We start from the raw sequence: 41365 nt of genomic DNA on the forward strand, positions 1-41365 counted from the left end.
GAGGTGATGCCGGCACCCATCAACCGGGCCAGCGGCTTGGCGCCACGGGCCTTCGCGTGTTCCTCGGTCTCGATGATCATCAGCGCCCCGGCCTCGCCGAACACGAAGCCGTCCCGGTCCTTGTCGAACGGTCGCGACGCGCGCTCTGGCTCGTCGTTTCGCGTCGACATGGCCCGCATCATCGAGACCGAGGAACACGCGAAGGCCCGTGGCGCCAAGCCGCTGGCCCGGTTGATGGGTGCCGGCATCACCTCCGACGCCTTCCACATGGTTGCTCCGGACCCCAACGGCGAACGTGCCGGCAAGGCGATGACGCGTGCGATGGAACTGGCGGGCCTGTCCCCCAGTGACATCGACCATGTCAACGCGCACGGAACCGCGACACCGATCGGCGATGCTGCCGAAGCCAACGCAATTCGAGCGGCCGGTTGTGAATCCGCCGCTGTTTACGCGCCGAAGTCGGCGCTCGGGCACTCGATCGGCGCTGTTGGCGCGCTGGAATCGGTGCTGACGGTGCTGACCCTTCGGGACGGAGTCATCCCACCGACGCTGAATTATGAGACCCCCGATCCAGAGATCGACCTTGATGTTGTCGCTGGCGAGCCTCGCTACGGCGAGTACCGCTACGCGATCAACAACTCGTTCGGCTTCGGTGGTCACAACGTGGCGCTCGCCTTCGGGCGCTACTGAGCACGGCGTTCGGCGACGACGCGGGCCCACGGGGTCCGCAGAGCTGGACAGGCACGGAAGGAACGTTTGTTACACCAATGACGGAGCTGGTCACCGGGAAAACGCTCCCGAATGTGGTCGTCACCGGCATCGCCATGACGACCGCCATAGCAACTGACGCCGAGAACACATGGAAGTGTCTACTCGACGGTCAAAGCGGGATCCGCAAGCTCGACGACCCGTTCGTCGAGGAGTTCGACCTGCCGGTCAGAATCGGCGGTCACCTGCTGGAGGAGTTCGACCATCACCTGACTCGGGTCGAGCTGCGCCGTACCGGCTACCTGCAGCGGATGTCCACCGTGCTGAGTCGCCGTGTCTGGGAGAACGCCGGCTCGCCCGAGGTCGACCCGAACCGGCTGATGGTCTCCATCGGCACGGGGCTGGGCTCGTCCGAAGAGATGGTCTTCGCCTACGACGACATGCGCGCTCGTGGCATGAAGGCCGTCTCGCCACTGGGTGTACAGAAGTACATGCCCAACGGTGCTGCCGCGGCGGTGGGGCTGGAACGCCACGCCCGGGCCGGCGTCATCACTCCGGTGTCGGCGTGCGCGTCAGGTTCTGAAGGCATTGCCCAGGCCTGGCGCAACATCGTCTTCGGGGAAGCCGACATGGCGATCTGCGGTGGTGTCGAGACCAGGATCGAAGCGGTGCCGATCGCGGCTTTCGCCCAGATGCGCATCGTGATGTCCACCAAGAACGACGACCCGGTGGGCGCCTGCCGCCCGTTCGACCGGGACCGCAGCGGATTCGTATTCGGTGAGGCCGGCGCGCTGATGGTGATCGAGACCGAGGAGCACGCGAAGGCTCGTGGGGCCAACATCCTGGCCCGCATCATGGGCGCCAGCATCACCTCGGACGGCTACCACATGGTGGCGCCGGACCCCAACGGCGAACGCGCCGGGCACGCGATGAGCCGGGCAATCCAGCTGGCCGGGATCACCCCGGCCGAGATCGACCACGTCAACGCCCACGCCACCGGCACATCGGTTGGTGACGTGGCCGAGGGCCGGGCGATCAACAACGCGCTGGGCGGCCACAAGCCGGCCGTGTACGCGCCGAAAGCCGCTCTCGGCCACTCGGTGGGTGCGGTCGGCGCGGTGGAGTCAATCCTGACCGTGCTGGCGTTGCGGGACCAGGTCGTCCCGCCGACGCTGAACCTGGAAAACCTCGACCCGGAGATCGATCTGGACGTGGTGGCCGGGAAACCACGGCCGGGGAACTACCGGTTCGCCATCAACAACTCGTTCGGATTCGGCGGTCACAACGTGGCGATCGCTTTCGGGCGGTACTAGAGGGCGCGCCTACTAGAAAACGCCAAGGATCACCCGATACAACCAGAGCAAGCATCACTGTCGAACTAGGAGACCTGCGATGACAATCATGGCCCCCGAGGCGGTTGGCGAGTCGCTCGACCCTCGCGATCCGCTACTGCGTCTGAGCAACTTCTTCGACGACGGCAGCATCGAATTGCTGCACGAGCGCGACCGCTCTGGTGTGCTGGCGGCGGCGGGCACCGTCAACGGTGTCCGCACCATCGGGTTCTGCACCGACGGCACGGTGATGGGCGGCGCCATGGGCGTCGAGGGGTGCGCCCACATCGTGAACGCCTACGACACCGCCATTGAGGAGCAGAGCCCGATCGTGGGTATCTGGCATTCCGGCGGTGCCCGGCTGGCCGAGGGCGTGCGGGCGCTGCACGCCGTCGGGCAGGTCTTCGAGGCCATGATCCGTGCGTCCGGCTACATCCCGCAGATCTCGGTGGTTGTCGGCTTCGCGGCCGGCGGTGCCGCTTACGGGCCGGCGCTGACCGACGTCATCGTGATGGCGCCGGAAAGCCGCGTGTTCGTCACCGGTCCGGACGTGGTGCGCAGTGTCACCGGCGAGGACGTCGACATGGCCTCGCTCGGTGGACCCGAGACCCACCACAAGAAGTCCGGTGTGTGCCACATCGTCGCCGACGACGAGCTCGACGCCTACGAGCGCGGTCGCCGGTTGGTCGGATTGTTCTGCCAGCAAGGTCATTTCGACCGCAGCAAGGCCGAGGCCGGCGACACCGACATCCGGGCGTTGCTGCCCGAGTCCGCGCGACGGGCCTACGACGTGCACCCGATCGTCACCGCGATCCTGGACGAGGACACTCCGTTCGACGAGTTCCAGGCCAAGTGGGCGCCGTCGATGGTGGTCGGCCTGGGCCGGCTGTCGGGTCGGACGGTCGGCGTGCTGGCCAACAACCCGCTGCGGCTGGGTGGCTGCCTGAACTCCGAAAGTGCCGAGAAGGCAGCGCGTTTCGTACGCCTGTGCGACGCGTTCGGTATTCCGCTGGTGGTCATCGTGGACGTGCCGGGGTATCTGCCCGGTGTCGACCAGGAGTGGGGCGGCGTGGTGCGACGCGGCGCCAAGCTGCTGCACGCGTTCGGTGAGGCCACCGTTCCGCGCGTCACGCTGGTCACGCGAAAGATCTACGGCGGGGCCTACATTGCGATGAACTCGCGCTCGCTGAACGCCACCAAGGTGTTTGCCTGGCCGGACGCCGAGGTTGCCGTGATGGGCGCGAAGGCGGCCGTGGGCATCCTGCACAAGCGCAAGCTGGCCGCCGCGCCCGAGCACGAGCGCGAAGCGCTGCACGACGAGCTGGCCGCCGAGCACGAGCGCATCGCCGGTGGTGTGGACAGCGCCATCGATATCGGTGTGGTGGACGAGAAGATCGACCCGTCGCACACCCGCAGCAAGCTCACCGAGGCGCTCGCTCAGGCCCCCGCCCGCCGCGGCCGCCACAAGAACATCCCGCTGTAGGTCACCTCTTCCCGCGAGCAGACGCTGACGCCCCCGTTTCGTGCCCGAAACGGGGGCGTCAGCGTCTGCTCACCCACAAGCAATTGGGATTGATCAAGCCGACAGCCGGGCCGCCGCAACCAGAGGTGCATGGTTCGGCCGTGGTTTCTCCTCAGGGCTGTTGCTGCCCACTGGGACAACCGCCATCCCGTGGCGTGGCCGCTGACTGCCACGTTGGCGACGGTATGTCTTCAGATACTGATCGATCTCATCCCGCCGCAACGGCGTCGCGAAGATACTGGTGTTGTTGGCGGAGTCGCCAACGCTGTGTGACTGGTCGAGCCTGCGAGAGCCGGCCCGGAACCCTGCAACCGCTACGACCAGACAAACAATCAGTCCAACGGCGGCGGCAATGGCCAGTGCGCTTTCAGCGGCGAGGGCGGCTACGAGCCCCCCGAGGAAGGCGAAAGCCAAAAGCAGCGATAAGTAAGCGAGTCCAACGACGTACACAGTCCGAAATTGCTTCAACACACACATCACCCTTTTCGATCTGAACACCGACCACCGATACTGCTACGCTACGCGTATCGTATCGCTACGTTCAGTGTAGCGCATAATGGAGCAGCAATATTCCCGTCGAGCCAGAACGGTGGAGCTAGATGGTGCAGCGGCAGGCTGTCGAAGACGGCATCGCACAGTCCACGCTGGCCTTGTTGCGCGCCGGCGGTCCGCGCGCGGTTACGGTCGAGGCGGTTGCCTCGCACTCGGGCATCGCGAAGACAACGATTTACCGACGTCATCCCAATCGCCGGGACATGCTGTCCAGCGCCCTGGCACGAGTGGCCTCGCCCGAACCGCTGGACCCCCGGACGGAGGCACCCGATCGGCTTCGCTGGGTGGTCAAACATGCCGTCGAGATGATCGAGGACGGCATCGGACTTGGCGGCCTGGCGGCAATGCTCACCGAGGACGACCCCGAATTCGCCGCCTCGTTCCGACAGATCCTTTTCGACCAGCGCGCGAAACTCGCTGCCGCGATCGATCTGGGGAAAGCCGATGGTTCGATGCGGGCCGACCTCGATGCCGAGACGTTGATCGATGCGGTGGTCGGCGCCTACATCGCCGAAAGTGCCCGCACCGGATCGGTCGCGGATGGCTGGGAAGAGCGGTTGTTCAACCTTCTCTGGCCCGCCGCGCAAGCGGGGTGAGGACCCCGCGCGAGCAGACGCAAAAGCCCCCGTTTCGAGTTCGAACCGGGGCTTTCACGTCTGCTCACCCAACACTGTCGCCCACCAACAACCGCGCTTCCTCCTCGGTCTCGACCGACGGCCCGGACCCCGGCAACGGCTTACCGGCTACCTCTGGCGTGAACAACAGCGTCACCACACCCACGACCCCGGCGAACATCAGCATGTAGGCCGGCACCAACTGATTACCGGTGGCAGATACCAGTGCCTGGGCGATCAGCGGCGTCACACCCCCAACCGTCGATATCGACAGGTTGTACGAAATCGCCAGCGCCCCATAGCGAACCTTGGTGGGAAACAAGGCGGGCAGCGCCGACGGCGTCGTGCTGTCAAAGCACAACTCCATCAGCCCCACCAACAGCACACCGATGAAGATCACCGGATAGGCCGAGCCGTGCAGCATCAGCAGAAACGCCGGGATCGACGCCACGATCAGCAGCCCACACCCAGTACGCATGATCGGTTTCACCCCGAGCCGGTCCGACAGCTTCGCCACGAACACGATCGTCGCCATCAGCACGGCCAGCGTCGCCACGATCATCACCAGCGCGGGCGTCTCGGCAACGTGCACAACGGTTTTCAAGTAGGTGGGCAGGTAGCCGGTGACCATGAAGTCGGCAACCTGGGAGGTCAGCACCAGCGCAGCGCAGATCAGCATCGGCCGCCACTGCTCCACCACCGTGCGCCGGAACTGATTGCCATTTTCCTCGGCCTCCGCCTCCTGATGGGCCTGCTCGAAGGCCGGAGACTCGCCCAGCCGCAGCCGCATGTACAGCGCGATCAACCCCAGCGGCGCCGCCAGCAGCAGCGGCACCCGCCACCCCCAGGCCAGCCAGTCGTCGTCGGGCAGCCACGCCTGCAGCCCGGTGACCAGGAACCCGGCCACCACGAAGCCGATCAGGTTGCCCAGCGGCAGAAACCCGACCAGCATGCCGCGCTTACGGTCCGGTGCCTGTTCGACCAGGTACGTCATCGCGCCGACGAACTCGCCGCCGGTCGACAGACCCTGAAAGATCCGGGCGACGACAAGCAGGATCGGCGCCCAGATCCCGATCGTGCTGTAACCGGGCAGCAGACCGCTCATCGTCGTCCCGATCGTCATCATCATGATGGTGATCACCAGGACACGCTTACGACCGATGCGGTCACCGAGCGGGCCGAAGATCATGCCGCCCACCGGACGCACCACGAACGCCGCCGCCAGCGTGCCGAAGGTGGCGATCAGATGGACGGCGCTGGCGCTGTTGCCTGGATAGAACACCTGGGCGATCGTGGTGGCGATGTAGCCGTAGACCCCGAAGTCGTACCACTCCATGACGTTGCCGATCGCGGTGCCGGTGATCGCACGAGACATCGCGCTGGAATCCGTCACGGTGATCTCGTCACGCGTCCACTGCTGGGGAGGCTGGGCAGGGCCAGAGGTGTTCATCGACACGTCTGTTACCCCTACTACAGCGGCTCGAACCAGCCGCGGCCGGGCTAACCCACCCCGGCCAGGAACTCCTCGGCCACCGAAACGACCTTCTCGCGGTCACGCGGCACCAGGCCGATACGGGTACGACGATCGAGGATGTCGCCGACGTCGAGCGCGCCCTCGTGCGTCACCGCGTACTCGAACTCGGCCCGGGTGACGTCGATACCGTCGGCGACAGGGTCGGTGGGTCGCTCGCACTTCGCGGAGGCGACCACCGTCGCCGACTCGGCACCGTAGCGTGCCAGCAGCGAGTCGGGTATCCCCCGCCCCGGTCCCGCGGCCGGCCCCGGGTTCGCCGGAGCACCGACCAGCGGCAGGTTACGGGTCCGGCATGGTGCGGCGTGCAGCTGTCGCAGGCTGATGGCACGGTTCAGCACATCCTCTGCCATGTACCGGTATTCGGTGAGTTTGCCGCCGACCACGCTGATTACGCCGGTCGGCGACTCGAAGATGGCGTGGTCGCGCGAGACGTCGGCGGTGCGGCCCGCACCGGTGTCAATCAGCGGCCGCAGTCCGGCGTAGGAGCCGATCACGTCGGAGGCCGAGACAGCCGTGCCCAGCGCCGTGTTCACCGTGTCCAGCAGGAAGGAAATTTCGGCCGAAGACGGTTCGGGCACATCGGGAATCGCACCCGGCGCGTCCTCGTCGGTCAGCCCCAGATAGATCCGTCCCAGCTGCTCGGGCATCGCGAACACGAACCTGTTGAGCTCCCCAGGAATCGGAATCGTCAGGGCCGCAGTCGGATTGCCGAACGCACTGGCGTCGAACACCAAATGCGTTCCCCGGCTTGGCCGTAACTTCAGCGCCGGGTCGATGTCCCCCGCCCACACTCCCGCGGCATTGACCACCGCACCGGCGGACACATCGAACGACTCACCGCTGCGCTGGTCGGTCAACCGCACCGAGGTGGCGGTCGCCTCGGACGCGGCGACGTAGGTAAGGATCCGCGCCCCATGCTGCGCCGCGGTGCGCGCGACGGCCGTCACCAGCCGGGCATCGTCGATCAACTGCCCGTCGTAGTTGAGCAGTCCCCCGGCCAGGCCGTCCCGCTGCACCGTGGGCGCCATCTCCACCACGCGGCTTGCCGAGATGCGCCGCGACCGGGGCAACGTCGACGACGAGGTACCCGCCAGCAGCCGCAGCGCGTCACCCGCCAGGAAGCCGACCCGCACCAGCGCACGGCTCGCATAATTCATCGACGGCAACAACGGAACCAGTTGCGGCATCGCATGAACCAGGTGCGGCGCGTTGCGGGTCATCAGGATTCCGCGCTCGATAGCGCTGCGCCGGGCGATACCGATGTTGCCGCTGGCCAGGTAGCGCAGTCCGCCGTGCACCAGTTTCGAACTCCAGCGGCTGGTGCCGAACGCCAGGTCGTGCTTCTCCACCAGTGCGGTCCGTAATCCACGGGACGCCGCGTCCAACGCGATTCCGACGCCGGTGATGCCGCCGCCGATCACGACGACGTCCAGCGGTTCACCGTCGGCCAGGGCTTCGAGCTCGGAGGTGCGACGGGCGGCGTTCAACGCGGTCGAGTGATCCATCAGGACAGGTATCCATTCAGTGAGTGGGTGAGTTCGGCGGCGAGTGCTTCGTCGTCGAGGATCGGTTTGACGATGTCGACGGATTGGATGGTCGATTGGGCGATCAGCAACACCATGGTCGCGAGCTGGCGCGGGTCGCCGGGCCGCACGCTGCCCGACCGCTGCGCGACTTCCAACCGCGCCGCCATGCCTTCGATCAGGAACAACTGGCTGGCGCCCAGGCGCTCGGTGATGTAGACGCGCGCCAGCTCCGAGTGCATCACCGACATGATCAGTTCGTCGCGGCGCAACCGGTTGGCCACCGCGACCACCTGGTTCACCAGCGCCTCGCGGTCGTCGCCGTCGAACGGCACCTCGCGCATGACCGTGGTGATGTGGTTGGTCAGCAGGGTCGACATGATCGACTGCGTGTCCGGCCAGCGCCGGTAGACCGTCGGGCGGCTCACGCCGGCGCGGCGGGCGATCTCGGCGAGCGTCACCCGGTCGGCGCCGAAATTCACCACACAGCTCGCAGCCGCGGCAAGTATGCGATCCCCGGTGTCCGAATTAGGATCGTTACTCATTGACATCATGTGTAATACTGTAACGCATGACGCACCTTGAGGAACTCCTTCCGCCGATGAAATGGAACGCGTGGGGAGATCCCGCCGCCGCCAAGCCACTCTCCGAGGGGATCCGGTCCCTGCTCAAGCAGGTTGTGGGCCTCGATGATTCGGAGCAAACCGAGCTGGAAGCCGACCAGGTGACGCTGCGCCCGTCGGCCCTGTCGGAGGAGGACCAGGATGGGCTGGCCAAGATCGTCGGCCCTGAGTTCTTCCGCATCGCGGATCGTGACCGGCTGTTGCGCGCCGGCGGCAAGTCCACGCCGGACCTGCTGCGCCGCAAAGACCGGGGCGTCCAGGATGCTCCCGACGCGGTGCTGCTGCCGGGCGACGACGAGGCCGTCGCCGCCATCCTGGGGTACTGCTCCGACCGCGGCATCGCCGTCGTCCCGTTCGGCGGTGGCACCAACGTCACCGGCGGGCTCGATCCGACCCGCGGTCAGTTCGGCGCCGTGATCTCGCTGGATCTGCGGCGCTTCAACCAACTGCATTCCCTCGACGAGGTGTCCGGCATCGCCGAACTGGGCGGTGGCGTCACCGGCCCAGAGGCCGAGCGGCTGCTTGGCGAGCGCGGCTTCTCGCTCGGGCATTTCCCGCAGAGCTTCGAGTACGCCACGATCGGCGGCTTCGCGGCGACGCGGTCCTCGGGTCAGGATTCGGCCGGTTACGGCCGCTTCAACGACATGATCCTGGGTCTGCGGCTGGTCACGCCGGTCGGCGTGTGGGACCTGGGCCGAGTGGCGGCCTCAGCCGCCGGACCCGACCTGCGCCAGTTGGCGATCGGGTCTGAAGGCACGCTCGGCGTGATCACCAAAGTGCGACTGCGGGTACACCGCGCGCCGCAAACCACTCGCTACGAGGCGTGGTCGTTCCCCGACTTCGCCACCGGCGTCGCGGCACTGCGCGCCGTCACCCAAACCGGCACCGGACCGACCGTCGTGCGGCTCTCCGACGAAGCCGAAACCGGTGTGAACCTGGCGACCCACGAAACGATTGGCGAAAACCAAAGCGGCGGTGGATGTTTGGGCTTGACGGTATTCGAGGGCAGCGCGGAACATACCGAGAGCCGGCACGCCGAGACCCGCGCGCTGCTGCAGGCCCACGGCGGCAGGTCGCTGGGCGAAGGCCCGGCCAAGACCTGGGAGCACGGCAGGTTCAGCGCACCGTATCTGCGTGATTCCCTGCTGGCCGCCGGAGCGCTGTGTGAGACGTTGGAGACCGCCACCGACTGGTCCAACATTCCCGCGCTCAAGGCCGCGGTGACCGAGGCGCTGACGTCCTCGCTGGCCGAATCCGGCACTCCGGCACTGGTGATGTGCCACGTCTCGCACGTCTACCCGACCGGCGCATCGTTGTACTTCACCGTGGTGGCGGGCCAGCGCGGCAATCCACTCGAGCAGTGGTGGGCCGCCAAACGAGCCGCCTGCGACGCGATCATGGCCACCGGCGGCACCATCACCCACCACCATGCGGTGGGTGCGGACCACCGCGCGTGGATGCGCGACGAGGTCGGCGATCTCGGCGTGCAGGTGTTACGCGCGGTCAAGGCGACCCTGGACCCGGCCGGAATCCTCAACCCCGGCAAGCTGATTCCGTGACCGCAGAGGACTCGGTCACCGGCCGGCTGAACCGGCGCGAGATCGCCAAGGTAACCGCGCTGACCAATCCGTTGTCGGGCCACGGCGCCGCGGTCAACGCATCGCATCTGGCGATCGCCCGGCTCAAGCATCGCGGTATCGAGGTCGTCGAGATCGTGGGTGAAGACGCGGACGACGCCCGTTATCTACTGGCAGCTGCGGTCGAGAAGGGCACCGACGCCGTGGTGGTCACCGGCGGCGACGGCGTCATCTCCAACGCGCTGCAGGTGTTGGCCGGCACCGATGTCCCGTTGGGCATCATTCCGGCGGGCACGGGCAACGACCACGCCCGCGAATTCGGCATTCCCACAAAGGATCCCGAGGCCGCCGCGGACGTCGTGGTGGACGGGTGGTCGGAAATCATCGACCTGGGCCGCATTCGTGACCGAAAGGGCATCAACAAGTGGTTCGGCACGGTGGCGGCCACCGGGTTCGACTCGCTGGTGACCGACCGGGCCAACCGGATGACCTGGCCGCACGGGCGGTTGCGCTACTACCTCGCAATGTTCGCCGAACTGTCGCAGCTGCGCCTGTTGCCGTTCCGGCTGGTGCTGGACGGAAAACACGAGATCGAGGCCGATCTCACAATGACGGCTTTCGGCAACATGCGAAGTTACGGCGGCGGAATGCTGATCTGCCCCAACGCCGATCGGGCCGACGGCCTGCTCGATCTGACCATGGTCAGATCGGAGTCACGGACCAAGCTGATCCGTTTCTTCCCCACCGCCATCAAGGGCACCCATGTCGGACTCGACGAGGTGACCACCGCGCGGGCCAAGACCGTCGAGGTCGAGTGCCCGGGGATCAACGTCTATGCCGACGGCGACTTCGCGTGTGCGCTGCCGGCCGAAATCTCTGCGGTGCCGGCGGCGCTGCGGGTGTTGCGGCCCAAGCGGGTGTAACGGCCGGGTCGCCGAGCGCGACATCTTCAGCATGTTGGGCAAGTCCGCACCGGTTGCATCGGCAGCTTTGATCGCCGCGCTGTGCCTAGCCCCCTTTGCCCAGGCGAGCGAAGTCGCATCCTGGAACGGCGAATACATCATGGTGCTCGGCGCCAATGCGAAGTCCGGTACCAGCATCGCGGCTGGCCAGAATGAATTCGCCCACCGGACCAGTGTTTCCATCACGTCGAGTTGCACCGCGGGCGTTTGCACCGCGACCGTCACCAACCCGCCGCCGCCCAAGAACGATTCAATGCCCAAGACCATTGAATTCACCTGGAACGGGGCGCAGTGGGTCCGCGAGATGGCCTGGAATTGGGACTGCCTGCTGCCCGACGGAACCGTCGAATACGCTCCGGCGAAGTCGATTACGGTCTACACGCCGGGGCAGTACGGCATTCTCACCGGTGTCTTCCACACCGATATCGCCAGCGGCGCCTGCAAGGGCAATGTCGACATGCCGGTATCGGCGAAACCTGTTTCGGGGCCGGTTACCTAGTCACTCACCGCCCGCCCCCGTTACGGCCGGGCGCCAAAAATATGCGATTGGCAAACCTCGCCGAGGATTTGCTGGCAATTCCGCGGAACCATGCAATTATGAGCCTGGTCAAATCTTCCGATGGTCAAAAGTCTTCCAGGCGAGAGGCTCACGATGTTGCAACTGATTGCCGCACCCGACCTGATTTCGGCAGCCGCGGCAAATGCCGCCGGTATCGGCTCCTCGATCGGGGTGGCAAACCTGGCGGCATTGGCTCCGACCAGCACAGTGGTGGCCGCCGCCGCGGACGAAGTATCAGAGGCGATCGCGTCGCTGTTTTCCGGCCACGCGCTGGACTACCAGACGTTGAGTGCGCGGGTGGAGGCGTCCTACCAGCAGTTTGTGCGGACGCTGAGCGCCGCCAGCGGGGCCTATGCCGCCGCCGAGGCGGCCAGCGCCGGCCCGCTGCAGCCCGTTCTCGACGTCATCAATGCGCCGACGAACTTCCTGTTGGGACGTCCGCTGATCGGTGACGGGACCAACGGCGTGGCCGGCACGGGGCAGGCCGGCGGCGACGGCGGGCTCCTGTGGGGCAACGGCGGCACGGGCGGATCGGGTGGGGCCGGGCAGGCAGGTGGCCGCGGTGGCAATGCCGGTTTGATCGGTAACGGCGGCACCGGCGGCGCCGGGGGTCTGCGCGGCGGCGTGGGCGGTGCCGGCGGCACGGGCGGATGGTTGCTGGGCAACGGCGGAGCAGGCGGCACCGGAGGATTGGGCGGCAACGTGTACCCCTTCGGAACCGTCGCCGGGGGCGCCGGCGGAATCGGCGGACGAGCGTTGTCCCTGTTCGGCACTTCAGGGGCGACCGGTGACGCCGGTGCCTTCCTCCCAATCATGTTCGCAACCCCGCAAGAGGCAGCCGCGTATGCCCTGGCGACCCCGGACGCCAATTTCCTGCTGATCGGCACCGACGGAACAAATCTCGCCCGGGTCCTGGCCGATCCCGCCAACCTGCACTTCCGCGCGCTGATGGAACAGAGCGTCACGTCCGCATCGACGATCGTCGGGCACACCACCATCTCCAACCCGTCGTGGACGACCATCCAGACCGGCGTGTGGGGCGAGACGACCGGGGTGACCAACAACATCTTCACGCCCTGGACGTACGACGACTGGCCGACCGTCTACAACCACCTCGAGAACGCCTATGGCGATGCCGTCAACACCACGGTCATCGCGGACTGGAAGGTCATCACCGACATCGCTGCAGCCGGCTCGAACCCGGCCGACCACTGGGAATTCGTCCCGCAGGTCCCGGGTGATGCAAGCTGGGAACTGACGTCGAATCTGGTAGCCGAAAAGGCAATAACCGCGATTGGCGACGCCGACCCACTTAAGAGCAACCTGATCTTCGCGTACTTCACCGGCCCCGACGTCAACGCACATGCCTTCGGCGGAGATTCGCCGCAGTACGCGGCCGCGCTGCGGAACATGGACGCCAATCTCGGCTACCACACAGTCGGCGGCGGCGGCCTGTTGGGTGCCGTAGCTCAGTGGGAGTTCGAGAACCCCGGCGAGCAATTCTCCGTGATGGTAGTCACCGACCATGGCGAACTCGGACCGCCCCAATTAGGCGGCATCACCCACGGCTTCCAATCACCAATCGAGACAGCCTCATTCGTGATCTTCGATCAGGCCTACAACGATACGTACGACGGGTACATCAATAACTCATGGCAGATCGTCAGTTCGACACCGACGATTCTCGATCAGTTCTACCTCCCGCAGCCGGGGTATATGCAGGGCGCGCCACTGACCAGCCCCGTCTTCTCTGGCACTTATGTGAATCCCGACCCCAACCTGTTCAGTGTGGTCACCGCCGATTTCGCCGCGCAGGGCTATCCCGACATCGCGACCAACATCAACCTGACGGCGCGCACGCTCGTCTCGTCGATTCCCTACCTGGCATACGAGCCGATAGCCGGCGTCATCCATGCAATGCCGGAATTCCTGCAGGTACCGGTGTCCTGGATCGGCGCCGGCGTGTACCAAGCCCTCAACATCCCGGCGCAGATGTTTGTCCGGTTCACCGGCGTGACCGGCAACGAAATCATCCCGCCGATACTCAACCCGTTCCTCACCTGATTGGGCCGAGCAGACGCAAAGGCCCCCGACACGCCGTGCGTGCGGGGGCTTTCGCGTCTGCTCGCGGGAGCTAGCCGACGCCCCGGCTCAGCCAGGTCACCTCGCCGGCGTCGCCGCCGTCGCGATACACCTCGAGCGCCTCGTCCCACGCCGTTCCCAGTACCGAATCCAGTTCGGCGGCAAGGGTGTCGGCGCCCTGGGCCATCAGCCGGCGCAACCGCATCTCCCCGACCATGATGTCGCCGTTGGCGCTCATCGCCCCGCTCCACAGACCCAGCTGCGGCGTATGACTGAACCGCTGGCCGTCGACGCCGGGGCTGGGATCCTCGGTGACTTCAAACCGCAAGACCGACCATGAGCGCAACGCGTTCGCCAACCGAGCACCCGTCCCGACGGGACCCACCCAGTTGGTGACCGCGCGCAACTGCCCGGGCATGGCCGGCTGCGGGGTCCACACCAAGTTCGCCTTGGCTTGCAAGGTCGACGACAACGCCCATTCGACATGCGGGCATACCGCCGCTGGGGAGGCGTGGACGTACACCACACCGCCGGTCACGTCGGCGAATTGATTCGACGCACGCATCTGTTGCTCCTTCGGTTCCACGAGGGACGTCTTCCCCAACGACCTGGTGAACCCGACGAGCGAGATACCTGCTGATATTTAAGTGTCCTGCGTGTCTATTGTGCCCTGTGATACCGGTGTTGCGCTAGTGTGTGTTTTTCCCGGTCGCTGAGCCGGTCACTACACCGCTCGTCAAGCGGTCACTGCGCGCCGATCACCCGGTCCGACACCGCAGGCCAGAGGTCCAGCGCCCACTCACCGAAGTCGCGGTCGGTGAGGACCACCAGCGCCAGATCCGCGTCCGGATCCACCCAGAGGAACCCGCCCGACTGGCCGAAATGACCGTAGGTGCGCGCCGAGTTGTCGGCCCCGGTCCAATGCGGGGACTTCCCGTCCCGCAGCTCGAAGCCCAACCCCCAGTCGTTGGGGCGCTGCACACCGTATCCCGGCAGCACCCCATTCAGACCGGGGAACTGCACGGTCGTGGCGTCGTCGTGCATCTGCGCCGATACCGTCGTCGGCCGGAGCAGATCGCCGGCGAACGCAACGAGGTCGGCAACCGTCGAGGTCGCCCCGAACCCGGCCGCGGCGGCCCCGCCCTCGAGACGCGTATCGGTCATGCCCAGCGGCTCGCACACCGCCTCGGCCAGATAGCGACCGAACTCGATCCCCGACTCCCGCTCGATCGTTTCGGCGAGCACGGTGAAGCCGTAGTTCGAATACACCCGCCGGGTGCCGGGCCGGGCCAAAGTGTCACCCGACGACATCGCCAGGCCCGACGCGTGCGCCAGCAGGTGGCGGATCGTGGACCCCGCCGGCCCGGCCTCCGTGTCGAGGTCGACGACGCCTTCCTCGATCGCGATCTGAGCGGCCCGGGCCACGATCGGCTTGGTCACCGACGCCAACGCGAACACACGCTCGGTGTCGCCGCGGGTGACCCGCACACCGTCCGGCCCGACGACGGCGGCAGCGACATTCGGCACCGGCCAGTCGGCAAGCTCGGAGAGCGCACCCATCACTTGGTGGCGATGTAGTAGTTGTTCAGCGGGTCGGACTCGATCTCGGCCACCCGCACGTTCGCGAACCCGGCCTCGGCCAGCATCGCGGTGGCCAGCTGCGTCCCCCACGCCGTGCCCAGCCCGGCGCCGTCCAGCGCCAGCGACACGGTCATGCAATGCATCAGCGAGGTGGTGTACAGGTAGGTGCTCATCGGCCGGTCGACGTTTTCCTCGAGTCGGCTCGACGCCTTGATGTCGGCCATCAACAGCACCCCGCCGGGGCGAAGCGCGCGGTGGATGTTGGCCAGCACCCGGGCCGGTTGCGCCTGATCGTGAATCGCGTCGAAGACGGTGATGACGTCGTAGGCGCCGTCCTTGTCGAGTTCCGCGAGGTTGGCGCGCTCGAAGATGGCGTTGGTCAGACCGAGCGCAACGGCCTCCCGGCCGCCCGTCGCGATGGCTTCCTCGGAGAAGTCGATGCCGGTAAAGCGACTGTCCGGAAACGCCCGCGCCATCACGTTGACCGCATGCCCGCTGCCGCACCCGAAGTCGGCAACGTCGGCACCGGAGCGCAACCGCTCCGGAAGGCCGTCGACGAGCGGCAGCACGACGTCGACGAGCGAAGCATCGAAGATCGCGCCACTCTCCTCGGCCATCAGCTGGTGGAAGCGCGGGTATTCGCTGTACGGCAGCCCGCCGCCCTCCCGGAAGCAGCCGACGATCTTCTGTTCGACGTTGCCGAGCAGCGGCAGGAACTGCGCCACCACCGCCAGGTTGTTGGGCCCCGCGGCGCGGGTGATCGCCTGCGCCCGGTGGGCCGGCAGCGTGTAGGTGCCGGTGTCGGCGTCGTAGTCGACGACGTGCCCGGTGGTCACGCCACCCAGCCACTCCCGCACGTAGCGCTCGTTCAGGCCGGCGGCCTCGGCGATCTGCGCGCTGGTCGAGGGCGGCAACCCGGCCATCGTGTCGAACAGACCGGTCTGATGCCCGATGCTCAACAACAGCACCAGGCTGGCGGCGTCGATGGCACCCACGATCCGGGCGCTGAATTCCTCTGTGCTCTCGGCAGCCGACTCGGGTCCCGTCATGGTCAGCGACGCTACACCGGCCGGCCGCGCGGATCACCGTCCCGAACACTAGGTTGAAACCATGAGTCAGACAGTGCGCGGCGTGATTTCACGGTCCAAAGGCCAGCCCGTCGAGGTGGTCGACATCGTCATCCCTGACCCCGGGCCCGGCGAGGCCATCGTCGACATCATCGCGTGCGGCGTCTGCCACACCGACCTGACCTACCGCGAGGGCGGCATCAACGACGACTACCCATTCCTGCTCGGTCACGAGGCCGCGGGCACGGTCGAGGCGGTCGGGCCCGGTGTCACCAACGTCGAGCCCGGCGACTTCGTGATCCTGAACTGGCGCGCGGTCTGCGGCGAGTGCCGGGCGTGCAAGCGGGGCCGGCCGCAGCTGTGCTTCGACACCTTCAACGCCGAGCAGAAGATGACGCTGACCGACGGCACCGAACTCACCCCCGCGCTGGGCATCGGCGCCTTCGCCGACAAGACGCTGGTGGCCTCCGGTCAGTGCACGAAGGTCAACCCCGAGGCCGATCCCGCCGTGGCCGGTCTGCTCGGGTGCGGGGTGATGGCCGGGATCGGCGCGGCCATCAACACCGGCGCCGTCACCCGCGACGACACTGTCGCCGTGATCGGGTGCGGCGGTGTGGGTGATGCCGCGATCGCCGGGTCCGCGCTGGTCGGGGCCCGCAAAATCATCGCCGTCGACACCGACAACACCAAGCTGGACTGGGCGCGCAAGTTCGGCGCGACCCACACGATCAATGCCCGCGATCTCGATGTCGTGGAGACGATTCAGGACCTGACTGACGGCTTCGGCGTCAACGTAGTGATCGACGCGGTCGGCCGCCCGGAGACCTGGAAGCAGGCCTTCTACGCCCGCGACCTGGCCGGCACCGTGGTGTTGGTCGGGGTGCCGACGCCCGACATGCGATTGGACATGCCGCTGGTCGACTTCTTCTCGCACGGTGGCGCGCTCAAGTCCTCGTGGTACGGCGACTGCCTGCCCGAGCGGGACTTCCCGACCCTGATCGATCTGTACCTGCAGGGCCGGCTGCCGCTGGAGAAGTTCGTCTCCGAGCGCATCGGGCTGGACGACATCGAGGAGGCGTTCCACAAGATGCACGACGGCAAGGTGCTGCGTTCGGTGGTGGTGCTGTAATGGTCGCCATCGACCGGGTGGTCACCCACGGCACGTTCGAACTCGACGGCGGCAGTTGGGAAGTGGACAACAACATCTGGCTGGTCGGTGACAATTCGAATGTGCTGGTGTTCGACGCCGCCCACGACGCCGACCCGATCATCGAGGCGGTCGCCGGCCGCCACGTGGTCGCGGTGGTGTGCACCCACGGGCACAACGACCACGTCACGGTGGCTCCCGAACTCGGCGAGACGCTCGACGCGCCGGTGCTGCTGCATCCCGCCGACGAAGTCTTGTGGCGAATGACGCACCCGGACAAGGAATTCCGATCTATCGGCGACGGTGAGACAATTAAAATCGCCGGCACCGAACTGCGCGCACTGCACACGCCCGGCCACTCCCCCGGGTCGGTCTGCTGGTACGTACACGACCTCGGGGTGGTGTTCAGCGGCGACACGCTCTTCTCCGGCGGGCCGGGTGCGACCGGCCGCTCCTACTCCGACTTCCCGACGATCCTGCAGTCGATCTCCGAGCGACTCGGGAAGTTGCCCGGTGACACCGTCGTGCACACCGGCCACGGTGACAGCACCACCGTCGGCGAGGAGATCGTGCACTACGAGGAGTGGGTGGCCCGCGGGCACTAGCGCCGCGACCTCCCGTCTACATCCCGTCCAGGATGCGGCGCTTCTCGGTCTCGAACTCCTGTTCGCTCAGGGCACCGGAATCACGCAGCGCAGCAAGAGTTTTCAGCCGTTCCAGCCGGACCCCCTGATCGCCGGGTTCGTAGGCCGTCTGCGACTGATAGGCCGGGGGCGGCACCACATAGGCGCCGGGCGCCGCCGTCGCGGGTCTGGCCGCCCGCCTGGCGCGGCTCAGCCACACCACCGACAGGCACACATCGATCAGACTGATCACGAACAGGGCCACGAACACCCAGACCAGATCGCCGTGCGAGCTGCTGTGGCCGAAGGCGAGTCGCGGATTGATGTATCCGTTGACCTGCCCGTCGGTGGCGACGTTGAAGTCGGCCTCCTGAGGCACGTGCACATTCCACACCCGTACGTGGGCGTCGTTGTTCACGGTCGTTGTGCCGCCGATGCTTTCCACCAATTCCGGCTTCGGCACCCCTTCGGGCGGCGTGATGGAAATGCGCAGCGGCGGCACCGGCAGGCCGCCGTCGGAACCGATGACCAGGGTGTGCAGGCTGACGGTCGCATCCCCGGCGGGCAGGTGCACAATGCCCGATCCAGGGATGGCCACCTCTCCGTAGGCGTTGTATTTGTCCAAGAAGAATGCGTTGAGCACCAGAGTCACGATGAAGCCGACGACCGCCACCACCAGCATCAGAATGGCCAGTGCCAGCGAAATCTTGGCGACCCGTCTGCTGTTCATGCACGCAGTGTGTCATGCGTCGAACACCGAGACAGCCCATCTGCGCGAAGCCGATATTGGCGGGGTGATGAGCGGGAACCAGCGCGACGGAGGACACTGGTTCCGACCGAAGTGCGAGCGACCGGAAAGGAGCCGACGAATGGCCCACAATCTGATCGCCACGGTGCCGGATCTGTCCGGCAGGTTGGCCGTGGTAACCGGATCCAACAGCGGCCTGGGACTCGGGCTGGCCAAACGACTTTCGGCAGCCGGCGCCGACGTGGTGATGGCAATTCGCAACCGCGCCAAGGGTGAGGCCGCCATCGAGCAGATCCGGTCTGCGGTGCCCGACGCGAAGCTGACCATCCGGCCGCTGGACCTCTCGTCGCTGGCGTCCGTGGCGGCCCTGGGTGAGCAGCTCAACGCCGACGGTCGACCGATCGACATCCTGATCAACAACGCCGGCGTGATGACCCCACCGGAACGCGACACCACCTCGGACGGCTTCGAACTGCAATTCGGTAGCAACCATCTCGGGCATTTCGCGCTGACCGCACATCTGCTGCCGCTGCTGCGCGCGGCGAAAAACGCGCGGGTGGTCTCCCTGAGTAGCCTTGCCGCCCGTCGCGGCCGCATCCACTTCGACGACCTGCAGTTCGAGAAGTCGTACTCATCGATGGCCGCCTACGGGCAGTCAAAGCTGGCCGTGCTGATGTTCGCCCGCGAACTGGACCGGCGCAGCCGCCAGGCCGGCTGGGGCATCGTCTCCAACGCGGCACATCCCGGCCTGACCAAGACCAATCTGCAGATCAGCGGCCCATCGCACGGCCGGGAGAAGCCCGCGCTCATGCAGCGGATCTACACCACGTCATGGCGCTTTGCCCCGTTCCTCTGGCAAGAGATCGACGAGGGCATCCTGCCTGCGCTGTATGCCGCCGTGACACCACAGGCCGAGGGCGGGGCGTACTACGGCCCCAAGGGCTTCTATGAGGCCGCCGGTGGCGGGGTCACCGAGGCGAAAGTGCCGTCGCGCGCCGCCAACGATGCTGACTGTGAACGGCTTTGGGAGATTTCGGAGAGGCTCACCGGTGTCAGTTTCCGCACGCAGAAGTGAGCCGCGCCTGCGGCTCCCCGAATCCAGCGTTGTGGTTCGGCCGGAGCCGATGGAGAGCGCGACCTACACGCAATCGTCGCGCCTGCAAGCCGCCGGCCTGTTGCCGGCGGTAGCGCTGTTCGAGCACGCCGCACAGCAGGTGCCGCTGCCCAAACCGCCACAGCCGATCGTGGTCGCCGACTACGGTGCCGCCACCGGCCACAACTCGCTCAAGCCGATGGCCGCCGCTATCACGGTGTTGCGATCCCGGACCCGTCATGACCACCCGATCCTGATGACGCACACCGACGTACCGGAGAACGACTTCACCGCCCTTTTCCGCACGCTGTCCGACGACCCGGACAGCTACCTGAACAACGAACCGGCGACTTTCACGTCGGCGGTGGGCCGTTCCTTCTACGACCAGATCCTGCCGACCGGCGCGGTCAACCTCGGCTGGACGTCGTGGGCGGTGCAGTGGCTGAGTCGGGTGCCCGCCGACGCCCCGGAGTTCACCGATCACGTGCAGATCGCCTACAGCAACAACGTCGCGGCCCGCAAAGCCTATGAACACCAGTCGGCCATCGACTGGAACGACTTCGTGGCGTACCGGGGCCGGGAGTTGTCTCCCGGCGGCCGGCTGGTGGTGCTGACCATGGCCCTCGATGACGACGGCGAATTCGGATATCGGGCGCTCAACGACGCATTGATGGCGGCGCTGCATGCCCTGGCCGATCGAGGGCTGGTGCGTGGCGAAGAGGTGGAGCGCATGGCCATCCCGGTGATCGCGCGAACCGAGAAGGACTTCCGCGCCCCCTTTTCCCCCCGCGGTTGGTTCGAGGGCCTCACGATCGATCATCTCGATATGTTCAACGCCGAAGATCGGTTCTGGGCCCGCTACCAATCGGATTCAGACGCAGACGCTTTCGGAGCGCGGTGGGCAGCGTTCGCGCGTGCCGCACTTTTCCCCACGCTGACGGCCGGACTGGACGGCGGGATCAGCGATCCGCGGGCGAGCGAATTCGTCGGTGAACTCGAGGCTTCCGTGGCCGAGCGGCTGGCCAGCGCGCCGGAACCGATGCGCATCCCGCTCGCCGCGCTGGTGCTGGTTAAGCGCGATTCGCGATAGCCGGAGTTTCGGGGCGGCGCCTCAGTGGGTAAACACCAAATGGGTCGGTCGCACAGCAACTCCATAGGGGGCCAGTCAGCATGAGCGCGCACGACGATTCGGCGGACAAGGACGCCAAGGACGCCGGCGGCGGCGTGGACACTGCCGAGGCGCCGAAGGACGAATCGAAACCAAAAGACGATTCCACAGCAAAGGACGAGTCCGGGGGCAAGGACGACTCGAAGGCTGAGGGCAAGCCCAGTGGTGCCAACCAGACCGAGAAGCCCGAACCCGAAGAAGAGCACAAAGAAAAAGCCCAAGAGATGATGACGGCCTACGAGGACCGTCCCACTCTGGTGATGCCCGGCTCGGGCAAGACCATCGCCGGCACGGCGGTCAACGACTGGATTGACGACGACGGCAATCCGAAGTTCGCCGAGGACGAGGACTCCCCGGCCGCTCAAGCCAAGAAGGAAAAGGGCAACGACGAGTCGGGCTCCGATTCGGGAAAAGCTGACAGCGCGAAAGACGAGTCCCCGCAGGACGATTCGCAGCAGGATGATCCGAGCGAGAAGGCCTCGGCCCAAGCTGACAGCGGCAGCGAGGAAACCGAAAAGGGCGGCACCAAGAACGAGAGCGCCCGCGCGGCAGCGGCCGACGAGAACGCCGGAGACCGCGACAAGTCGATCGAGCAGCTGAATCAGGAAGCCGAAGAGCGAGTCAAAGAGAATCTCGAAAAAGACAAAGAGTTCAATCAAGAGATCATCAAGGCGACCAAAGAGGACCGCGAACAGCACAAGGCCGAGCGGTAGCGCCTTAAGGCGGGCCGGGAACGGCTGGGCCATTACCCGGTAATTGCGGTAGCCCCGGGATCTGCGGGAGTTGCGGTAGCGGGTTCTGCGGGTTGTTCTGTCCCGGCAGTTGAGGCAGCTGCGGTAGCTGCGGCGGCGTCGTGGGCAGCGGCGGTGGCGTGGACGGCACTGGCGGCGGACTCGAAGGCGGCGACGGCTGCTGAGTTTGCTGCGTCTCGGTGGGTTGTGGCGGCGGCGCCTGCGTGGTGCGCCGCGGCGGCGGTGGCGGAGGCTCCTGCGTCGACGGCGGCGGTGGCGGCTCCGACGATGGCGCCGGTTCGGGGCTGACGCTGTCAGTCTCGGTCGGCGCGGGCGACGAGGGCGACGGGGGCGGCGGGCTGGCCGTGCTGGACGGCGTGGCGGGCACCGTGTTCACCCGCGGTGTGTTGGTTTCGTGCTTGTTTCCGGAGGTCAAGCCGATCGCGATCGCGGTGCCCACCAGCAGCACGGCCACGGTAGCGCTGATGATGATCACCGCCGGCAGGCGGTACCACGGGATCGGCGGGGACTTGCGTTCGGGTTTCGGCCGGTCTTCGCGCTCGAACTTCATCTGCGGCCGGGCCGACGTCAGCCCCGATCCACCGTGCTCGCCATGCCCGTGCTCGCCAACCGACGCGACCGGCAGCGCGCGGCTTTCGTCCTCGGCTTCCGACCACGCCAGTGCGGGTTCCATCGTCGGGGCCGGAGGGTCAGGGGGAAAGTCGGGGTATGCCGCAGCCGCGGGTGGGCCCGGCGCCACTGCGGCCGCAGCGGTCGCGGCGACGGCGGCCGGCGTCAGGGTGGTCGCACTGGTGTCCCCGGGACCGCGAGCAGCCCGCAACGCGCCACCGATGGCCGCGGTGAGTTGCGGCCGCGGCGTCGTGATCACCGGCACACCGAAACGCCCGGACAGCGAGGTGGTAACCGCCGGAATGTTGGCGCCACCGCCGACCGTGGCGATAGCGACGAGTCCATGAATTCCGTTGCGCTGCAACAGTTGTTCCAACGAAAACAGGACTCCGTCCAGGGCGGGACGGATCGTTTCCTCGAGCTCGTTGCGGGTCAATCGGATGTCACCGCGGACGCCCGGGACCTCTTCGGCCAGCGTGGTGACGGTGGCCGACGAGAGCCGTTCCTTGGCGGTGCGGCAGGCGGCGCGTAACCGGGTGAGCGAGCCGATCGCCGCAGTGCCGGACGGATCGAACGAACCGGTTCCCGGCATTTCGGACATGACGTAGGTCAGCAGCGACTGGTCGATGAGATCGCCGGAGAAATCGTCGTGCCGAACGGTCGGGGCGACCGGCTGGTACTCACCGGCGACATCGACCAGCGTGAGACTGGTCCCGCTGCCACCGAAATCGCAGACGGCCACGATGCCGCGCGCCGGTATCCCCGGGTTGGCGCGTACCGCGAACAGTGCGGCGGCGGCGTCCGGGAGCAGCGTCAGCGGCTTGGCGCCATGCGCCCATTCGGACACCCGGCTCAGCGCACCACCCAGCGCGTCGACGGCAAGCGGCGACCAGTGCGCCGGATAGGTCACCGCGACACTTTCGGGCAGCGCGCGCCCTCCCGTCGCCGCATATGCCAGCGCACGCAGGCCGTCGGCGACCAGGGCCTCGCTGCGATGCATGGAGCCGTCGGTCGCCACGATGCCGACGTGGTCGCCGACCCGCTCCACGAAGTCGGTGATGACCAGGCCCGGCTCGTCGAGTCGGGGGTTCTCCGAAGGGATCCCGACTTCGGGCGGCCGCTGCCGATACAGGGTCAGCACGGGCTTACGGGTGATGGCGTGATCGGCCGTCACGGCGGCCAGGTTCGTGGCACCGATCGACAGGCCCAGCGCGGGCCTAGCTCCATCTGCCATCCAGGTCCAATCCCCGGGGCTAACGCCCTAAATCTCTGAAGGTGTGAAGGTTTCGCTCAGTTTCTCGGTGAAAGCTATAGCGTAGCTCTGACTCAGCTTTGCGCCAGCTGTATCAAGATCTCTCTCCGCCCATGTTTGCGCTGGTCAGCGAATGGTCCCGGCGCCGGGGATGAGCGGCAGATCCAGGGCGGTCACCCAACCGGGGGAAAGATCGTTGACCGCCGGGACCGCGTTGAGGGCCCGCAACCCGGTTGCCAGGCATCCGGCCGCGGCGGCGTCCCGACCCGAGCCGTCCGTGAACCGGAAGGCCGTCTCCTGCGAAATGCTCGGCGTCCCTTCGATATCCACCCGGTACACGTCGTTGTCGTTGCCGGTCGGCCAGTCGGGTGCGGCGTCGAGCCCGATGCGGTTCACGTGCTCGAGCTGGATCCGGGTCTCACCCTGGTAGAGCCCATTGATGGTGAAGCGGACGGCGGCCACGTTGCCGGCCTTGATGACGCCCTTCGCGGATTTGCGGTCGGTAGGGGTGACCCACTTGTCCCACGTCGTCGTCATCTCGTCCAGCATGATGCCCGCGGCGTGAGCGATCATCGGCACCGTCGCGCCCCAGGCGAAGATCAGCACATCGCTGTTTTCCAGCATCGGGCTGTACTCCGGCTCCCGCCCGATGCCCATCTCCCGCTCGTAATCACCCTCGTAATTGGTGTAGTCCAGCAACTCCGACGCCCGCACCTTGCGGACTTCGGAGCACAGGCCCATCAGGGTCATCGGGAACAGGTCGTTGGCAAAGCCCGGGTCGATGCCGGTGGTGAAGCAGGACGCCTCCCCCAGTTCGGCGGCCTGGGTGATGGGTTCGATCCAGTTCGGCGGGTTCAGGTGCATGGTCGGCCAGATCCACGGCGTCATCGCCGTCGAACAGACGTCGATCCCGGCCCGCAGGAAACGGGTGATCAACGAGATGTTGTCCTTGGCGTGCATCGCCGTCGGCCCGTAGTGGACCAGTGCGTCGGGCTTGAGCGCGATCAGCGCATCGACATCGTCGGTGGCGGCGATCCCGGCCGGTTCCGGCAGCCCGCAGATTTCACCGACGTCGCGGCCGACCTTGTCGGGGTTGCTCACGCCGACCCCGACCAACTCGAAAAGCGGGTGTTTGAGTATCTCGGGGATCACCATCCGACCCACGAATCCGGTGCCCCACACCACCACTCTCTTGGGTTCGCCGGCTACGACCGGTTGCGTCATCAGCACCTCCAGCTCAGACCAGTCCCCGCGTTCACCCTAAGTTCCGTGTCAAAAGGGTCTCGTATTCGCCCCTGTGTGGTGACAACATGAACAAACATGACCACTTGTCGCGCAGCTTCGATACTGCTTGCCATCGGCACCGCCTTCGCGGCCACCAGCGGTGTGGCCAGCGCCGTTCCCTTGCCCGGTCAGTTCCCGCAGGTCCGCTACGAAGTCAGCGGTCCCGGCGTCGCTGAATACATCTCGTTCCAGACCCAGAACGGTCAGCAGCGGGCGGTCAATGTGCCGCTGCCGTGGTCGACGGAATTCCAGGCGTTCGGCGGGCAGGTGTTCGTCCTGTCGGCTCAAGGACAGGGCACCATCGCCTGCAAGATCATTCTCGACGGCAACGTGGTGAACGACGCGCATTCAACGGGGACACCGGGTAAGGCGGTCTGCTCGCACTGACCCGGGGGCGCAGCAGCCGGTCTAAGCTCGCCAGTGTCACGCCTGCACGGGTGTAAGCGGGCGACCTGGGCATAGGAGGATCGCATGGATCTCAAGTCCCGGACCGATGCCCCGGCGGCGCTTGCGCCCCGGGTCAACGGCACCCCGCCGCCCCACATCCCGCTGGCCGATATCGCGTTGGGCTCGTTGGAATTCTGGGCTCTTGACGACGATTACCGGGACGGCGCTTTCGCCACCCTTCGTCGCGAGGCGCCGATCTCCTTTTGGCCGGCGATCGAAATCGAAGGGTTCACCGCGGGCAACGGGCACTGGGCGCTGACCCGTCTCGATGACGTGTTTTTCGCCAGCCGCCACCCCGAGGTGTTCAGTTCCAGCCCGAACATCGTCATCAGCGACCAGACACCCGAACTTGCCGAGTATTTCGGCTCGATGATCGTGATGGACGACCCGCGGCACCAACGGCTGCGTTCGATCGTCAGCAGGGCGTTCACGCCAAAGGTGGTAGCTCGCATCGAGTCGTCGGTGCGGGAGCGGGCACACCGGCTGGTGACGGCGATGATCGCCAACCATCCCGACGGGCACGCCGATCTGGTCAGCGAGCTCGCCGGACCGCTGCCATTGCAGATCATCTGCGACATGATGGGCATCCCGGAAGAGGATCATCAGCGCGTATTCCATTGGACCAACGTCATTCTCGGCTTCGGCGACCCCGATCTCGCGACCGATTTCGAAGAGTTCGCCAAGGTGTCGATGGACATCGGCGCCTACGCCACGGCGCTGGCCGAGGACCGCCGCTCAAACCACCACGACGACCTGACAACGGCGCTGGTGGAAGCCGAGGTGAACGGCGAGCGGTTGTCGTCCTCGGAAATCGCGATGTTCTTCATCCTGTTGGTGGTGGCCGGCAACGAGACGACCCGCAACGCGATCAGCCATGGCGTGCTGGCCTTGTCACGCTATCCCGAGCAGCGCGAGCGATGGTGGGCGGACTTCGACGGCCTGGCGCACAGCGCCGGCGAGGAGATCGTCCGCTGGGCCTCGCCGGTCATCTACATGCGTCGCACGCTCACCCGCGATTTCGAACTCAGCGGCACGAAAATGGCTGAGGGCGACAAGGTTACGCTGTGGTACTGCTCGGCCAATCGCGACGAATCTAAATTTGCCGATCCGTGGACGTTCGATGTGGCGCGCAACCCCAATCCGCATGTCGGCTTCGGCGGCGGCGGTGCCCACTTCTGCCTCGGGGCCAACCTGGCGCGTCGCGAGATCCGGGTGGTGTTCGAGGAGTTGCACCGCGAGATACCCGACATCACCGCAACCGCGGAACCGGCGCGACTGCTGTCCCAGTTCATTCACGGCATCAAGACCTTGCCGGTGGCCTGGACGGTTCGCTGAGCAGACGCAAAAGCACCTGAAAAGTGGCCTTTTCAGGTGCCTTTGCGTCTGCTCACCTCCCCTGCTACAGGAACGAGTTCTCGGCAGCCAGGCCGCGCTCGGGGAAAGCTCCCAGAGCGAAGGTTTCGGCGTTGCCGAACCCGGTCCCACCGCCGACCGGATCCTCCACGCGCACCAACAGGTCTCGTAACTGGTGGACCTTGCGGGCGGTCTCTGGCTGATCGCAGTCCGGTACGTGGTAACCCTCCACCCGCAGATCACCGACCCATTGCCCGTACACCCAGTCGTTCCAGCCGTAGTAGCCGGCGGTGCCGAGGTGAAATCCGGTCGGCCCGGCCGCGGTGATCGTCAAAGGGCGCCTGGTGCCGTCGGTTTCGGTCAACGTGATGGTGCCGTGGGTCAGGCGCCGGTTGCCGTCGTCAAAGTGCAGGTCCTGTTCGACGTTCGCGAAACGATAGGCGGTGCCGTTGTCGTTCTGCTGTTCCGCCTGGAAACGGGTCGACTCGAATCCGTCGCCTTTTTCCTGCTGCAAGAACACGAACAGCGAGTAGGCCGACCCGTCGGCCCGGGTCAGCGTCATCGGGCACCAGGTCATCAACATCTGGTTGATGCGGCGGCCGCCGCGCGGCAGGCCGGGTATCGGCTTGCCCACCCCGGGACGCAGGCCCCAGGAATGGTCACGGATCGAAATCCACTCGTCGGGCCTGACCTCGGTGCGCACGCCGTCGAGCTCGACCCAGCCCGATGCGACGCCAATCTGGTGGTAGCGCAACACATTATGGGTCACCCGGTAGCCGTCGGGGCTGCGGTCCGGCCAGGGGTCTTCCAGTGCCGCATCGAAGCTGCCACACAGCGTCACGTCAAACGCGATCGGTGCGTGCTCGGTGTTGTCGAGCCTGACGCGGATAGCTTTGAGCGGCTCGACGACGCTGTAGTGGATGGGGCCGACGTCGGTGCTCGACGGGTCCAAGGACAGTCGCCGGCCGGCACGGACCGTCCACTGTTCGGTGCCCCGGCAGACACCCCCGGCCCCGTCGAACACTCCCCTGTTGGTGTACTTGCCGACACCCAGCACCACTTGCAATGAGTTGTCCCGCGCATGCGCGATGGTCCAGATCTTCTCCGTCCAGGACGGGTCCGACTGGCTGACCGTCGCGAACGTGTCCACGATCTGATGGGTCAGGGACTCGTCCTCGGGCACCAACCCGCCGTAGTTGGTCGTCAGCAATCCGGGTCACTCCTCATCGGGTCGAAGGTCGTCATGTCGGTGCCGCGGTCGTACTCGGCCATCCAGGTTCCCGCCCATTCCGGTAACGGCTGGTCGGCTGGATCGTGGTGCGGCGTCTGGGAGATCGCGAGCCCCCAGAGCATCCGCAGCAGCCGCCCGGTGGGCACGGCGTGAAACACCGGTTTGGTGGCCGTCCTGCCCAGGCGGTAGCGGAACTCGGTGCGCAACGCGTCTTCCATCACCCGTTCTGCCGACAACGCTCGGTCTCGCAGTGGGATGTGCTGGTCGAAGGCCTTGGCGACCGTGTTTGCAATGAATCCGGTATGCCGGAAGGTCTGGCGTACCCGTTTGACGCGATACCAGGGGTCAGGCACCAGGTGCCGGCACAACTTGAGCCCCGAACTGCGGTGCTCGATCTCCTCGACGAAGTGCCACAGCATCAGCGCAGCCACACGCTGATCCCCCCCGCCGAACAGCGAATCCCGATGATCGAGAATGACTTTGAACATCGGGGTGAACGTGGCTTCCAGGTTGGCGATGTAGGCGGCGTGAAACTCGACCGGGTGCGCGGCGATCAACTGTTGGTAGGACGCCATCGTCTCCTCGTAGCAGCATTCCAACCCGGGATACTGCTCGATCAGCGCCAGCATGTGCTTGCGGTGCGCCGCGGCGTGCTGAGCCTCCTGCCGCAAAAAGGCATCCGCCTCGGCCGCAACCTCGGGGTCGTCGAGTCGGTCGCCGGCCTCGCGTAACGCCGCGATGATGTATTTCTCGAACGGCACCGCGATAAAGGTGAAGGCGTTGCAGAAGATCGCGAACCGCGGATTGGCCGGCTGCCACAGGAACGGGACCGTTCGGTCGAACTCAAATGACATTCTTCGGACGACAAGGTCCGTCATCGCCGCGTGCCTTACGTTCAGAGTCAGATTGTCTCAGTTCGCAGTGTGACATTCACCGGTATAGATGTAAAGTACGTAGGGTGTCCACCCGTGTCCCGCCCAGCGCCGAGCTCTCGACGCGCCGACGGATACTGGCCGCCACTTTCGTGGTCCTTGCCCGCAGCGGACGCAAGCGACTGATGCTCTCCGAGGTGGCCGCCGAAGCCAACGTGTCCCGGCCCACGCTCTACCGGTACTTCCCGTCCAAGGACGAGTTGCTTGCAGCGTTCGGACTCTACGAGCAAGACAATTTCGATGCCGGCATCGCCTCGGCCATGGCGGGGCTGCGTGGTCCCGAAAGACTGGACGCTGCCTTGCAATTCGTGGTGGACTTCCAGTACACCTACTCACTGGGCTTCCTTGCCGACACCGAACCCGAACATGTACTCACGCAGATGAAACGGGTGATGCCCGTCCTGCACGAGCGCATCAAGCGCTTGATCCCCGGCGACGACTCCGAGCTGGCGGCAGCGACGGTGGTGCGGGTGGCGGTGTGTCACTACCTGGTCGGCGGAACCGACCGCGAGCAGTTTCTAGCTGAATTGCGTTATGCCGCAGGCCTCGACCGCCGCACCCTGCGCTCAGCCACCGCCAGCTAGCCATCCGCGGATCCGGTCGGCGATCAGATCCGGCTTTTCCAGGTGCAAGAAATGGCCTGTGCCATCGATCATTTCGAATTTCGATCCCGGCGCGGGCAGGTGCTGGACCGCATCGGCGACCACCTCGGCTCCTAACCCACCGTCGTCGGAGCCGTGCAGGTACAGGGTCGGGATCGCCGGAGGAACGAATGTGGCCAGCGCCTCCTGCTCCGCGGACGGATCGGCGAACTCGGGGTTGAATGTCGCGCGATAGGGTGAGATCACCCCGGCGATGGTCTCGGCGGTGACGTGTTCGCGCAGCCACGAAATATCTTCTGTTGCATCGTATCCTGGTGACCAGTCCGCCCAGAGTTGCTCCCAGAAGCTCGGTTGCAGCAACGCCGTCTCGGCGAGACCGACCAGTTGGATGAACCAGATGTAGAACGAGCGCTTCAACTGGGCGTAGCTGAACATGGATTCGGCCAGCGCGGCACTCGGTGGCACCGCGAGGGTAACCAGGCGACCGAAGGCGCCCGGGTCTGCCCCCACCGTTCCGTAGGCCGCATGTGCGCCCCAGTCGTGGCCGATCAGCACCGCGCGATCGTCTCCCCCGTGTTCGCGGTATACCGAAAGGACATGGCGCACATAGGTACCCACGCTAACGGGACCGTCCGCCGGCGCGTCGTAGCCCGGCAGCCACGGCGCCACCACCCGGTAGCCGTGCTCGGCGAGCACCGGCCCGAGATGCCGCCAGGTATGCGGAGTATCGGGGAACCCGTGCACTGCGATGGCCAGGGGTCTGGTGGTGTCACCTATGTCCCCGAAGATCAGGGGCTCCGGTCTAACCATCGAACTCGTCCTTTACATCGTGGTCGTTTAATGTAAGCACACTCTATTTACATCGCATAGGTCCTATGTAAATGTGTGTCTATGGCCGGACTGTCCCTCGTGCAGCGAGACCTCGATGCGACCCGCGGCCAGCTCGCGGACTGGTTTCAGCACAAGTTCGGCGCACCGGTTGAAATCGGCGAGCTGCGGCCGGCGAACCGCGCCGCGGGCTGGTCGAGTGTGAGTTTGTTGTTCAGCGTCGACGGGTCGCGCGAGTTCGTGGTGCGGATCCCGCCAACCGGGGGTGGCATCTACGCCGAATACGACCTTGCCGGCCAGACGCGTACGCAGCAGTTCCTGCACGAGTATCAGATCGCCACGCCCGCGCCGATCCACTACGAACCGGACCCGTCGTGGCTCGGGTCGAGTTTTCTGGTGATGCCGCGCATCGCCGGGCACACGCCGTCGGACACGTCGTATGCGACACGCGGATGGCTGCACGGCGCCGGCCCGGAAGTACAGCGTCGTGTGCATGACTCCTTCCTGGACACCCTGGTTGCCCTGCAACGCGTCCCGACCGATCAGGCGGCCTGGCTGGAGCGGCCGCAAGGCGTCGGCAACGCCGCAGAACTCGCGTGGTGGCGCGACTACGTCGAATGGGCCACCGATATGCAGGTTCCCAACCTGATCACCGACGCGTTCGACTGGCTGTATCGCCACCAACCCGAGGACCCGCCCCGGCTCGCCGTGTGCTGGGGCGACGCGCGACTGTCCAACGCGATCTTCGACGACCAGGGGCAGATCGTCGGGGTGCTGGACTGGGAGCAGGCATGTCTGTGCCCGGCGGAGACGGACTTCGCCTGGTGGCTGGCCACCCGACGACAGACCATGGAGGTCAACGGGATACAGGCCGATCCCGAGCTCCCGGGCTTCGACAGCCGGCAACGGGTCATCGAGCGATTCGAGGAGCGGATCGGCCGGCCGCTGCAGGCGCTGAGGTGGTACGAGATCTTCGCGATGGTGCGGATGGGCTGCTGCATCCTGCGGGTGCAGTGGCTACTGCGCAGCATGGGCCAGGGCGACCACGGCCTCACCCGCGCGCCGATCATGCCCGCTTGGGCGATCGCGGCGGTCAGTCCGTAGCGGGAAGTTCGTAGATCAGCAGCTCGCGCGGGTAGACCGCCCAATCGGGGGGCTGCGGAATGCGGGCCACGCAAGCGGTATTGGTGGACAACCAGACCAGCGCCTTGCGGTATTCCTCCAAGCCTGCGGGGCGGAACGGGTAGTGGTGATACAGCGCGAAAGCCTGCACGTGGGCGTAGAGCGCGGCCTTGCCGAGCAGCCCGTCGGGCATGTCTTCGAAAACGATGATGCGGCGGTGCGCGACTCGGCGGCATTCGGCGATCAGCCCGACCGGGTCATGGCTGTGGTGTAGCACCTCACTCAGGATCACGTGATCGAAAGAGCTGTCCGGGAAGGGAATTGTGCGGCCGTCGAATTCGGTGAACGAAATGTCGCTGGCCCGAAAGTCTTTCACGTCGATCCCGGTCGGCACCGCGCCGTAAATGTCCCGCAGGTAATGCGAGAGATATCCGGTCCCGCAACCGACGTCGAGAACGGTGTCACCGTCGCCGACGTAGTCACCCAGCGCCTCGGCTTGTTCGCGCAGGCGCACCGCGGGCTGCAGGACGTGGTGGAATTCGGTGAAACGACGTCGCATCGTCGGCAACGTATCACGGTCCGGGGCGGTGAGAATGCCGCAACTGTGCCTACACTCGCGCGTGGCCAATCCAGTCAGCGTCAAGCGGATCGCGTTCGCGTGCATGGTGGGCACCACCGTCGAGTTCTACGACTTCTACATCTACGGCACGGCCGCGGCGTTGGTCTTCCCCCACGTCTTCTTCCCTGAGCTCAGCCCGGCGATGGGTACGGTCGCCGCCATGGGCACCTTCGCCGCCGCGTTCGTCTCCCGGCCGGTCGGCGGTGCGGTGTTCGGACACTTCGGTGATCGCCTCGGCCGCAAGGCGACCCTGGTGGCCACCATGCTGATCATGGGTCTGTGCACGGTTGCAGTAGGCCTGACGCCCGGGGCGGCGACGATCGGGATAGCGGCGCCGCTGATCGTGTTGATTCTGCGGCTGTTGCAAGGGTTCGCCGTCGGCGGCGAGTGGGCCGGGTCGGCTTTGTTGGCAGCCGAATTCGCGCCGGCCCACCGCCGCGGCAGCTTCGGCATGTTCACGGCGGTGGGTGCTGGCATCGCCACCCTGCTCACCAGCCTGACCTTCCTGATCGTCAATGCCACCGTCGGTGAGAAGAGCGCGGCGTTCCTGAACTGGGGATGGCGGGTGCCGTTTCTGCTGAGCGGCCTACTGGTCGCCATCGCGTTGTATGTGCGTCTGGTCATCGACGAAACACCGGTCTTCACAAGACAAACGGTGCGTCCTCGGGTGCCGCTGGCCGAGGTGCTCCGGCAGCAGCCGGCGCGGGTGGCGCTGGCGTCGGGCAGCTTCGTGGCGCTCTACGCGTTCGTGTTCATGGCGGGCACGTACCTGACCAGCTACGCGCACAGCCATCTGGGGCTGTCGCGCAATGTCATTTTGTGCGCAGGACTGCTGGGCGGTCTGGCATGGACAGCGGTTGTCCCGCTGTCGGCCATATTGTGTGACCGGGTCGGCCGTCGCCCGGTGATCCTGTCCGGGTGGGCACTAGGCCTGCCGTGGTCGTTCGTGGTGATTGGACTGATCGACACCGACCGGCCGGTGTTGTTCGCGGCCGGGATCGTTGGGACGTACAGCATCGCCGCGTTCACCTACGCCCCGATGGCGTCCTTCGTGCCCGAACTGTTCAGCACGTCGCACCGCTACACCGGCGCCGGGCTGGCGATCAACGTGGCCGGCATTGCGGGTGGGGCGCTGCCGCCGTTGCTTGCCGACCCGCTCAGCGACCGCTACGGCAGCTGGTCGATTGGGCTGATGTTGGCGGTGCTGGTCGGGGTGAGCCTGCTGTGTACCTACCTGCTGCCCGAGACCCTCGGAGGAGCGCTCGAGTAGCCCTCGCGAGCAGACGCGAAGGCACCCGACACGCCGAGCGTGCGGGTGCCTTCGCGTCTGCTCGCGCAACCAACGCAACCAACACAACCAACACAACCAACAGCTAGCGTGCGGGTTCCTGCTGTCGCAGTTGGTCGGCCAGCGCCCGGATCTCGGCGCGCAACTCTTCGATCTGACTGGCCGTCGCGGCCTGATTCTCGCTGTCGGCGTCCGAGACCCGCTGCACGATCCAGGACGCCAGCGACGCCGTCACCACACCTATCAGGCTGATGCCGCCGATCATCAGCAGCGCCGCGACCACCCGGCCGGTGACGGTCAGCGGATACAGGTTGCCGTAGCCGACGGTGGTCACCGTGGTGATGGACCACCACACCGCCTTGCCGAAGGAGTCGATGGTGGCGCCGGGCTGCTCGCGTTCGGCGTCCAGGATCGCCAGCGAGCCCGCGTACACCAACAGGATGACCCCGGAGATCGTGTAGATGAGGATCTGACCGCGCACGGCGCGACCGACCGCCTTCTGCAGCACGCCGAGCAGGACCAGCAGCCGCAGCATCCGCAGCGGCCGCATGAACGGCAACGCCACCATGATGAGGTCAAACAGGTGCAGCAGAAACCATTCCCGGCGATCGTCGGCCAGGACCAGGCGAGCCACATAGTCGATGACGAAGATGCCCCACGCCAGCCAGCACAACAGCCACAGCGCACGCGCTTCGAGCCCGTGCGGGCGGCCGAGGATCTGCACCGAATACATGGCGAGGAAGGCGACGGCGACCAGGGCGAGCGGCCACTCGGTGCGCTGCCTCCACAGTTGTTCCTTGGATTGCACACGGCTCAGCGTACGAGTTGATCCGCCAGATCGACGAAATCACAAGCGTTGATGTCGAACTCGTCTTCGTATGCCACGTCCGCGGTCGCGCCCGCACCGAACTCCAGCGGCCGGGCCACGAAAGCGGTCTGGAAACCGAGCCGGCCGGCCGCACGGATGTCGTACTTGTGACTGGCCACCATCATGATTTCGCCGGGTTGCAGGCCGAGGTAGCCGGCGGCCATCCGGTACACGGCGGGGTCGGGCTTGAACACGCCGGCCATCTCCGCGGCGAAGACGGCATCCCAGGGCAGACCCGCCCGCTTGGAGATGTTGACCACCGCGCTCACATCGGCGTTCGACAGGGTCGCCAGTGTGTACCGGGTGCGGAGCCGGTTCAGCCCCGGTATGGCGTCCGGCCACGGCCGCAGCCGCTGCCACGCCAGGGTGAGCTCCTCGCGCTCGGCGCCGGAGAGGTCACCGGCCCCGACGTCGTCGAGAATGGCGTCGAGAGCGCGACGGTACACCGTGTGCACCGAGACCCAGGTTCCTGAGTGGGCCGGCGCCGCGTTCAGCGCCGTGAAGTATTCCGCTCGCCAGCGCCGCACCACGTCGGGCCAATCGACTCCCAAGTGCCGGCCGGCGCTGATGCGCCGGGCCTCATCGCACACCGTCGAGTGAAAGTCCGTCGCGGTCCCTTGGACATCGAATAACAGCGCCTTGAGCACCCGACCGAATCTAGCGATGTCCCGGTGGCCGTGACACTTTTCACTACCAGAGGTACACCACCGCGTCCTTGCCGCCGGTGCACCTGATCCACGGGTTGGCGCCATCGCCGGCACATTTCATCAAGAAGTTTGCGGTGTTCTTCGGGTCGCAGTTCGCGCCGGGCACGGTGAAGCAATCAACGGAGCCCGGTGCCGATACCGTCCGCGTCCCCTCGGTGGCGTTGCCGTAGGTCTCCCAGTACGTGCGCAGCACCGTATTGGCGAAGTAGCAGGATGTCTGCGGCGACCCCCGCCCGCCGTGCGACCCGAACCCGGTCGCGTTGCTGAGTTGAAAACCCTGATCGCAGCTCTGCTGGCCGGCGCTCTGGTCCGGACCGGTGACCAGCGGCGGCGTGGCGTTGACCGGCTGCGACGGCGTGGGCTCCGGCACGCCGGATGACTCACCTGAGTAGGGCGGGATCGTCGGCGGGACGGTTGCCGACGGTCCGGCCGTCGGGGGCGAATCGGAGTCGGGCAGCAGACCGATGACGGCGCCGATCGCCGCCAGCACCACCGCCGCGCAGAGCGCGACGAGGGCGGGCACCAGCCAACGCGGCCGCGGCTTGGCCACCGGTTCCGCCGACACCACCGGTTGCGGACCCGAGGGCGGAAAGGTCTGCGGATAGACCTGTTGCTGCGGTGGCGGCATGGGCGGTCGTTGCGGGGGTGGCCATGAGGCGCCTTGCGTCGGCGCCTGGTCGACCGGGTCGATCACGGTGCGCGCACCGCGTCGCAGGGCCCGTTCAGCAGCCCGGCCGAACGCCCCGGCGCTGCCGTACCGGTCGTCTGGCTCCTTGGCCATGCCGCGGGCAATCACCTCATCCAGGGCCGGCGGGACCCTTCGGTTGGCCAGGCTCGGTCGCGGCGGCGGTGTTGACAGGTGCGCGGCGACCAACCCGCCCTGGGTCTGGGCGGGAAACGGCGGCTGCCCGGTCAGCGCTTCATAGAGGACGCAGGCCAGCGAATAGATGTCGGCGGCGGGGGTGATGCCGCTGTCGGTGAACCGTTCCGGCGCCATGTAGGCCCATGAGCCGACCCGCATGTTGGCCGCGGTGAGCCGGGTGTTCTCACCCACCACCTCGGCGATCCCGAAATCGACCAGGTAAGCGAAATCGGCGGGCGTGACCAGGATGTTCTGCGGCTTGACGTCCCGGTGCACCAGCCCGTCCGCGTGGGCGGCGTCCAGCGCCGCGGCGATCTGGATGACGATGGCGACCGCGCGCGCCGGCTCCAGCGGCGCTCTGACCAGTAACGCTTCCAGATCCTTGCCGCGGACCAGGCGCATGTCGATGAACAGCGAGCCGTCGATTTCACCGAAGCCGTGGATCGGGATGACGTGCGGTTCCTGCAACGTCGCCGCGGCGTGGGATTCCCGCTCGAAGCGGGTGCGGAATTTGCGGTCGTTGGCGAACTGACCCTTGATGATCTTGAGGGCGACGGTCCTACCGATCTGGTTGTCGTAGGCCTCGTAGACCTCGCCCATGCCGCCTTTGCCGAGGACGCCGGTGATGGTGTATTTGCCGAAGGTCGTGCCGACACGCTGGTCGTCCGCTGACACCGTCATCTCCTCCCGTTAGGGATTATGCGGCACGTCGCCATGATGTCTAAGGGTTTCCCGGGCAGCGGCCGGCGGGCAACCGGGCGCGGTTGGCGTTCAGCCAGCCTGCGACCGCGTCGAGGGCGGCCCTGCCGTCATCGAACGAACCCGAGGCCGGCTCGGCGGCAACCGCGACGGCCACCCGGCCGCCGGGTGTGGTCAGCACGCCGAGTTGGCGGACGAGGTAATCGCCGGACGGCGACGGACCCCAACCGCCCTTGAACTGGGTGCCGGCGAGTTCGCCGATGCCCCAGCGTTGCGTTTCGACTTCGCCCATCAGCGAGAAGATCGGGTCATTCACCGGATTGCAGACCGCGCTGGCGGTGAATCCCACCTGATTGGCCAGTGCCCACTGAGTTTGGCCGAAAGCGGTGAATCCCGGTCGCAGTCTTCGGGATTCGACGGTAGTAGGGTCACCGGTCTGCTGCAGAACCTGTTGCACCTGCTGAGCCGCGGTCGCTGGTTCGCCCAACTGCCGCCACAGTGCTTCGGCTGCCGCGTTGTCGGATTCGGTGATGACGGCCCGCATTTGGGCGGTGATCACGTGTTGCGCCCGGTAGGCGGCGATCACCAGGGGTAGCTTGATCGTCGACCAGGCCGGTCCCTGCTGCCAATCGCCCCACACGGTGACCGGCTGCCCGGAGCCGACGGCGGCGACGGCCAGCCCGACCCGAGCGTTCAGGTGGGCGGTCAACTGGGTGAAGTCCGCGGCCAGGTCGGTGGTCGGGTTGACCGGTGGCGCGGTGATGTCCGGCGCGGGGTGCGCGGACGGTGTCGGTCGGAGCGGTGCGTGCCGGTGGGTGTATTCGGCGCTCAATGTCACGATCGCGGCCGCCGCAGCCAAGGTTGCGAGGACCGCGGCCAATCTGCGGACGCTAGCCCGCCTTGCCCTGGAGATAGTTGACGATCCCCTGGGTAACGGCGGCGGCGTAGCGCGCCCGTCCGTCCGGGCTCTCGATGAGAGCGGCGTCTTCCGCGTTCTTCATGTTGCCGAGTTCCACCAGCACCGCCGGGTATTCGGCGAAGTTCAGTCCGGCGAGGTCGGCGCGGCCGTACAGCCCGCCGGAGCCGACGTAGTTGGACGGCTGAAATCCGGCGCCGATCAGCGCACTGCGCATCGCCTCGGCGAGCTGGAGGGACGGACCGGACTGCGACGCATTGAGCGGCGGGCTGGAGTAGTTCACATGGAACCCCCGCCCCGAGGCAGGGCCGCCGTCGGCGTGGATGCTGACGATCGCGTCGGGGCGCGCGCTGTTGGCGTGGGCGGCGCGGTCGTCGATGCACGGTCCAACCGAGTTGTCGTCGCCCCGGGACAGCTGAGTGTTGACGCCCATCCCATTCAGGTTGGCGGCGACCATATTGGTGACTTCCCAGGTGAACGCGTGCTCGGGATAGCCGTCGTTGGCAGCGGTGCCCGAGGTGTTACACGGCTTGGTGCCGCCACGGCCATTGGGAACCTGCCGGTTGATGGACGCGTCCGCGACCGCGTTGTGGCCTGGGTCGAGAAACACGCTCATTCCGGCGATGTTGGCCGCGCCGGCACGCGGACCGGAGACCAGGCCAGCCAGCACCACCGGCGCCGCGGCGGCACATTTCAGCACGTCGCGCCTGGAAAATCGGCTCACCGCGCGATGGTAACAACCGGTGGTGGGCGCGCGCCCTTCACCCGAACCGCCGCACCTTGCGCATGAGGTCGGCGCCCTCGACACCGTAGATCCCGCGGTCATCCCCCTGCAGCACCCAGTTGTGCTGCTGGTCGGCACGCGCGCAGAGCGCGTCCCAATAGCGGGCGTACTCCTCCGAGCGTCTGGCATACCAGCGAACGAGGGCACGTACCAGGAAGAACAGGGCCACCAACGCGGCCGCCCCGAGGATCCACCAGATGAACTTGATGACGAGCCCAATGACCAGCAACACGCCGAACAGCGACCCGAACCCACCGCCCGATTGCTTCATGGCCCGGAAGTTACCCCTCGCCACCGACAACCTGGCGTGCTAAGACCAAGCGATGCGAATCATGCAGCTGACGCTGATCACCGCGGCCACCGCAGCAACCATTGTGTTGCCGGCGACCGCCCATGCGGACTCCAAGTATTTCCAATCGCCGTCCGGCAACATCTTCTGCATCATCGCTGCGGACGGCGCCGCCTGCGACATCGGCGAATACACCTACACCCCGCCGCCGCCTCCGGAGTGCGCTCAGCACATCTCCTGGGGCAGCCGGTTCACGCTGAGCCCCGGTAAACCCGGCGCCATCGAATGCCACGGCGACACCCTGCAGCTGCCCGGCGAGCCGGCACTCGCCTACGGGCAAACCATCTCCGCCGGCTCGATCACCTGTGCCAGCAGCGAGCAGGCGGGCATGAAGTGCACCGACAGCACCAGCGGGCACTTCTTCCGGGTTTCGCGCGACTCGTTCGATCTCGGTTAGGTCGTTGCCCGGCAAGCACTTCGGCCGCATCGGCCTCGCGGGGCTGGCACTGGGTGTCGTGCCGCTGTCGATGGTGGTGTTGCTGCGGGCGTTGCGGCGCCGACGCGCATCGCTGCTCTCCCACGGGGCGTTCCGGCGGTTACTCAAGATCTACAACGTGCTGACGCGCCGGGTCTCCGGAACGCGAATATCGACCGTCGGCCTGCTTACCCACGTGGGACGTCGCAGTGGCCGCAATTACCAGACGTCAGTGGGCGTGACCGGCCACGGAGACGGGTTCCTGGTGCCGTTGACCTACGGCCCCGGCACCGACTGGTACCGCAACATCAGCGCCGCCGGATCCGGGACACTGGCCTGGAAAGGTCGCACCTTCACCGTGGAGAAGCCAGAGATCGTCTCCGGCCCACAACCGCTGCGTGCCTGGCCGACAAGATCACGAATAATGTTGCAACTGGCGGGCATTGACGATTTCGTCTGGTTGCATCGCCGCCCGCAGTGAAGAAGTCGTCAGCCAATGCTCCCAATTGCCAACTGCACGAAGCGTTTCAGCGTCTTGCAGGACGTATAGCCCTGGGTGACCCGAAAGAGCCGGTCACGGTCGAGCAGCACCACCAGCGTTGTCGACGGTGGGGTCGTCGACGGTTCTTAGGCGCAGGCGGCCCGGACGCCGGTGCCGCGACGCGTCGCAAGCACAAATTGCGACGCGGCGTCGACGGGAAACGCCCCGAGCACTTGTAGATCGATTTCCACGCCATGCCCACGTCGACGGGTTTGTCGTAGATGCAGGCGATATCGACCGTCACGGTGGCGTGGCGGTTGACCGGAGTCCCGACGGCGGGCGAGACAGCGCTGATGCAATAAGTCTTCTTTTGGCCGTCTCTGGGCCGGGTGGGTTGGCTGAGCGGGTCGTGCCCGTCCGGGGCCACCCGGATATGGTCCCAGCAGTCAGCGAACCGTCTTTGACCTGGTAGAGGAGACGCCCGACCACGTCCGGAACGGGCGCGGCCACGTCTGGGCATCGCACAGCTGCGCCACGGTGGCCGGCTCGACCGTCCCGTGTCGCAGCGGGGGGCGAGACGACGCGGTGTGTCGAACAACTCGCCAGCAAGATGGCAACGCCCGCGACCACCATTACGGTACTTAGCTTCATGCTTCACGTGCTCCCGCCTTTCCGACAGTCCACGGGGCTCGCCCGGCTATCGATCCCAATCTCGGTTTCTCCAGCAGGCTGTTCGGATTGTTTGGGTCGCAATGACATTGGGGGACGGTCGGGTCCGCCGGCAGTTGGGTTGACGCAGGAACGGTCTGTTAACAAGCGATTTAATGGCGCGAAAGGTACCTCGCTGACTAAATTCATTAATTGACGGTCAGAAATAAGCGCGGAAGGTTGCCCGTAACGTAGCAAAATGGTGTGACTTGCATGTGCCGCGTCAGGATCTGATCCTCAGATAGGAGGGCTTGTTGGAGGGAACGCCGTTCGGGCGGTACCGGCTGATTGAGTTGATGGGCCGTGGCGGCATGGGCGAGGTCTGGCGCGCCTATGACACGGACACCGACCGGGTTGTTGCGCTCAAAATCCTGCCGACCGAGATCTCCAACGACAACGTCTTCCAGCAACGGTTCCGCCGCGAAGCCCACGCCACCGCGCGGTTGAACAGCCCGCACCTCATCCCGATTCACACCTATGGCGAGATCAACGGGCGACTGTTCGTCGACATGCGCCTGATCGAAGGCCACGACCTGGAGACAGTGCTCAGTCACGGGCCGCTGCCACCGGATCGCGCGGTGCACATCATCGGGCAGACCGCCAAGGCGCTGCATGCCGCCCACAAGGATGGGCTGCTGCACCGAGATGTGAAGCCCTCCAACATCATGATCGACGCCGACGACTTCGCTTACCTGATCGACTTCGGAATCGCGCGCGCCGCAGGCGATTTAGCCCTGACGAAGGCCGGTGACGTGATCGGCACCTACCATTACATGGCGCCGGAGCGATTCAGCGCCGACAATGCCGATGCCCGCTCGGACATCTACTCGCTGGCCTGCGTGCTCTACGAGTGCTTGACCGCCCAGTCGCCGTTCCCCGGCAACACCTTGGAACAACAGATCGGCGGCCACCTGCGGACTCCCCCACCGCGGCCGTCGAGCACGTTTCCCGAGCTGCCGGCGGGCTTGGACTCGGTCATCGCCAAGGGCATGGCCAAACATCCCAACGATCGCTACAGCACCGCGGTGGAGTTCGCCCAAGCCGCCCAGACCGCTATGACCATGCCCATCCCGACCAGGGTGCCGCCGCCCGTCCGGACCCAGCCCGCGAACAATCCGTACCACGTGCACTTCGACACCCGCTCCGATGGCCGTGGTCTGCCCCAGCGGCCACCACCACGGCCAACAGCGCGGCCGAGATTGCCACGGCCTTGCGCCGCCACCAGGGCCGCGCCAGTGAGGGC

The 41365-nt window shown here is 66.3% G+C and carries 40 protein-coding genes and 1 pseudogene; 21 read left to right on the top strand and 20 right to left on the bottom strand.

Going from position 1 to position 41365, the window contains the following annotated elements; genetic code table 11:
* A partial coding sequence (locus tag A9X01_RS29000) for a beta-ketoacyl synthase N-terminal-like domain-containing protein (protein ID WP_436405258.1) occupies window positions 1-269 on the bottom strand: 269 nt, incomplete at its 3' end.
* Between A9X01_RS29000 and kasA the strand changes: the two are divergent.
* The 4 genes and pseudogenes from kasA to A9X01_RS10700 all read left to right on the top strand — a co-directional run.
* A pseudogene (gene kasA / locus A9X01_RS10680) lies at window positions 178-690 on the top strand (3-oxoacyl-ACP synthase KasA); the annotation flags it as partial. The gene A9X01_RS29000 and the pseudogene kasA overlap by 92 nt on opposite strands.
* 77 nt (window positions 691-767) lie before the next feature.
* Window positions 768-2021 carry a 3-oxoacyl-ACP synthase KasB gene (kasB, locus tag A9X01_RS10685; protein WP_065120734.1) on the top strand — a complete coding sequence of 418 codons (1254 nt, stop codon included), beginning with the start codon at window positions 768-770 and terminating at the stop codon, window positions 2019-2021.
* Between the two features lie 79 nt (window positions 2022-2100).
* A complete protein-coding gene (locus A9X01_RS10690; protein WP_065120735.1) occupies window positions 2101-3522 on the top strand; it encodes an acyl-CoA carboxylase subunit beta in 1422 nt (473 codons plus the stop codon).
* A gap of 638 nt (window positions 3523-4160) precedes the next feature.
* A complete protein-coding gene (locus tag A9X01_RS10700; protein ID WP_065120737.1) occupies window positions 4161-4709 on the top strand; it encodes a TetR/AcrR family transcriptional regulator in 549 nt (182 codons plus the stop codon).
* A gap of 64 nt (window positions 4710-4773) precedes the next feature.
* On the opposite strand, the gene A9X01_RS10705 is transcribed toward A9X01_RS10700, so the two are convergent.
* From A9X01_RS10705 to A9X01_RS10715, 3 genes are all read right to left on the bottom strand, one after another.
* Complete coding sequence (locus A9X01_RS10705; RefSeq protein ID WP_065120763.1) at window positions 4774-6102, bottom strand: MFS transporter; 1329 nt, start codon at window positions 6100-6102, stop codon at window positions 4774-4776.
* 125 nt (window positions 6103-6227) lie between these two features.
* Complete coding sequence (locus A9X01_RS10710; RefSeq protein ID WP_155772023.1) at window positions 6228-7766, bottom strand: glycerol-3-phosphate dehydrogenase/oxidase; 1539 nt, start codon at window positions 7764-7766, stop codon at window positions 6228-6230.
* Window positions 7766-8338, bottom strand: coding sequence for a TetR/AcrR family transcriptional regulator (locus A9X01_RS10715; protein ID WP_065120739.1), 573 nt, complete (start codon window positions 8336-8338; stop codon window positions 7766-7768). The genes A9X01_RS10710 and A9X01_RS10715 overlap by 1 nt, the downstream gene beginning before the upstream one ends.
* A gap of 47 nt (window positions 8339-8385) precedes the next feature.
* On the opposite strand from A9X01_RS10715, the gene A9X01_RS10720 reads away from it, so the two are divergent.
* The 4 genes from A9X01_RS10720 to A9X01_RS10735 all read left to right on the top strand — a co-directional run bounded on the left by A9X01_RS10720 (window position 8386) and on the right by A9X01_RS10735 (window position 13569).
* Window positions 8386-9966 carry an FAD-binding oxidoreductase gene (locus A9X01_RS10720; protein ID WP_155772025.1) on the top strand — a complete coding sequence of 527 codons (1581 nt, stop codon included), beginning with the start codon at window positions 8386-8388 and terminating at the stop codon, window positions 9964-9966.
* Complete coding sequence (locus A9X01_RS10725) at window positions 9963-10907, top strand: diacylglycerol kinase (protein WP_065120741.1); 945 nt, start codon at window positions 9963-9965, stop codon at window positions 10905-10907. The genes A9X01_RS10720 and A9X01_RS10725 overlap by 4 nt, the downstream gene beginning before the upstream one ends.
* Before the next feature lie 34 nt (window positions 10908-10941).
* Window positions 10942-11445, top strand: a complete 504-nt coding sequence (locus A9X01_RS10730; RefSeq protein ID WP_436405259.1) for an Rv2253 family sensor-like surface protein — start codon at window positions 10942-10944, stop codon at window positions 11443-11445.
* 153 nt (window positions 11446-11598) lie between these two features.
* Window positions 11599-13569 (top strand): PE domain-containing protein, encoded by a 1971-nt coding sequence (locus tag A9X01_RS10735; protein ID WP_065120743.1) that lies wholly within the window; start codon window positions 11599-11601, stop codon window positions 13567-13569.
* Between the two features lie 70 nt (window positions 13570-13639).
* Here A9X01_RS10735 and A9X01_RS10740 read toward each other — a convergent pair whose 3' ends face one another.
* From A9X01_RS10740 to A9X01_RS10750, 3 genes are all read right to left on the bottom strand, one after another.
* Window positions 13640-14152, bottom strand: a complete 513-nt coding sequence (locus A9X01_RS10740) for a DUF3145 domain-containing protein (protein WP_036360928.1) — start codon at window positions 14150-14152, stop codon at window positions 13640-13642.
* Window positions 14153-14331: 179 nt separating this feature from the next.
* On the bottom strand, window positions 14332-15147 hold the full coding sequence (locus A9X01_RS10745) for a serine hydrolase domain-containing protein (RefSeq protein ID WP_065120744.1): 816 nt from the start codon (window positions 15145-15147) through the stop codon (window positions 14332-14334).
* Window positions 15147-16217 (bottom strand): class I SAM-dependent methyltransferase, encoded by a 1071-nt coding sequence (locus A9X01_RS10750; RefSeq protein WP_065120745.1) that lies wholly within the window; start codon window positions 16215-16217, stop codon window positions 15147-15149. The genes A9X01_RS10745 and A9X01_RS10750 overlap by 1 nt, the downstream gene beginning before the upstream one ends.
* Before the next feature lie 61 nt (window positions 16218-16278).
* On the opposite strand from A9X01_RS10750, the gene A9X01_RS10755 reads away from it, so the two are divergent.
* The gene (locus A9X01_RS10755) at window positions 16279-17364 is read left to right on the top strand and encodes an S-(hydroxymethyl)mycothiol dehydrogenase (protein ID WP_065120746.1); all 1086 of its coding nucleotides are present in this window, start codon (window positions 16279-16281) and stop codon (window positions 17362-17364) included.
* A complete protein-coding gene (locus A9X01_RS10760; protein ID WP_065120747.1) occupies window positions 17364-17987 on the top strand; it encodes an MBL fold metallo-hydrolase in 624 nt (207 codons plus the stop codon). The genes A9X01_RS10755 and A9X01_RS10760 overlap by 1 nt, the downstream gene beginning before the upstream one ends.
* 16 nt (window positions 17988-18003) lie before the next feature.
* Here the strand turns inward: A9X01_RS10760 and A9X01_RS10765 are convergent, their stop codons facing one another.
* A complete protein-coding gene (locus tag A9X01_RS10765; protein ID WP_065120748.1) occupies window positions 18004-18735 on the bottom strand; it encodes an SHOCT domain-containing protein in 732 nt (243 codons plus the stop codon).
* A gap of 139 nt (window positions 18736-18874) precedes the next feature.
* On the opposite strand from A9X01_RS10765, the gene A9X01_RS10770 reads away from it, so the two are divergent.
* From A9X01_RS10770 to A9X01_RS29805, 3 genes are all read left to right on the top strand, one after another.
* Window positions 18875-19828 carry an SDR family oxidoreductase gene (locus A9X01_RS10770; protein WP_065120749.1) on the top strand — a complete coding sequence of 318 codons (954 nt, stop codon included), beginning with the start codon at window positions 18875-18877 and terminating at the stop codon, window positions 19826-19828.
* 49 nt (window positions 19829-19877) lie between these two features.
* Window positions 19878-20936 carry a class I SAM-dependent methyltransferase gene (locus A9X01_RS10775; protein WP_065120750.1) on the top strand — a complete coding sequence of 353 codons (1059 nt, stop codon included), beginning with the start codon at window positions 19878-19880 and terminating at the stop codon, window positions 20934-20936.
* Between the two features lie 80 nt (window positions 20937-21016).
* A complete protein-coding gene (locus tag A9X01_RS29805; RefSeq protein WP_065120751.1) occupies window positions 21017-21727 on the top strand; it encodes a prolipoprotein diacylglyceryl transferase in 711 nt (236 codons plus the stop codon).
* Window positions 21728-21731: 4 nt separating this feature from the next.
* Here A9X01_RS29805 and A9X01_RS10785 read toward each other — a convergent pair whose 3' ends face one another.
* On the bottom strand, window positions 21732-23609 hold the full coding sequence (locus A9X01_RS10785; RefSeq protein WP_065120752.1) for an Hsp70 family protein: 1878 nt from the start codon (window positions 23607-23609) through the stop codon (window positions 21732-21734).
* A gap of 144 nt (window positions 23610-23753) precedes the next feature.
* The gene (locus A9X01_RS10790) at window positions 23754-24851 is read right to left on the bottom strand and encodes an NAD(P)H-dependent amine dehydrogenase family protein (protein ID WP_065120764.1); all 1098 of its coding nucleotides are present in this window, start codon (window positions 24849-24851) and stop codon (window positions 23754-23756) included.
* Window positions 24852-24947: 96 nt separating this feature from the next.
* On the opposite strand from A9X01_RS10790, the gene A9X01_RS10795 reads away from it, so the two are divergent.
* Entirely contained in the window at window positions 24948-25298 is a 351-nt protein-coding gene (locus A9X01_RS10795; protein ID WP_036359214.1) for an MmpS family transport accessory protein, read from the top strand.
* Between the two features lie 84 nt (window positions 25299-25382).
* A complete protein-coding gene (locus A9X01_RS10800; RefSeq protein WP_065120753.1) occupies window positions 25383-26693 on the top strand; it encodes a cytochrome P450 in 1311 nt (436 codons plus the stop codon).
* A 64-nt stretch (window positions 26694-26757) separates the two neighbouring features.
* Here A9X01_RS10800 and A9X01_RS10805 read toward each other — a convergent pair whose 3' ends face one another.
* Window positions 26758-27921, bottom strand: coding sequence for an Rv3169 family protein (locus A9X01_RS10805; protein ID WP_065120754.1), 1164 nt, complete (start codon window positions 27919-27921; stop codon window positions 26758-26760).
* Entirely contained in the window at window positions 27915-28796 is an 882-nt protein-coding gene (locus A9X01_RS10810; protein WP_253849058.1) for a metal-dependent hydrolase, read from the bottom strand. Before A9X01_RS10810 ends, A9X01_RS10805 begins: the two co-directional genes overlap by 7 nt.
* A 104-nt stretch (window positions 28797-28900) precedes the next feature.
* Between A9X01_RS10810 and A9X01_RS10815 the strand changes: the two genes are divergently transcribed.
* Complete coding sequence (locus tag A9X01_RS10815; protein ID WP_065120756.1) at window positions 28901-29458, top strand: TetR/AcrR family transcriptional regulator; 558 nt, start codon at window positions 28901-28903, stop codon at window positions 29456-29458.
* On the opposite strand, the gene A9X01_RS10820 is transcribed toward A9X01_RS10815, so the two are convergent.
* Entirely contained in the window at window positions 29441-30286 is an 846-nt protein-coding gene (locus A9X01_RS10820) for an alpha/beta fold hydrolase (protein WP_065120757.1), read from the bottom strand. The two genes, A9X01_RS10815 and A9X01_RS10820, sit on opposite strands and share 18 nt — an antisense overlap.
* Window positions 30287-30367: 81 nt before the next feature.
* On the opposite strand from A9X01_RS10820, the gene A9X01_RS10825 reads away from it, so the two are divergent.
* Window positions 30368-31408, top strand: a complete 1041-nt coding sequence (locus A9X01_RS10825; protein WP_065120758.1) for a phosphotransferase family protein — start codon at window positions 30368-30370, stop codon at window positions 31406-31408.
* On the opposite strand, the gene A9X01_RS10830 is transcribed toward A9X01_RS10825, so the two are convergent.
* Window positions 31398-31985, bottom strand: a complete 588-nt coding sequence (locus A9X01_RS10830) for a class I SAM-dependent methyltransferase (protein ID WP_065120759.1) — start codon at window positions 31983-31985, stop codon at window positions 31398-31400. The two genes, A9X01_RS10825 and A9X01_RS10830, sit on opposite strands and share 11 nt — an antisense overlap.
* A gap of 34 nt (window positions 31986-32019) precedes the next feature.
* On the opposite strand from A9X01_RS10830, the gene A9X01_RS10835 reads away from it, so the two are divergent.
* Entirely contained in the window at window positions 32020-33315 is a 1296-nt protein-coding gene (locus tag A9X01_RS10835) for an MFS transporter (RefSeq protein ID WP_065120760.1), read from the top strand.
* 103 nt (window positions 33316-33418) lie between these two features.
* Here A9X01_RS10835 and A9X01_RS10840 read toward each other — a convergent pair whose 3' ends face one another.
* The 6 genes from A9X01_RS10840 to A9X01_RS10865 are packed head-to-tail and all read right to left on the bottom strand — an operon-like array spanning window position 33419 to window position 38440.
* Window positions 33419-34141, bottom strand: a complete 723-nt coding sequence (locus A9X01_RS10840; RefSeq protein ID WP_065120761.1) for a potassium channel family protein — start codon at window positions 34139-34141, stop codon at window positions 33419-33421.
* A 5-nt stretch (window positions 34142-34146) separates the two neighbouring features.
* The gene (locus A9X01_RS10845; protein WP_253849059.1) at window positions 34147-34848 is read right to left on the bottom strand and encodes a haloacid dehalogenase type II; all 702 of its coding nucleotides are present in this window, start codon (window positions 34846-34848) and stop codon (window positions 34147-34149) included.
* A gap of 43 nt (window positions 34849-34891) precedes the next feature.
* The gene (locus A9X01_RS10850) at window positions 34892-36445 is read right to left on the bottom strand and encodes a serine/threonine-protein kinase (RefSeq protein WP_065120766.1); all 1554 of its coding nucleotides are present in this window, start codon (window positions 36443-36445) and stop codon (window positions 34892-34894) included.
* Between the two features lie 46 nt (window positions 36446-36491).
* Window positions 36492-37349, bottom strand: coding sequence for a serine hydrolase (locus A9X01_RS10855; protein ID WP_253849061.1), 858 nt, complete (start codon window positions 37347-37349; stop codon window positions 36492-36494).
* A 10-nt stretch (window positions 37350-37359) separates the two neighbouring features.
* On the bottom strand, window positions 37360-38109 hold the full coding sequence (locus A9X01_RS10860) for an Rv3717 family N-acetylmuramoyl-L-alanine amidase (protein WP_065120762.1): 750 nt from the start codon (window positions 38107-38109) through the stop codon (window positions 37360-37362).
* Between the two features lie 37 nt (window positions 38110-38146).
* A complete protein-coding gene (locus A9X01_RS10865; RefSeq protein WP_172832485.1) occupies window positions 38147-38440 on the bottom strand; it encodes a hypothetical protein in 294 nt (97 codons plus the stop codon).
* Between the two features lie 52 nt (window positions 38441-38492).
* Between A9X01_RS10865 and A9X01_RS10870 the strand changes: the two genes are divergently transcribed.
* The 3 genes from A9X01_RS10870 to A9X01_RS10880 all read left to right on the top strand — a co-directional run.
* Window positions 38493-38915, top strand: coding sequence for a DUF6636 domain-containing protein (locus A9X01_RS10870; protein ID WP_081282315.1), 423 nt, complete (start codon window positions 38493-38495; stop codon window positions 38913-38915).
* A 4-nt stretch (window positions 38916-38919) separates the two neighbouring features.
* Window positions 38920-39414 carry a nitroreductase family deazaflavin-dependent oxidoreductase gene (locus A9X01_RS10875; protein ID WP_081282316.1) on the top strand — a complete coding sequence of 165 codons (495 nt, stop codon included), beginning with the start codon at window positions 38920-38922 and terminating at the stop codon, window positions 39412-39414.
* Between the two features lie 962 nt (window positions 39415-40376).
* Window positions 40377-41365, top strand: a 989-nt coding sequence (locus A9X01_RS10880; protein WP_155772024.1) for a serine/threonine-protein kinase, incomplete at its 3' end; no start/stop codon positions are given.

Source organism: Mycobacterium asiaticum, assembly GCF_001668675.1.
Classification (GTDB): domain Bacteria; phylum Actinomycetota; class Actinomycetes; order Mycobacteriales; family Mycobacteriaceae; genus Mycobacterium; species Mycobacterium asiaticum_D.

Bases quoted from the DNA above. Each gene is read 5' to 3' on its own strand.
- A9X01_RS10705 (WP_065120763.1), bottom strand. From the start codon at position 6,102: ATGTCTCGTGCGATCACCGGCACCGCGATCGGCAACGTCATGGAGTGG.
- A9X01_RS29805 (WP_065120751.1), top strand. From the start codon at position 21,017: ATGAGCGCGCACGACGATTCGGCGGACAAGGACGCCAAGGACGCCGGC.
- A9X01_RS10830 (WP_065120759.1), bottom strand. From the start codon at position 31,985: ATGCGACGTCGTTTCACCGAATTCCACCACGTCCTGCAGCCCGCGGTG.
- A9X01_RS10715 (WP_065120739.1), bottom strand. From the start codon at position 8,338: ATGATGTCAATGAGTAACGATCCTAATTCGGACACCGGGGATCGCATA.
- A9X01_RS10770 (WP_065120749.1), top strand. From the start codon at position 18,875: ATGGCCCACAATCTGATCGCCACGGTGCCGGATCTGTCCGGCAGGTTG.
- A9X01_RS10820 (WP_065120757.1), bottom strand. From the start codon at position 30,286: ATGGTTAGACCGGAGCCCCTGATCTTCGGGGACATAGGTGACACCACC.
- A9X01_RS10700 (WP_065120737.1), top strand. From the start codon at position 4,161: ATGGTGCAGCGGCAGGCTGTCGAAGACGGCATCGCACAGTCCACGCTG.
- A9X01_RS10755 (WP_065120746.1), top strand. From the start codon at position 16,279: ATGAGTCAGACAGTGCGCGGCGTGATTTCACGGTCCAAAGGCCAGCCC.
- A9X01_RS10760 (WP_065120747.1), top strand. From the start codon at position 17,364: ATGGTCGCCATCGACCGGGTGGTCACCCACGGCACGTTCGAACTCGAC.
- kasB (WP_065120734.1), top strand. From the start codon at position 768: ATGACGGAGCTGGTCACCGGGAAAACGCTCCCGAATGTGGTCGTCACC.
- A9X01_RS10775 (WP_065120750.1), top strand. From the start codon at position 19,878: ATGGAGAGCGCGACCTACACGCAATCGTCGCGCCTGCAAGCCGCCGGC.
- A9X01_RS10800 (WP_065120753.1), top strand. From the start codon at position 25,383: ATGGATCTCAAGTCCCGGACCGATGCCCCGGCGGCGCTTGCGCCCCGG.
- A9X01_RS10720 (WP_155772025.1), top strand. From the start codon at position 8,386: ATGAAATGGAACGCGTGGGGAGATCCCGCCGCCGCCAAGCCACTCTCC.
- A9X01_RS10825 (WP_065120758.1), top strand. From the start codon at position 30,368: ATGGCCGGACTGTCCCTCGTGCAGCGAGACCTCGATGCGACCCGCGGC.
- A9X01_RS10710 (WP_155772023.1), bottom strand. From the start codon at position 7,766: ATGGATCACTCGACCGCGTTGAACGCCGCCCGTCGCACCTCCGAGCTC.
- A9X01_RS10735 (WP_065120743.1), top strand. From the start codon at position 11,599: ATGTTGCAACTGATTGCCGCACCCGACCTGATTTCGGCAGCCGCGGCA.
- A9X01_RS10765 (WP_065120748.1), bottom strand. From the start codon at position 18,735: ATGAACAGCAGACGGGTCGCCAAGATTTCGCTGGCACTGGCCATTCTG.
- A9X01_RS10690 (WP_065120735.1), top strand. From the start codon at position 2,101: ATGACAATCATGGCCCCCGAGGCGGTTGGCGAGTCGCTCGACCCTCGC.
- A9X01_RS10745 (WP_065120744.1), bottom strand. From the start codon at position 15,147: ATGGGTGCGCTCTCCGAGCTTGCCGACTGGCCGGTGCCGAATGTCGCT.
- A9X01_RS10790 (WP_065120764.1), bottom strand. From the start codon at position 24,851: ATGACGCAACCGGTCGTAGCCGGCGAACCCAAGAGAGTGGTGGTGTGG.
- A9X01_RS10795 (WP_036359214.1), top strand. From the start codon at position 24,948: ATGACCACTTGTCGCGCAGCTTCGATACTGCTTGCCATCGGCACCGCC.
- A9X01_RS10740 (WP_036360928.1), bottom strand. From the start codon at position 14,152: ATGCGTGCGTCGAATCAATTCGCCGACGTGACCGGCGGTGTGGTGTAC.
- A9X01_RS10810 (WP_253849058.1), bottom strand. From the start codon at position 28,796: ATGTCATTTGAGTTCGACCGAACGGTCCCGTTCCTGTGGCAGCCGGCC.
- A9X01_RS10835 (WP_065120760.1), top strand. From the start codon at position 32,020: ATGCCGCAACTGTGCCTACACTCGCGCGTGGCCAATCCAGTCAGCGTC.
- A9X01_RS10865 (WP_172832485.1), bottom strand. From the start codon at position 38,440: ATGAAGCAATCGGGCGGTGGGTTCGGGTCGCTGTTCGGCGTGTTGCTG.
- A9X01_RS10785 (WP_065120752.1), bottom strand. From the start codon at position 23,609: ATGGCAGATGGAGCTAGGCCCGCGCTGGGCCTGTCGATCGGTGCCACG.
- A9X01_RS10750 (WP_065120745.1), bottom strand. From the start codon at position 16,217: ATGACGGGACCCGAGTCGGCTGCCGAGAGCACAGAGGAATTCAGCGCC.
- A9X01_RS10870 (WP_081282315.1), top strand. From the start codon at position 38,493: ATGCGAATCATGCAGCTGACGCTGATCACCGCGGCCACCGCAGCAACC.